The sequence below is a fragment of the Psychrobacter sp. PL15 genome (genome assembly GCF_035984995.1).
Lineage (GTDB): Bacteria > Pseudomonadota > Gammaproteobacteria > Pseudomonadales > Moraxellaceae > Psychrobacter.
In genome coordinates this window covers 115,344-173,014 of record NZ_JAXCIB010000002.1, presented here as the reverse complement: position 1 = coordinate 173,014, position 57,671 = coordinate 115,344, and the positions used below count along the sequence as shown (strand labels likewise).

Annotated in this window: 51 protein-coding genes, 1 tRNA gene and 1 pseudogene (2 of these 53 cut by a window edge); 21 read left to right on the top strand and 32 right to left on the bottom strand. The window is 42.5% G+C overall.

Annotated elements, in window-relative coordinates; genetic code table 11:
* The 6 genes and pseudogenes from RCH20_RS02240 to RCH20_RS02215 form a co-directional block, all read right to left on the bottom strand.
* On the bottom strand, positions 1-353 hold the 5' end (the start) of the coding sequence (locus RCH20_RS02240; protein WP_209956456.1) for a LysE family translocator. 388 nt of this gene lie to the left of the window's left edge; 353 of the gene's 741 nt are visible here — the first part of the coding sequence; its start codon is at positions 351-353; the stop codon falls past the left edge of the window.
* Between the two features lie 217 nt (positions 354-570).
* Positions 571-1,791 carry an acetylornithine deacetylase gene (gene argE / locus RCH20_RS02235; RefSeq protein ID WP_327192427.1) on the bottom strand — a complete coding sequence of 407 codons (1,221 nt, stop codon included), beginning with the start codon at positions 1,789-1,791 and terminating at the stop codon, positions 571-573.
* Between the two features lie 43 nt (positions 1,792-1,834).
* Positions 1,835-2,317: a nucleoside deaminase gene (locus RCH20_RS02230; protein WP_327192426.1), complete on the bottom strand. Its 483-nt coding sequence runs from the start codon at positions 2,315-2,317 to the stop codon at positions 1,835-1,837.
* Positions 2,318-2,526: 209 nt separating this feature from the next.
* Positions 2,527-2,777 (bottom strand): annotated as a pseudogene (locus RCH20_RS02225) (transposase); the annotation flags it as partial.
* A gap of 278 nt (positions 2,778-3,055) precedes the next feature.
* A complete protein-coding gene (locus RCH20_RS02220; protein WP_327192425.1) occupies positions 3,056-4,039 on the bottom strand; it encodes a formamidase in 984 nt (327 codons plus the stop codon).
* A gap of 611 nt (positions 4,040-4,650) precedes the next feature.
* Entirely contained in the window at positions 4,651-5,304 is a 654-nt protein-coding gene (locus RCH20_RS02215; protein ID WP_327192424.1) for a UPF0149 family protein, read from the bottom strand.
* Positions 5,305-5,516: 212 nt separating this feature from the next.
* On the opposite strand from RCH20_RS02215, the gene RCH20_RS02210 reads away from it, so the two are divergent.
* Both RCH20_RS02210 and zapA read left to right on the top strand, forming a co-directional pair.
* Positions 5,517-5,999 carry a hypothetical protein gene (locus RCH20_RS02210; RefSeq protein ID WP_209956452.1) on the top strand — a complete coding sequence of 161 codons (483 nt, stop codon included), beginning with the start codon at positions 5,517-5,519 and terminating at the stop codon, positions 5,997-5,999.
* A 135-nt stretch (positions 6,000-6,134) separates the two neighbouring features.
* Positions 6,135-6,599, top strand: coding sequence for a cell division protein ZapA (gene zapA, locus RCH20_RS02205; RefSeq protein WP_327192423.1), 465 nt, complete (start codon positions 6,135-6,137; stop codon positions 6,597-6,599).
* Between the two features lie 19 nt (positions 6,600-6,618).
* On the opposite strand, the gene RCH20_RS02200 is transcribed toward zapA, so the two are convergent.
* The 4 genes from RCH20_RS02200 to RCH20_RS02185 form a co-directional block, all read right to left on the bottom strand.
* Entirely contained in the window at positions 6,619-6,954 is a 336-nt protein-coding gene (locus tag RCH20_RS02200; RefSeq protein ID WP_327192422.1) for a hypothetical protein, read from the bottom strand.
* Positions 6,955-7,256: 302 nt separating this feature from the next.
* Positions 7,257-9,350, bottom strand: a complete 2,094-nt coding sequence (gene glyS / locus RCH20_RS02195) for a glycine--tRNA ligase subunit beta (protein ID WP_327192421.1) — start codon at positions 9,348-9,350, stop codon at positions 7,257-7,259.
* Between the two features lie 9 nt (positions 9,351-9,359).
* Positions 9,360-10,355 (bottom strand): glycine--tRNA ligase subunit alpha, encoded by a 996-nt coding sequence (gene glyQ, locus RCH20_RS02190; protein WP_442793087.1) that lies wholly within the window; start codon positions 10,353-10,355, stop codon positions 9,360-9,362.
* A 549-nt stretch (positions 10,356-10,904) separates the two neighbouring features.
* Positions 10,905-11,117 carry a PspC domain-containing protein gene (locus RCH20_RS02185; RefSeq protein ID WP_209956448.1) on the bottom strand — a complete coding sequence of 71 codons (213 nt, stop codon included), beginning with the start codon at positions 11,115-11,117 and terminating at the stop codon, positions 10,905-10,907.
* A gap of 637 nt (positions 11,118-11,754) precedes the next feature.
* Here RCH20_RS02185 and nadR point away from each other — a divergent pair.
* From nadR to RCH20_RS02170, 3 genes are all read left to right on the top strand, one after another.
* Positions 11,755-12,822: a multifunctional transcriptional regulator/nicotinamide-nucleotide adenylyltransferase/ribosylnicotinamide kinase NadR gene (nadR, locus tag RCH20_RS02180; RefSeq protein ID WP_327192420.1), complete on the top strand. Its 1,068-nt coding sequence runs from the start codon at positions 11,755-11,757 to the stop codon at positions 12,820-12,822.
* Between the two features lie 290 nt (positions 12,823-13,112).
* Complete coding sequence (gene pnuC, locus RCH20_RS02175) at positions 13,113-13,862, top strand: nicotinamide riboside transporter PnuC (protein ID WP_327192419.1); 750 nt, start codon at positions 13,113-13,115, stop codon at positions 13,860-13,862.
* A 163-nt stretch (positions 13,863-14,025) separates the two neighbouring features.
* Positions 14,026-14,487, top strand: a complete 462-nt coding sequence (locus RCH20_RS02170; protein WP_209956445.1) for an Mpo1 family 2-hydroxy fatty acid dioxygenase — start codon at positions 14,026-14,028, stop codon at positions 14,485-14,487.
* Between the two features lie 118 nt (positions 14,488-14,605).
* On the opposite strand, the gene RCH20_RS02165 is transcribed toward RCH20_RS02170, so the two are convergent.
* Together RCH20_RS02165 and RCH20_RS02160 are read right to left on the bottom strand one after the other, a co-directional pair.
* Positions 14,606-15,400, bottom strand: coding sequence for a glucose 1-dehydrogenase (locus RCH20_RS02165; protein ID WP_209956444.1), 795 nt, complete (start codon positions 15,398-15,400; stop codon positions 14,606-14,608).
* A 268-nt stretch (positions 15,401-15,668) separates the two neighbouring features.
* Positions 15,669-15,743 (bottom strand) — tRNA-Gly (locus tag RCH20_RS02160).
* A 923-nt stretch (positions 15,744-16,666) separates the two neighbouring features.
* Here RCH20_RS02160 and RCH20_RS02155 point away from each other — a divergent pair.
* The 4 genes from RCH20_RS02155 (at position 16,667) to RCH20_RS02140 (ending at position 19,210) form a co-directional block, all read left to right on the top strand.
* Entirely contained in the window at positions 16,667-17,479 is an 813-nt protein-coding gene (locus RCH20_RS02155; RefSeq protein WP_209956443.1) for a M48 family metallopeptidase, read from the top strand.
* A gap of 250 nt (positions 17,480-17,729) precedes the next feature.
* Positions 17,730-18,089: a BolA family protein gene (locus RCH20_RS02150; protein WP_209956442.1), complete on the top strand. Its 360-nt coding sequence runs from the start codon at positions 17,730-17,732 to the stop codon at positions 18,087-18,089.
* 162 nt (positions 18,090-18,251) lie between these two features.
* Positions 18,252-18,611 (top strand): SirB2 family protein, encoded by a 360-nt coding sequence (locus RCH20_RS02145; RefSeq protein WP_209956441.1) that lies wholly within the window; start codon positions 18,252-18,254, stop codon positions 18,609-18,611.
* Positions 18,612-18,808: 197 nt separating this feature from the next.
* Positions 18,809-19,210 carry a hypothetical protein gene (locus tag RCH20_RS02140; RefSeq protein ID WP_327192418.1) on the top strand — a complete coding sequence of 134 codons (402 nt, stop codon included), beginning with the start codon at positions 18,809-18,811 and terminating at the stop codon, positions 19,208-19,210.
* A gap of 120 nt (positions 19,211-19,330) precedes the next feature.
* Here the strand turns inward: RCH20_RS02140 and trxC are convergent, their stop codons facing one another.
* The 4 genes from trxC to RCH20_RS02120 all read right to left on the bottom strand — a co-directional run bounded on the left by trxC (position 19,331) and on the right by RCH20_RS02120 (position 21,964).
* Positions 19,331-19,777: a thioredoxin TrxC gene (gene trxC / locus RCH20_RS02135; RefSeq protein ID WP_327192417.1), complete on the bottom strand. Its 447-nt coding sequence runs from the start codon at positions 19,775-19,777 to the stop codon at positions 19,331-19,333.
* Between the two features lie 169 nt (positions 19,778-19,946).
* The gene (locus RCH20_RS02130) at positions 19,947-20,567 is read right to left on the bottom strand and encodes a class I SAM-dependent methyltransferase (protein ID WP_209956438.1); all 621 of its coding nucleotides are present in this window, start codon (positions 20,565-20,567) and stop codon (positions 19,947-19,949) included.
* A 206-nt stretch (positions 20,568-20,773) separates the two neighbouring features.
* Positions 20,774-20,956: a YgaP family membrane protein gene (locus RCH20_RS02125; RefSeq protein ID WP_209956437.1), complete on the bottom strand. Its 183-nt coding sequence runs from the start codon at positions 20,954-20,956 to the stop codon at positions 20,774-20,776.
* A gap of 138 nt (positions 20,957-21,094) precedes the next feature.
* Positions 21,095-21,964, bottom strand: a complete 870-nt coding sequence (locus RCH20_RS02120; RefSeq protein ID WP_209956436.1) for an MBL fold metallo-hydrolase — start codon at positions 21,962-21,964, stop codon at positions 21,095-21,097.
* 354 nt (positions 21,965-22,318) lie between these two features.
* On the opposite strand from RCH20_RS02120, the gene RCH20_RS12475 reads away from it, so the two are divergent.
* The 5 genes from RCH20_RS12475 to RCH20_RS02095 all read left to right on the top strand — a co-directional run bounded on the left by RCH20_RS12475 (position 22,319) and on the right by RCH20_RS02095 (position 26,676).
* Positions 22,319-22,771, top strand: a complete 453-nt coding sequence (locus RCH20_RS12475; protein WP_442793084.1) for an ArsR/SmtB family transcription factor — start codon at positions 22,319-22,321, stop codon at positions 22,769-22,771.
* Positions 22,772-22,877: 106 nt separating this feature from the next.
* Complete coding sequence (locus RCH20_RS02110; RefSeq protein ID WP_327192416.1) at positions 22,878-24,587, top strand: SulP family inorganic anion transporter; 1,710 nt, start codon at positions 22,878-22,880, stop codon at positions 24,585-24,587.
* Between the two features lie 222 nt (positions 24,588-24,809).
* A complete protein-coding gene (locus RCH20_RS02105; RefSeq protein WP_327192415.1) occupies positions 24,810-25,136 on the top strand; it encodes a beta-lactamase hydrolase domain-containing protein in 327 nt (108 codons plus the stop codon).
* A 172-nt stretch (positions 25,137-25,308) separates the two neighbouring features.
* Positions 25,309-25,641 carry a TIGR01244 family sulfur transferase gene (locus tag RCH20_RS02100; RefSeq protein ID WP_327192414.1) on the top strand — a complete coding sequence of 111 codons (333 nt, stop codon included), beginning with the start codon at positions 25,309-25,311 and terminating at the stop codon, positions 25,639-25,641.
* 177 nt (positions 25,642-25,818) lie between these two features.
* Positions 25,819-26,676, top strand: coding sequence for a bile acid:sodium symporter family protein (locus RCH20_RS02095; RefSeq protein ID WP_209956432.1), 858 nt, complete (start codon positions 25,819-25,821; stop codon positions 26,674-26,676).
* A gap of 83 nt (positions 26,677-26,759) precedes the next feature.
* Here RCH20_RS02095 and ahpF read toward each other — a convergent pair whose 3' ends face one another.
* On the bottom strand, positions 26,760-28,340 hold the full coding sequence (gene ahpF / locus RCH20_RS02090; protein ID WP_209956431.1) for an alkyl hydroperoxide reductase subunit F: 1,581 nt from the start codon (positions 28,338-28,340) through the stop codon (positions 26,760-26,762).
* 505 nt (positions 28,341-28,845) lie between these two features.
* Between ahpF and RCH20_RS02085 the strand changes: the two genes are divergently transcribed.
* Positions 28,846-29,094, top strand: coding sequence for a YdcH family protein (locus RCH20_RS02085; protein WP_327192413.1), 249 nt, complete (start codon positions 28,846-28,848; stop codon positions 29,092-29,094).
* Positions 29,095-29,258: 164 nt separating this feature from the next.
* On the opposite strand, the gene ahpC is transcribed toward RCH20_RS02085, so the two are convergent.
* Positions 29,259-29,825, bottom strand: coding sequence for an alkyl hydroperoxide reductase subunit C (gene ahpC, locus RCH20_RS02080; protein WP_209956429.1), 567 nt, complete (start codon positions 29,823-29,825; stop codon positions 29,259-29,261).
* Positions 29,826-30,091: 266 nt separating this feature from the next.
* On the opposite strand from ahpC, the gene RCH20_RS02075 reads away from it, so the two are divergent.
* Complete coding sequence (locus RCH20_RS02075) at positions 30,092-31,000, top strand: hydrogen peroxide-inducible genes activator (RefSeq protein WP_327192412.1); 909 nt, start codon at positions 30,092-30,094, stop codon at positions 30,998-31,000.
* Between the two features lie 302 nt (positions 31,001-31,302).
* Here RCH20_RS02075 and RCH20_RS02070 read toward each other — a convergent pair whose 3' ends face one another.
* The 7 genes from RCH20_RS02070 to RCH20_RS02040 form a co-directional block, all read right to left on the bottom strand.
* Positions 31,303-31,905: a methyltransferase domain-containing protein gene (locus RCH20_RS02070; protein ID WP_327192411.1), complete on the bottom strand. Its 603-nt coding sequence runs from the start codon at positions 31,903-31,905 to the stop codon at positions 31,303-31,305.
* Positions 31,906-32,064: 159 nt separating this feature from the next.
* Positions 32,065-32,763 (bottom strand): M48 family metallopeptidase, encoded by a 699-nt coding sequence (locus RCH20_RS02065; RefSeq protein WP_327192409.1) that lies wholly within the window; start codon positions 32,761-32,763, stop codon positions 32,065-32,067.
* A gap of 33 nt (positions 32,764-32,796) precedes the next feature.
* Positions 32,797-34,539, bottom strand: coding sequence for a DUF1513 domain-containing protein (locus RCH20_RS02060; RefSeq protein WP_327192408.1), 1,743 nt, complete (start codon positions 34,537-34,539; stop codon positions 32,797-32,799).
* A 77-nt stretch (positions 34,540-34,616) separates the two neighbouring features.
* Complete coding sequence (locus RCH20_RS02055) at positions 34,617-35,789, bottom strand: imelysin family protein (RefSeq protein ID WP_327192407.1); 1,173 nt, start codon at positions 35,787-35,789, stop codon at positions 34,617-34,619.
* Positions 35,790-35,921: 132 nt separating this feature from the next.
* Positions 35,922-37,583 carry a di-heme oxidoreductase family protein gene (locus tag RCH20_RS02050; protein WP_442793083.1) on the bottom strand — a complete coding sequence of 554 codons (1,662 nt, stop codon included), beginning with the start codon at positions 37,581-37,583 and terminating at the stop codon, positions 35,922-35,924.
* 416 nt (positions 37,584-37,999) lie between these two features.
* Positions 38,000-39,439 carry an imelysin family protein gene (locus tag RCH20_RS02045; RefSeq protein ID WP_327192406.1) on the bottom strand — a complete coding sequence of 480 codons (1,440 nt, stop codon included), beginning with the start codon at positions 39,437-39,439 and terminating at the stop codon, positions 38,000-38,002.
* A 302-nt stretch (positions 39,440-39,741) separates the two neighbouring features.
* Complete coding sequence (locus RCH20_RS02040) at positions 39,742-40,395, bottom strand: OmpA family protein (RefSeq protein WP_209956422.1); 654 nt, start codon at positions 40,393-40,395, stop codon at positions 39,742-39,744.
* Positions 40,396-41,039: 644 nt separating this feature from the next.
* Between RCH20_RS02040 and RCH20_RS02035 the strand changes: the two genes are divergently transcribed.
* The 5 genes from RCH20_RS02035 to minE all read left to right on the top strand — a co-directional run bounded on the left by RCH20_RS02035 (position 41,040) and on the right by minE (position 46,011).
* The gene (locus RCH20_RS02035; protein WP_327192405.1) at positions 41,040-41,990 is read left to right on the top strand and encodes an acyltransferase; all 951 of its coding nucleotides are present in this window, start codon (positions 41,040-41,042) and stop codon (positions 41,988-41,990) included.
* A gap of 302 nt (positions 41,991-42,292) precedes the next feature.
* Positions 42,293-43,387 (top strand): hypothetical protein, encoded by a 1,095-nt coding sequence (locus RCH20_RS02030; RefSeq protein WP_327192404.1) that lies wholly within the window; start codon positions 42,293-42,295, stop codon positions 43,385-43,387.
* A gap of 246 nt (positions 43,388-43,633) precedes the next feature.
* A complete protein-coding gene (minC, locus tag RCH20_RS02025; RefSeq protein ID WP_327192403.1) occupies positions 43,634-44,479 on the top strand; it encodes a septum site-determining protein MinC in 846 nt (281 codons plus the stop codon).
* 426 nt (positions 44,480-44,905) lie between these two features.
* Positions 44,906-45,721 (top strand): septum site-determining protein MinD, encoded by an 816-nt coding sequence (minD, locus tag RCH20_RS02020; RefSeq protein WP_209956418.1) that lies wholly within the window; start codon positions 44,906-44,908, stop codon positions 45,719-45,721.
* The gene (minE, locus tag RCH20_RS02015; protein ID WP_201556463.1) at positions 45,721-46,011 is read left to right on the top strand and encodes a cell division topological specificity factor MinE; all 291 of its coding nucleotides are present in this window, start codon (positions 45,721-45,723) and stop codon (positions 46,009-46,011) included. Before minD ends, minE begins: the two co-directional genes overlap by 1 nt.
* A gap of 260 nt (positions 46,012-46,271) precedes the next feature.
* Here the strand turns inward: minE and RCH20_RS02010 are convergent, their stop codons facing one another.
* The 7 genes from RCH20_RS02010 to pilG all read right to left on the bottom strand — a co-directional run.
* Positions 46,272-46,799 carry a cytochrome b gene (locus tag RCH20_RS02010; RefSeq protein WP_209956417.1) on the bottom strand — a complete coding sequence of 176 codons (528 nt, stop codon included), beginning with the start codon at positions 46,797-46,799 and terminating at the stop codon, positions 46,272-46,274.
* Positions 46,800-46,909: 110 nt separating this feature from the next.
* On the bottom strand, positions 46,910-47,491 hold the full coding sequence (locus RCH20_RS02005) for a hypothetical protein (RefSeq protein ID WP_327192401.1): 582 nt from the start codon (positions 47,489-47,491) through the stop codon (positions 46,910-46,912).
* 54 nt (positions 47,492-47,545) lie between these two features.
* Positions 47,546-54,109 (bottom strand): Hpt domain-containing protein, encoded by a 6,564-nt coding sequence (locus RCH20_RS02000; RefSeq protein WP_327192400.1) that lies wholly within the window; start codon positions 54,107-54,109, stop codon positions 47,546-47,548.
* A 70-nt stretch (positions 54,110-54,179) separates the two neighbouring features.
* Entirely contained in the window at positions 54,180-56,261 is a 2,082-nt protein-coding gene (locus tag RCH20_RS01995) for a methyl-accepting chemotaxis protein (protein ID WP_327192399.1), read from the bottom strand.
* 157 nt (positions 56,262-56,418) lie between these two features.
* Positions 56,419-56,949, bottom strand: a complete 531-nt coding sequence (locus RCH20_RS01990; protein WP_209956413.1) for a chemotaxis protein CheW — start codon at positions 56,947-56,949, stop codon at positions 56,419-56,421.
* A 3-nt stretch (positions 56,950-56,952) separates the two neighbouring features.
* Positions 56,953-57,315 carry a response regulator gene (locus tag RCH20_RS01985; protein WP_209956412.1) on the bottom strand — a complete coding sequence of 121 codons (363 nt, stop codon included), beginning with the start codon at positions 57,313-57,315 and terminating at the stop codon, positions 56,953-56,955.
* A gap of 137 nt (positions 57,316-57,452) precedes the next feature.
* Positions 57,453-57,671: the 3' portion of a twitching motility response regulator PilG gene (gene pilG, locus RCH20_RS01980; RefSeq protein WP_209956411.1), read on the bottom strand. 168 nt of this gene lie beyond the right edge of the window; only the last 219 of its 387 coding nucleotides appear in the window; the start codon falls outside the window, past its right edge; it ends in the stop codon at positions 57,453-57,455.

Here is a 57,671-nt window from a genome sequence, read left to right as displayed (position 1 = left end):
CTCGATATCAGCTCGGCGTCAACCTCTGCGCTCATGGCGCTGGCAGTATTCATCAAGCTATTATCAGTAGTATTATCACGCCATGATGAAACGCCTAAATATATCAAATATAACGCGCCAATAGACTTGATAACAGTCAGTAACCATGGCGACTGCCGACTAATAACATCTAGTCCTAAAAGAGTAGAAAGTAGCAGAATAAATAGTCCAAGACTCAACCCTGCTAAAGTCCATAGTGTCCGCTTAACACCATAGTTTAGTCCATATTGAAATGCCAATAGCATATTTGGGCCGGGGGTAGCTGAGATAAAAAATGTACTTGCAAAAAATACCGCCAACAGATGCCACGACATCAACCAACCCTACCTTATTATTTAGAAAATTCAGTTTAGAATCCTGCGACTCTAGACAATTTGACGGTAAAAAGTAAACACCGCCATTAAGACGGTGTACTTTATAATTAATAGCCCTGTAACCATATAATCTGGCCAACTCAACATAAGATTTATTTTAGTTATCACTTAGCAGAAATAAAAATGCTCGCTTGCAAATAACAGTAGCGAAATTTAACTAGCAGCAGCTTTGTAGTAAGCGCTGTAAGAAGCTATCACAGCGCTCAATCTCATCCAGCTCAACGTACTCATCTGCTTTGTGCGCTTGTTCGATACTGCCGGGTCCGCAGATAATCGTTGGAATACCTGCGTTGGTGAATTGCCCGCCTTCGGTGGCATAAGCCACTTTATGACGTTTGTCATCTTCAACCAATGCAGCTATCAAGCTTTGGAGCTCATCATTGTCATTATCCGTCATCGCGGGTACTCCTACTTCTTGTAGGATCTCAATGCTAGTCTCCGGCGCTCGAGCTTGCATCTGCGCAGTTAGCTCAGCGGCTTTAGCTTGGATCGGCGCCAAGATATCTGCTTGAGTCATGTGCGGCAGATTACGATAGTCAAAGGTGAACTCGCATAGATTAGGTACGATATTGGTCGCCGTGCCACCCTGTATGGTACCCACTGACAAGGTTGAATAAGGCACATCGAACAAGGGGTCGTTATCATCACGGCCGCTTAATTGCTCAGCTAGGGTGTCGACATAACCGACCAAACGGCTGGCATAGCTAATCGCATTGACACCTTGCGCCGTCAAGGATGAATGAGCTGATTTACCATGTACGCGGCAACGATAGATAGCGATGCCTTTATGCGCTACTACCATAGTCATATTGGTGGGTTCACCAACGATACAATATTCTGGAGTAATACCACGGGCAGCTAAATCGGCCAGTAGTAAAGGCGCCCCTAAACAGCCCACTTCTTCATCAAATGACAATGCCAAATGTAGCGGACGACGCAACTGACCATTTTTAGACCGCTGTGCCGCATCAGGCAATAGAGTTAACGCGCAAGCAATGAAGCCTTTCATATCGCAAGCCCCACGCCCATATAAGCGCGAACCACGAATCGTGGCGGTAAACGGCTCAGACGTCCACTCTTGACCATCAACTGGCACGACATCGCTGTGACCTGAAAGTACTAAGCCGCCATCAACTATTTCAGCATTTTTACCTGCTGGTACAGTAACAAATAAATTGGCTTTATTTTGCAGCTCGTTAAAGGTCAGCGTTACTATCAATCCCAACTGTTCGCAATAAGCCTTAACCTCGTTGATTAAAGCTAAGTTTGAATGCCGACTAACAGTATCAAAGCCGATTAAGCATGTGAGCCAATCAATACTCTGCTGCGGATAAGACGGAATAGGTTGAGACTGATGGTCACTATTATTAAAAGCCATTGAACATCCTTATCAAATAAAATTGATATTGAGATTTGTGTTATTAGTCTTTTTGCTGTGCCCGTCGCTGCAACTCTTTTACCTCTTCGTCTAAGCCTGTAATCGGGCCTTCGACTGGTACATTCGGCGCCACGTCTTGAATGGCTAACGACGTAATTGGCGATGTTGACTCTACGCCCATTTCATCCATCCACTCGCCCAACTGTTTAGAAGAGCTGATATAAACAATACGACCAAGCCCTGCCCAAGCATGAGCCGCTGAGCACATCGCACAATGCTCACCTGAGGTATAAACCACCGCTTTCGCTCGCGCTTCTGGAGTCATATTTTTTGCCGCCCAACGTGCGACTGCAATCTCAGGATGATAGGTTGCATCGACCGTGTTAATGCGGTTACGATCTTCATTAAGTACGGTGCCATCGCTATCGACTAGCACACTACCAAACGGCTCATCACCGGCATCTAATGCTTCAGTAGCCAGCTCAATACAGCGGCGCAAATATTGTTTATCAGTATCTGTTAACATTATTTTATTCTCCCTGTTATTTTATTTTGATATTTTATATTCGTCTAACGCTATGAGTCATATCATACTTTCGAATCATCAGGCTAACCACTAACCCCGCTACTCACAAGATAATATAAATAAGTATAAACACTCACAAGCCATATGATTCACATTCAACTTTTCTAGTTCTTCGTCAAATGTTGGGGTGAGGTGAAATATTTTTCACCTTAACCCACATGAACGCCAATACTCTTGTATTTGTGTGTCAATAGTATTTTGGCGCGTGCACGTGTGAGGTTTGAAAGCCGAACGAATTCCGTTTGACTGCTTTTGTCAGGTTATTTATGCCTACTAGAAAACCGTTGAAATAAGAGAATGCAAAACTGTTTAAGATTTCAGTTTGCTAGCTTCGGGACGTGCACATCACTTTTTGGAACTCCGCAATGCCGGCCAATTCGACCAGCTGATATAATTCACGGCAAAACTCAAGTGCACGCATCTCCTTGTCTTTGCTTGTTTCTCGACAATTCAAGTGTGAAAGAAATTGGAGATTGCGTGTCTTTTTTTGGTTAAATTGTTTGAACACTCCAAATTTAGTGTAGAACCGCTAAATTTAGTATACCGAAGTCTGAAAACAGAAAAAACAAATGGGTCGTTTTTTTTAAAGTGTCTACCATTTAAAGTTCAGTTCACGAGTGTCGACATAGTAAGTGCTTACATGTATAGAGTATAAATTGGGTTGTATGATTTCTAACTTTATTTTTTTCGAGGGGCATCAAAACCATAAGCTTGCCCATCTTTATGCTTAATTTTATCTTCCCAAGGGAGACTATATGTTCCGTTTCTCAAATCGTCCATATACGTGTATGGGGCGTCCATTACTCCGCCTTCCACGGCAACAAAGCCTCGATGCCCCAACTGGTAGATGTTGTTTTCAACTCCCCAGTTGATCCGAGCCTCAAGTACCAAATCAGGTCTAACTTCTCCAGTAATTATTTCATCAGCGCGGTTACTACCTTCTACGAGTGTTACACCATCAAATCCAACAATCATGGCGTCTCCCATTGAATCATTGGTTCCATCACTTCCACACATGGCAACGGACGCGGTATATGCAAGGTTGCAAAATGCGTTTGTTTGATTGGTTATTTTCCAAGAATGTCGAATGGGTGGCGTATAACCAGCTGTACGTAAAATAACATCTGCACCTTTATATGCAAGTTCGCGACTAACCTCTGGAAACATCCCATCATGGCAAATAACTAGCCCTAGTTTACTTCCATTTGGTCCGTCACACACAGGCAAGCCAAGATTACCCGGTTCCCATGGTTCAACAGGAACCCAAGGATGTAGTTTTCGACAGTTTAATTTTATCTGGCCCTGATCATCTATAATTAATCCGGTATTGTAAGGATTTCCATTAGGGTTATATTCCATTATTGAAAAACATCCCCAAATTTCATTTTCCTTACAAACTTTTTTCAGCTCAGACACTTCAGGTCCATCGATATCACACATAATCTCATCATTCATGTCCATTGAAAGTCCATGAAGCATATATTCTGGAAATACGACAAGATCAATGGGTGCTATAAACCGTTTTGCTTTTCGAACCATGTCACATACTTTCTCGGTTTGCGTAGTCAAGTCATCTTTCGTTTTTGTTATTGGTAATTGCAATTGTACTAAACCTAGAATCACTCCATTTGGTGATTTATTCAATCCTCCAAGACCATTCATTATAAAACTCCTTTCAAATATACTATACTCAACAATTTACTTTTACCCTACAATTTTAGGTTTAAACATAAGATAATAATTTTAAAAGGTTGAAGAATTAGATGTGGAAAAACATATTAATTTCTATTTTTTAATATCACTAAATTGAATCAGTCTCATAACTCTAAGCCCTTACGGCTCTAAGCACAAAATGGCAATAAAATAGAGTGCTTCCTCAAATCCTATGTAATAAAGCTTACAACACACGTTAATAGAGTAGAGAAACGTTCTACATTTATCATACGACCAAAAAGGTTCCCCGTCAAATATTGGGGTGAGATGAAATAAGGGAATGCAAAACTGTTTAAGATTTCAGTTTGCCAGTTTCGGGACGTGCACATCACTTTTTAGAACTCCGCAGTTCCGGGCAATTCGACCAGCTGATATAATTCACGGCAAAACTCAAGCGCACGCATCTCCTTGTCTTTACTTGTTTCTCGACAATTCAAGTGTGAAAGAAATTGGAGATTGCGTGTCTTTTTTTGGTTAAATTGTTTGAACACTCCAACACTTAGTGTAATACCACTTTTCTTTCAACTCATTGATACTAATTTTAAATTTGCACCATATTCTTACGATGGGTTATTTTGATTCATCACATCAACCACCGGTGGCGTGGGCTTTGACAACTGGCCTTCCGCTTGGCGTTCTTTGGTGGTTTTTGCATCCATTTTTAGTCCTGAAATCAGTGCTAAATCTTTAATAGGCTTACGCTTACGGGTAGCAAAACTGACCGGGACCATGCGCGCAAACTCATAAATATACAGATAAGACTCTTCGCCACCTTCAAAGTCCTCATCATCTTCCAGACGGATAGCGCCAATTTTGGCTAAATCCATGAGCATCTCATTTTCTTCAGCACTCAGACCGCAATCAGTAATACCAAAACCGGTCATAAAGCCGTTAGCCCACTGTTTCAGAGCCATCACACGCTCGTATAAGTCATGTTCATCATCAGGTATCAGTGGCATAAAGGAATAAGCATCCTCTTTATCTTTGAGCTGAAACACGGTATCTTCCGCCTCTTCGGTCAGCAGCGTCAAGGCCGGCTCCGGTAACGGTGCAAAGCTGAGTTCTTCCAACACCTTCGCCCAACCTTGCTCATCAGGAGCCTCACAAGCCGTCATCAAGCCGGTCATTAGGCCATGCACCTCACTGATAGACACATCAGTCCATTCATCAAACGCTTCGGCCCACGTGTTCCAGCCAGAGATATTATCATTCATAACGGTTATCCTAGTGATTGATTAGAGCCAATTAATTAGTAATAGTTACCGCCCTACAATGTGCGCAGCGCTGTAACTAATAAAAGTAAAAAAAAGAAGCACAATAAGTGCAATTACTTTGTTGATATAGATATTATGCGGTCACCTATGGCATTATTAAACGCATAGACCAAAATTCATCCACACTCACCGGTTAAGGATAAAAACTGACTATGTATGACCAACTCAGACTATTAGAAAAAACGATACTTGACATCAAAAAGCAGCATCAGCTGGTCAGTGCTGAACTTAGCAGCATCAAACAACGACCGAATACCAATCCAAAAGAATTGTCAGTCCTTAATACTAAGCTCGATAGCAGCCATACAGAACGTGATAACGCGAAAAAACAGTTGAGCGATCTCGATAAACGCTATCAAAGCCTTGCCGAAGCTCATCATATGATTGGAGAAGAGCAAGACAAGTTACAAAAACAGCTGGCTGATTTGCGACAAAAAAACAGTGCCCTACAACAACATAATGACAATCTTCAGCAGCAGGGCCATGAGCTACAACAACAAAATAATAATATTAAGCAGCAAAATAGCGATATCAAACAACAAAACCATGACCTACAAGAAAAAAATCAGTTGGCAGCCGAGCGCACGCAAGTGGTGTTAAAACGATTAACCCATATTGATCAAATAGAAAGCTGATGCGCGATTGACGAAGGTTTGCCAAAACAGTAATAGTACCCTTGCCTCTCAAAAAATGATTTTATACTTTTAGCGCTTTAATTATTTATCTTAATTGATTATTCACCTTCATGACGATACTTTGTAGGACTTATTATGACTGACAACAATAGCAACGCTGATCAAAACTCACCGCTTGAAAACAAAAAAGCGGCGGCGCCCACGGATCAAACTAAGCGCACCCTGCCCCAAAATGTCACCCCCAATAAGATAAACGTCGAACAGGCAACAACAGGTAGCAGCACACCAGCTACTAAAACCCCTGAACCGCAAATGAAAAAAGTAGATATTGCCATCGCTGGCATAACCTATCAAATTTATTGTCCGATTAATGAAGAACAAGAATTACGTTCAGCCGTGTATTACATTAATAACTTTGTTCTCGATATTAAAAGAGAAGCACCAAACTTAAGCCAAGAAAATCTGCTGGTATTATGCTGCTTAAACTTATATGAAAAAATTAGCGCTCATGAAAAGACCAGTGATACTCATCAAAATGAAAGTAAGCAGTCAGAGGCTCTGTTAAGTAAAATAATGCAAGACGCGCAGTCTATTTTATAGGTCAAGTGACCACTTAACGCTAGTACTGGTAAGTTTTACCGGCATGAAAATCAGCTTGATGTTCGTAGTTGCAAAAAAATAGCTCACCGTTAGCCTTAGTGCTACTGTCCTTGATAGGGCTGTCAAGGTCGCTAGCAGTATTAATAGTATCGCTAACGGCATTGGTAGTATCATTAGTAGTATCACTAACACTATCATTAGTAATGTCACTATTTATACTGCTGTTAAGCTCGGTAGGGGCAGTCTCGATAACACCACGATACTCAGCTAAGCTGTTACCACAAAAATTACAATTGCGCGGCTCGGTCACGTCACCTTTTTGGGGCATCATGCTTTTTGGGGCGCGTGGGTACATAACTTTATAAAAGATCCACATTGAGATCCAAATTATAATTATTATAATAATAATCGCAAACACGGCAGTGCTCCTTCGAGTAATGGTGAGTGAACTGAGGTTACTAAGTTATAAATAATGAGCTAGGGATATAATATAAAGTTTACTGTAATTCACGCCTATAGCACAATCATTGCGCTATTTAGTGGTTGCTAGGCTAATAAAATATTAGTAATTATTTAATATAATTACACAAAAAAACTGGCTTAGCACAGCCAGTTTTTTGTGCTTAAAGTAAGAGTGATTCACTCATAAGAATAAAGTTATAGCTGTAATTCGCTAATATCAGCGACCGTTAGAAACAAAGCGCGTACCTGCTTTAATAACGCTAAGCGGTTATTTTTCAAGGCCATATCGTCGCTATTGACCATCACACTATCAAAAAATTGTGTCAACGGCTCATCTAAGCTGGCCAAGGTTTGCAGCACTTGAGTATAGTCAGCCTGTTCAAGTAGGGGTGTTACAACCGTTTGCGCTTGACGAACGCTGCTATACAACGCTTGTTCGGCAGACTCGGACAGTAATAGCTCATCGACGCTATCAGCAACAGCCACTTCTGATTTAGCTAAAATGTTGGCCACGCGCTTGTTAGAATCAGCGAGCATTGAAGCTTGCGGCAGCTCACTAAACATTTTCACCGCACGAATACGCTGATCAAAATCAAGCGGCATATGCGGATTAATCGCTTGTACGGCCTGAATAGTATCGACACTGACCCCTTGCTCAGTATACATCGCCCGATAGCGTGAGTGTAAGAAGGTCATTACCTTAGTGAAGGTATCGCCCATATTATGGATTTTGCCATCTTCAGCGCTAACATAGTTGTTTATTGCCTGCTCAACTAAAGCTACTAGATTAATCGGTAGTTGTTTTTCAATCAAGATACGTAAGATGCCAATCGCTGAACGACGTAGGCTAAAAGGATCTTTTGAACCGTTAGGCGCTTGATCTATCGCAAAGATACCGACTAGTGTGTCCAAGCGATCTGCTAGCGCCAGGCATATACCGATAGGTGTTTGCGGCAGTACATCGCCACTGAACTTGGGTAGATACTGCTCTTCTAAACTTGCAGCAACCGCTTCAGGCTCACCATTAAGACGCGCGTAATACGTGCCAGCAATACCTTGCAATTCAGGGTACTCACCAACCAATGAGCTGGCCAAATCCGCTTTAGCTAGCATTGCAGCGCGGGTGGTCTCATTTATATCAATTTGCTGGCCTTGCTGTTGTAACAATGCCGCGATAAAAGCGGCCAGCTTAGCGATGCGCTCTGACTTTTCCCAAATAGTGCCCAGTTGATCTTGGAACACGCGGGTTTTTAAGCTTTCGGTTAACGCTGATAACGGCTGCTTTTGATCTTGTAAGAAGAAGAATTCAGCATCCGCCAAGCGAGGACGGACGACCTTTTCATTACCCTCGATGATCTGATTGGGATCTTTTGATTCAATATTGGTAATAAAAATAAAATAAGGCTGGAGCTTGCCATCTTTATCAGTGAGACAAAAATACTTTTGATCCGCTTGCATGGTTGAAATCAGCGCCTCTTGCGGCACTCGTAAAAAACGCGGCTCAAAACTTGCTCGTAGAGCAATCGGAAAATCAACCAAAGCGGTAACTTCATCTAGCAATGCTGGCGGTACAATCGCATTGGCATTGACTTCATCTGCTAGCGCCTGAACTTGATTGTTAATAAACGCTTGGCGCTTATCAAAATCAGCCACTACTTTTAAACCATCTAACAACTGCTCATAATCGTCAGCATGCTTAATGGTATGGTAGTCCGGACTATGGAAACGATGTCCACGGGTCTGCTGGCCGGTCTGATGACCTTGAATCATGCCATCAATAACTGTGTCATCTTGCATCAATACTACCCATTGCACAGGACGCACAAACTCATCTCGGCTCGAACCGGAACGCATGCGCTTAGCAATCGGTAGATTATCAAGGGCTATTTGAAAAATAGTAGGCAACAGCTCGGTGGTCGCCTTACCATGCACAGTTTGCTCGTAGCCGATGTAGTCGCCTTTGTCAGTGTTAATAGTAATCAGCTCACGCGGCTCGATACCCAAGCCTTTAGCAAAACCCATTGCGGCACGACTAGGATTACCTTCGGCATCGAAAGCTGCTTTGATTGCAGGGCCACGTTTTTGCTCGCTACGATCTGGCTGCTTATCACTAATGCCCTGAATTTGTAGCGCTAGACGACGCGGCGCAGCAAAAGCTTTCATGCTATCAAAGCGAATATCAGCCTCACCCAACTGTTCAGTGACGCTCGCTTGTAGCGCATCACGCAGATTTTTTAGGCTCTTTGGAGGCAGCTCTTCACACCCCAGTTCAAATAAGATGGTAGTCATGAAATGCGCCTATTTATTATTATTGTTGTTTTTAGCAGGTTTATTTTTGGCAGCTTGCTCGTCTTTATTAATATCAGCACCCGCTTGTTTAGGCAAATACTTATCTAGGGCCGCTTGACGATGCGCTTCATCTGCTAACGGGAAGCCTAATTTTGCCCGCGCTTCAACATAACCAAAAGCAACCTTACGCGACAAGGTACGGACTCGTAAAATAAAGCGCTGACGCTCAGTGACCGAAATCGCACCGCGAGCATCGAGTAAATTAAAGGCATGTGAGGCTTTTAGCACCATCTCATAGGCTGGCAAGGGTAGTCCAGCATCAACCAACTTATCCGCTTGCTGCTCGTAGAAGTCAAACAATTCGCCCATCTTCGGCACATCAGCATGCTCAAAGTTATAGGTGGACTGCTCTACTTCATTTTGATGAAACACATCGCCATAAGTCACACGGCCAAATTCGCCATCGGCCCACACTAGGTCATAGACACTATCGACGCCTTGCACATACATGGCTAGACGCTCAAGGCCGTAGGTGATCTCACCCGTTACTGGGAAGCACTCGATACCGCCCACTTGCTGAAAGTAGGTAAACTGGGTGACTTCCATACCATTCAGCCAAATCTCCCAACCCAGACCCCACGCACCTAGCGTAGGTGACTCCCAATTGTCTTCAACGAAGCGTACATCATGCACCAATGGATCAATACCAATAGCCTTTAGTGAGCCTAAATACAGCTCTTGAATATCAGGCGGATTGGGCTTGAGTACCACTTGGAACTGATAGTAGTGTTGCAAGCGGTTAGGATTATTACCATAACGACCATCAGTTGGGCGACGTGATGGCTGAACATAAGCCGCATTCCAGCGCTCAGGACCCAGCGAGCGCAAAAAAGTGGCCGTATGAAAAGTACCTGCGCCCACTTCCATATCGTAAGGTTGCAATATTACGCAGCCCTTAGCAGCCCAGTAGTTTTGTAGAGTCAGGATTAAATCTTGAAAAGTCATGGGTTCAGAATTCATAGCTTGGGAAGTCATAGGGAAATCACTGTGGAATGAGTATTATTAGATAGCACTTGATCGGAATTCAGGCTCAAGTTCATACAGCCTATCTGACTGCATATTTATTTACCTGCTCACCTTACTAAAAAATGGCTATTTTATCTATATTTACAGCAACTAAATTTATGTTGCCGTTAGAAATAAACTCACAATGATTAGCGATATAGTTAAAATACTTTAAAAACGCGACGGTACTGCTGGTATAAGCTTTTTGCAGCCTCTGTCTGCGTAGTCACAGCAAGCAAGAAAAATTATGCCAGCAGTAGGTTATGTATCGATATTACTTTTCATTGACTATAGATATAGATAAAACCTAGAATCTAGGGGTTAAAATCTAAGGCTCAGATTCTAGTGATTAGGGTAAAAAAATACCCAGACGGATTACCATCTGGGCAGGAGGAAAAGTATATCTGGGGTATCCTGATTATTCAGGCTTTTTATTTTTGAAATTTATTAGTAGTCAGATACTCTATCAAACTATTGCTTATTCATTGCTTATTCATGTGACTGGTCTGAGGCATTTGGCATGATGACCCATAAAATAATATAAATAAGAATACCAGGCATCGCAGCGCTTAGCGACGAGATGACCACGAATAATATTCGCACCCACATCGGTGACCAACCTACATATTCTGCGATACCACCCATCACACCCGCTACCATGCGATTATTCTGCGAGCGATGTAATTTTGCTAATTTAGCCAAATCTCATACCTCTCTGTTAAGCTGTTCTTCTTAGGAAAATTTAAATCTATTGTTATATTTCTCTTTACTGTCTTGTTACCGTCTTGATTGAATATAACGACTTATTAACTTATAAATAATTATAGCAAGTATTCATGCATTAACTGTTAACAGTATAGGCATTATTTGTGACTTTATGATACTCAAACTTACTCTAACCTATCATTATTACCCGTAACTGCCTGATTTTAAATAATTATTTCAAAATATTTCTAAAACGGCTTTGTTACTCTCATCCTTCTGCTATTTAAATCGAATTTTACTTATTCGTTAACTTAAATTTTATTATTCCATTGTTGCTCGCTATTCTTCGGCCTACTCGCCTCACTCCTAACCACCCTTTTCCTTGAGTACTATTTGTAATTGATTATTGAGATATTTAAAGCTAGATGACACAAAATCAGCATCAACAGCTAGCGTTAAAGTTAATGAATAAAACATTAAAATAGTCTACTTAACGATAGAATACTCACTCGCTTTATGGCTGTTCATCAGAACAGCACCACCGTTTACAATAACCTACCTGTAACTAAGTACAAACCTTTATACCATGCTGATAAATAACTACTAGATAGATTTTAGCGCTATAAGGACTCTTATGTATGATACTGGCTTAATGATTGGGTATTTTGAACCGTTGCATTTAGGACAAATGCGCAGCATCTTAGATGCTGCTGGGCAAGCGAATAACTTGCACATTGTCATCACTGCTCACCCATCACCCCATCCAGATTTTGCTATTACCCTACAAGATAAGGCCCGCTGGCTACAAATGGCCTGTGCTGACATGCCATTTATTCATATTCATACCAGTGATGAAATTGAACTGCCTCTACATGAGAACCTCGATGACATCACCATAAATGCGGCAAATAGCAATACCAAATTGCAGCGCTTAATTGATGCGCTACGCTTGCCAGCAGAAGCAGTATTGTTCATTGCAGAAAACCATCCTTTAGCGCAGAGTAACACTCAAGAACAGCTATTGATGACAGTAGTGACTACGCCGTTACAGCCTGAATTCGACTCTTATACGATTGCTCGTGACCCAGTAGCGCATTGGTCAGCTATCCATCCACAAGCTCGCGGTGATTACACTAAGACCGTCGCTATTGTCGGTGGTGAGAGCTCAGGTAAGACCACCTTGGTGCATAAGCTTGCTAATTATTATGGCGCTAGCTTTGTGCTGGAGACGGGGCGGCTTTATGTAGGGACCGATTTAGGCGGTAGTGAGATTGGATTACAGTATAGCGATTATGCCCCGATTGCCCTTAATCACGCCCAAGCGATACGCGCAGCAGCGGCTACAGCGACCGCACCCATAACGATTATAGATACTGACTTTGTGACCACGCAGGCGTTTTGTGAAGAATATGAAGGCCGTACGCATCCCTTCGTTGGGGCTTGTATTAACGAGTTTCGCTTGGACCATACTATTATGCTGGATAATAATGTCCCGTGGGTTGCTGATGGCATGCGTTCATTGGGCAATGAGGTAGCGCGCGGACGCTTTGAGCAGCTATTATTAACTATTTTTGCTCGTCATCATATCCAGCCACATATGATTACTGAACCCGATTATGATGAACGTTATCAACAAGCATTGGCTTTTATTGATCAGCAGATTTATAACCAAACGATAAAACCATCTGAAAAATATAATTAAAAATTACCGAAACAAGTTGCTAGACACAACCAACGACTTTACTAGATTGTGAGGCAATCCCTATAGTTAATGACTAACAATATTATGACGCAGGTTACAGTACAGACTATATATCAGTACCGTTAGTGACGCTGCAGTCGTAGCGTTTTTTTATAAACAGGACAGCTATAGTCGATTCAATTTAAAAAAGACACAGTGCTGTACACGACTCTCTTTTATTGTGAACCAACTATACACCTAACAATTTTGCTTTGAATTTATGACGTTACTATTTTGAGGAAAACAGCTTTATGCGTATTCAGCTATTGGATAACATCACTGGAAAATGGTCAATGCAGTGGATTGTCACTTGGTTCGTCTGCGGGGTAGCCGCTTTATCCGCCGGGTTTTGGCTCACTACTGAGCACACTACTCTAGATATGTTTTATTTAGGCGTTTCATTTATTGGTTTGGTTTGCGTGGTGTCGCTGTCATTCCGTAAGAATATTATGGGCAATGGTTTTGGCATGGCAGCGACCTCCGGCGAAGTCGTGGTACAAGCTACAGCAGGTTCCGTAGGTCTAATGCTCGCGCCGTTATTTAACTTCTTTACCCACGTTTACGGCCTTTTTTATTGGTCAAAGCATACCGACCCTGATGGTAATATGGTACCCAAATCGGCCAATAAATGGGTTTGGTTAATCACGGCCACCTTTATGATTATCGGTTTGGCACTATTTCCAACAGTAAATGACTTACTCGCCAGCTATGGCTATACGGTCGTAGAAGAGGATAACAGTAAATTTCTAGGACTCATTTCCTTTTTTTGGATTAACGTTATCGCCTTTGTGTTATCAATTACTGCTCAAGCCGCCATGATATTGCGTTATTCATTTAACTGGTGGTTATGGATCCTCTCAAACTTCGTTTGGTTAACCGTCAACCTGATGTCTGGCAATTATATATTTGCGATTCAAACCATGATTTACCAGGTGAATTCTTTTGTCGGTCTATATGAGTGGCATCGTAGTGAACAAAATGCACTAAAAGCGCAAGTATAAAGTAAGCGCTATAAAAAAATAATACTGGAATATAGGCTGGCCAAATAACAGGTCATGACTGTACCGTTTACCAGATAAAATGGTAGGTTGTTCTAAATAATGCTACAACTGGGGGCCTGGGTTAGATTTACCTACTCATTCATTTACTAACAGGGAGGCTAGTATGGCTCGTGCATCTCGTAAAGGCATGTCCAAACGCACACTTGAACAATGGCTGAGTGAATATGCCGTTAGCCATCAAAATTTGATTAACAAAAAAATCCATTGGTTGTGCGTACCCACTATCTTCGTCAGCCTTTTGGGTATGGGAATGTCATTATCGGTCTGGTTTACCTTAGTGTTAAGCGCTTTGGTATTGCTATTTTATATGCAGCTCTCGACCCCGCTATTTGTGGCCATGGGTGTGTTCATCTTAATTTGTCTGTCAGTCATGGCCTTTTTGCCATGGGGCTTTAAGGTTTGGGCAAGTATATTTATCGTTGCTTGGATTGGGCAGTTTGTTGGTCATAAACTTGAAGGCAAAAAACCCTCATTTTTTGAAGACTTACAATTCTTATTGATTGGCCCAGCATGGGTAGTTAATAGCTTGATGAAAAACAAACAACATAAAGAGCGGGCAACTTAAGAACAAATGACTCAAAAATAAGCAATAAAAAGCGCGACCTTGTTACAACAAGATCGCGCTTTTTATTTTCTGCAAAACGAAGTGTGGTGTATTTATCTGTTGTTTAAAGATTAAGTGTTTACTGATCAAGCGTCTGCACACCGCCGCCATTCACAAAAATAGTTTGACCACTTACCCAGGTTGAGACTGGTGAAGCAAAGTATAACATGGCGCCAGCAATATCATCAGCTTCGCCCAAACGTTTGATCGGGGTATGCGCTAACATTTTCTTTTCAATCTCTGGGGTCAATACGGTCTTTAACGCATCAGTACGGGTAGCGCCTGGGCCAACTGCATTAATACGCACTTCCGGACCGAAATCATGAGCTAAATTGGCCACCATATGATTAACGGCTGCTTTTGAACCGGCGTAACCGCTCATATTTGGGTCTTTATTAATACTCGACATTGAAGTAGTAAACACGATTGAGCCATAGCCTGATTCTTTCATATGCGGCGCGCACAATTGGCTGAGACGCCAGCCACTAAATACATTCAACTCAAAATCACGGCGAATATCATCAACTGATATTTTAGATGGATTCTCACGGCCGCCACCACCACCACCCGCGTTGTTAATCAAGATATTGATACAGCCAAACTCTGACATGGACTTGTCTACCATCGCGACTAAATCATCATCTTTTAAGATATTACATTCTATCGCTAAACCTTTGACGCCATATGCTTCGATGTCTTTCACCGCAGCCTGGGCATCGTCAAGTTTCATATCAGCAATGACTATATTGGCGCCAGCTTGTGCCAAGCGCAGTGCTGTCGCTTTACCAATACCGTTGGCCCCACCAGTGACAATGGCGGTCTTTCCGGATAAATCAAATAATTCATTAAATTCTTTGTGTTCAAAAGTTGGCATAACTGCTCCTATTATGGTTATTTTTTATTCTATAACGTCTTTGATGGCTATAAGTATAAGTTTTATGAGTTTAGGTTCAAACCTAGTTAATAACAAATATACTAGACAAGTATGCTTGGTCTGTTTCAATTTAATGTGACAAGTTAACTGTCTTTTGTAATTAGGTTTCGTAAAGGATGACGTAAGTATCACTACTTTATTCCATAAATTTTAAGCATAAAAAAAGCCCCACAATGAAGTGAGGCTTTTGCTCTTAAAGAGCCATGTTTGGAGCGGGAAAAGAGATTCGAACTCTCGACCCCAACCTTGGCAAGGTTATGCTCTACCACTGAGCTATTCCCGCTGAATCAAGTTGTATTATGCTGCTATTTAGATATTGGTTTACTATTAATAGTAGTCATATTCAATAACAACGACGTCTCGATAGGCTGGCTATTCTACCAATTATTCAGCTGCTGTCAATCTCTTTTTTCAAACTCCTCTAGGACCCATGCCGGATTTACCACTATTTTTAACTCTAATCAGTTGCATGCTATTGATTTTAAAATTAAATTTATTCTCACTGACTGATTCCATTATTTTGTAGAAACGGGCACTTAATTATATCGATGGATTTTAGAACCACTCAAACATTAGTAAAGACGGACATCAGGGTGCTACGACCTAAGGCCATGAATAATGTTATAAATTAACAATCAAGCTGCCTAATCATCAAAACAACGAGTATGTCAGCCTGTTTATCTATATTTTATCACTTGTATGTTTTGTTACCTCAATTAAGTCTCTTGCAATTAAGCCACTTGAAACTAAGTCCCTTGCAATTAATCCCCTTGCAATTAATCCCCCTGCAATTGAGCCACTATAGTTAACTGAGTTACATAGGCCTTACCTTCGACTAACTTACTTACAATCATACGTAATATTGTTACTTTTACTGCACTGGTTTTGTACGGCTATCATTATTATACTAACACTCTATTATTGCGCCCACAAAGCTCTGGTAAACGGACGAATAATAAATTATTAGTTCATGCTTTCTCTACATCCAGTTGATAAGTGCTTGGTAGACAGTCCTATATGTTGTTAAAGAACGTCATGGGCAAATCGTTAAGAAAAGCAATAGAGATTAATAGCGTATCAAAAAAAGTAAATGGTATCTTATTATTCTTAGCAGCAGTTTTAGCCATCAGCAGTGCTTATTTGTAAATGCTCAACACGCCCTAATATTTTTGTTCAATTTTACCTTTTATAGTGAGGAAATTTCTTATGAGAAAAGTGCTTACCACCACAGTCATGGCTGTGTCATTATCAGCCCTAAGCTTGACCGGTTGTACCAGTACCACTAGTACTGGTGCCATTGGTGTAGACCGTCAACAGCTATTATTAGTGTCAAGCGAACAGGTATTACAACTATCAGCACAAAGCTATAATAAAAATCTTCAAGAAGCGAGAGCACGCGGTGTACTTGACACTAACAAAGCACAATTAAGCCGCCTCAAAAATGTGGCGAATCGCTTAGTAAGTCAAGTCGGTGTTTATCGTCCAGATGCGGCAAAATGGCAATGGGAAGTGCATACCATTAACTCCAAAGAACTCAACGCCTTTGTCATGCCAGGTGGTAAGATCATGTTCTATAGTGGCATTATTGACCGTCTGAATTTAACGGATGATGAGATAGCCGCGATCATGGGTCACGAGATGGCGCATGCCCTACGTGAACATTCGCGCGAACGTCTCTCACGTGACTATGCGACTCAAACTGGTATTGGGGTTGCTGCTAGTGTGTTCGGTCTATCGCAAGGTCAGGCGCAACTGGCTAACCTAGCGGGAGACCTGGGACTGACCCGTCCTCACAGCCGTACCCAAGAAAGCGAAGCGGACCAAATAGGTCTTGAGCTGATGGCACGTGCTGGATATAACCCACAAGCGGCTATTAGCTTATGGCAAAAAATGCAACGTGCGAGTCAAGGTGGGCCACCACAATTTTTAAGTACTCACCCGACCAGTAGCAATCGTATCGCGCAGTTGCAATCGTTAATGCCTAAAGTAATGCCATTGTATCAACAGTCACGCCGCTAAAATTGGCTGGTAAACGATAAAGCTCCTAATAAAAAACGTCTTACAAGTGGTAAAAAAGGCAGAGCGCAACTATTATTTGCACTCTGTCTTTTTTGTGAGTGTTCACTTTATGACGTTTACTTGACTTTTGCTCACGTCACTCGTCTCCTCGGACCGCCTTATAGGGTCTTATCTATGTCAGTTCACGTCTGCTATAATAGACCGACGATTTATTCACACACTATCAGTCACCACTCGATAAAGGAACGCTATGAGTACTACAGCGCCTGCTACTAATAATTCTGCCCCTACTCCGACTGCTACTGCCCTTGAGCAAGCACTACAAGATTTGCAGCCGCAGAATCTTATCTTAATCAATGAATCAGCAGGTCATTCCGGCTATTTTGAAGGTAAGGAAAGTCATTTTAAGCTTACTATTGTCAGCGACGATTTTACTGGTAAGCGTTTGGTGGGTCGTCATCAGTTGGTGTATCAGCTGGTAGATAAATTATTGACCTCACAAGGGGGTAATATTCATGCTTTGGCGATTCATGCTTATACGCCCGACGAATGGCAAGTTCAAGGTGGCAGCCCTGACAGTCCCTCATGTGCTGGGCAAAATGTAAATTAATAAACAGTATTGTTAATCATAAAAACCTAATACTAGTAAATACTTAAGAAGAATAAAGACCTAACATTAACAACCTAATGACAAATCCCTAACATTAACAACCGTGAATACTATCCTTAAGTTAGCAAATACTAACGAATCATTGTAAAAGGAACACCGTAAATGAAACATTTACACACGCTCTTGGCATTACTGGTGATTGCGCTGTTTTTGTACCAAAGCTATCTGGTATTAAGCGCTAACAAACGGGCACCACGAATCATTAAAATATGCACTCATATTCTCTATGCACTAATCATCATTTCAGGCGTTTGGATGTTAATGCAGCTGATGAGTGCTAACGCTCCGGTACAGTGGGTATTTGCTAAAATAATCTTACTGGTTGCCGCTATTAGCGCCAGCATCAAAGCGTTCAACCCCAATGCGACTCAAAGCCAGAGTAAGGTAGGTATTCTTATTGCTACCGCTGCTTATGTTGGTATTGTCATCCTAGCTTATTCAAAACCTGGCAATTTATTCTAAAGCTGGTGCTAGGATTAGGCGGTGTTAATACTTAGTAACTCATTAATACTGTTTTGTCGCTTGGCTGCCTTTTTAGTACCCTGACTGGTTTATTTTTGCTATCTTAAATAAATGCAGCACCTTTTTAAACAGTGTCTTTTCAACTAGATACCATAACTTTTTCCATAGATACCATAACTTAGCCTGATGGAGCCATTATGAAAACTCTCACTACAGCAACATTACTGGCAGCTGCCGGCGTATTTGGTCTCTCAGGCTGTGCGTCTACTGGCAACTTAACCCCGCAATACGTGCCACCGAATACTTACCAAAGCTACGATTGCCAATCGCTCAACCAAGAATACGTTCGCGTAAACAGCTATGTCGATATTACTCGTAACGAACAATCGACCTTGTCCGCCTCAGGCGTTGGGGTTGGCGTATCTGCAGGGCGTTGGGGCATATCACCTAATATCAGCTTTGGCGTTGGTAAAAGTAACAATACCAAAAACCGTGATGCTAAGTTGTCACGCCTATATGGTGAGCGTGACGCTATTGTCCAGTCAGCGCGTATCCAGCGTTGTAGCTTTGCCAATGGGGTGAAAATTTACGGCGAGTAGCACTGAAAAAACACACGTTAATGAATTTAAGAATTAAAAAAGCCAGTATCTAATAAAGGTACTGGCTTTTTTATAATTTTTTTAGAAGCTGATTTTAAAATAACTTTAGGTCAACTAAGCCTATTTCAGGCTTTGTACCCACTGTACAATTTGATCACTTGGTAGTGCGCCTGATTGCCGCGCCACTTCTTTGCCATTTCTGAATGCTACCATGGTTGGTAGGCTACGAATATTATAAGGCGCAGCAACTTGTTCATGCTTGTCGGTCTGTATCTTGGCAAAGACTATTTGCGGCAGTTGACTGGCAGCGGTTTTAAACTGCGGTGCCATCATGAGGCAAGGCTGACACCAGCTCGCCCAAAAGTCTACGATGGTCAACACTTCATTTTTTTGAATCACTTTATTGACCGTTTGTGCATTCAGCTCATGCGGACTACCAGTCAATAACGACTTACCACATTTACCACAATTGGGCGCACTATCCAGCTTGGCCACTGGCACACGATTGGTTGCTTGACAGTGGCTACAAACGATATGCAAACCTGGTTCACTCGCTTGTTCACTCATAATATGACTCCTATACTGACTGTAATAGTCGCGTTTATTTGATAGGTTTGCTTCGTAGATAATTTTTTGTAGATAGCAGATAACAAGTAACAAGGCTTGCTGTTAACGTCCTGTTGCGCAACTCGCGCAGTCAGTTACCCGTTACCGAACGTTTAAATGAACGGCATGTCTATACTGCTTGGTGTGCCCAGCCACTGTATACATAGGTCATCGGCCGTGGCCCAGATAAATACGCTGCACTCAGCTCCTCGACGATAAAGCCGCTCGCTTCGATGAGCGCTGGGATATCACGGTTCAGATGACAGCCCCCAGCCAAGGGCTTCCACAAAGGTGTTAATCGGTGCTGCCAACGCTCGACCGAAGAATCTGGGGCCAATCCATGTTCACAGAATAACAGTCGGCCGCCAGGCTTGAGTAGTCGTCCCATTTCCTGAAGCGCCGATATTGGGTCACTGATGCTGCATAGGGTAAAAGTTATAACAATGGTGTCAAAGCGATCTGTCTCGGCATGAATACCCTGAACATCCGCTGCGACCATTTCAACAGGGATACTAATAGCGGCCGCTCGCTGGCGCCCAAGAGCCTGCATCTGGGCGGCCGGGTCGATACCAACAATAGAAGAAACTTTTTTTGGGTCATAAAACGGTAGATTGAGACCGCTACCGATGCCAATTTCTAGTACTTCACCTATTGCTTGTGGTACGATTTTGGACCGCGCCTCCATGACCCCACTGGTGCCACAGGCAAGATCAATCATTTTTGGTAATACATAGCGTTCGTATGGATTCATAACTTTCTCCATTTACTGTAACTGGGCAGCACTGCACTCAGCCTAGTAACTGGTACGCAATTGGTTGCTTGGCAGTGCGCGCATAGTAATACTTTAGTTGATACTTTTCACTCATAACAGGACTCTTATCTTAACAGAATCTATTTTAAAAGAGCCAATAGCGCTTTGCACTATTGACCCTGTCATTACTTCACTACTACAACCAATTAACGCTTACAGGTGTTGGTACCCAGCATGGTATACAGTGGACAAAAACGAAACGTACCGGTTAATAAAGGTACTAAGCCAACCACGCCCCACCAGCTTTGGTAATAAGCACCCAATCCGATAACCACTAAACCGGCGACTATACGAAGCATTCTATCAGTACTTCCAACATTAATATTCATAGCTGAGTCCTTAACAGTAGTTAAATATAACAGTAGTATTAATAAGCCAGCTATTTGTTCGTAGGCCAGCATTATTATGGATGGTGTTGGTTCTGCGCTTTCAATTTATTATAAGCACTGCTCTATTATCTAAAATTACTACCCAAGCATGTTAATGGGTACTTTTAAATAACGGGCACCATTGTCTTCAGGTTCTGGCAAACGACCCGCATCAATATTCACCTGTACTGAGGGAATAATCAGCCGTGGCATCTCAAGCGTAGCATCACGCCGCTCGCGCATTTCTATAAATTCCGCTTCGTTGATGCCATCTTTGACATGAATATTGCCTAGTTTTTGTGCCGCTACGGTAGTGCTTGGACAGTGTTTACGGCCTTGGCTAGGATAGTCATGACACAGATAGATCACCGTATTGTCGTCAAGTGCCAACAGCCTTTTGATCGAGCAGTACAAGGTTTTAGCATCACCACCAGGGAAGTCACAACGAGCCGTGCCCACATCAGGAGCAAAGATTGTGTCACCAACAAATACTACTGTTTTTTCATCATCAGCGGCGATATAAGCCATATCAGCCGGTGTATGTCCAGGCACGTGCATGGCAGTAATAGTAATCGAACCCAGCATTAGGGTGCCACCTTCATCAGTCAGAATATCAAACTGGCTGGCATCAGTACGAAAGCTAGTATCAAAGTTAAACACCGTTTTAAATATTTTTTGTACGTCAGTAATATGCCGTCCCATCACAAGCTCCCCGCCTAAAGTCTCTTTTAGATGAATGGCACCTGATAAATGGTCCGCATGAGCATGGGTCTCAATAATATAGACCAGCTGCCAATTCTGGTCTCGCACGAATGTGATCACCTCGTCGATGCCTGAGGTACCTGTGTGGCCTGACTTAGGATCAAAATCCAATACGGGGTCAATGACGGCGCATAATTGCTGCCCAACGTCCGCTAATACATGAGTATAAGTTTCTGTATCGCTATGTAAGAAAGAATGTACTTGCATGGCTATCTCGCTACTGTCTGATAATTGGCTTAATGTATAACTAAATGGTGACTATACAGCTTTGGCTAGCTACTGAGTCTAGTCTATATTTGGGTCTTTGTATCGCTCAGTAATTGTTATTAATATAGGAGCAACTGTCCTTAATATAGCAGCAACCTAACGTTTTATAAACTTATATAATGTAAATATATATAACTTGATATGATCATTGAAATGGTGGATAATTAATGGTTGATTCATCTCCGGAGAGATTAAAACTTTAAGAGTTTTATTGCTTTTAGAATGGTGTATTGTCGCAGCACTTGTCTGCATTGGGTGTTAAAATAGCTGTAACTAAGAAATCCATATATATCTATGGCGACTACTGTCACCGTCCACTATCCTTATAAGGAGCCTATTCTGAAGACTTCTACGCAACCGATGACCTCGTCTACTGACCCCATTCATCACCCTGATAACTCTATAAATCATTCAGATTCAAACGCGACAAATTTTGCACCGCTTGATCTAGCGAAGCAAATGCAGGAGGCGTCATTACAAGCCAGCCAGTTATTAAAATCGCTATCGCATCCTGATCGCTTGATACTGTTGTGTCAGCTGACCCAAGGCGAGTATTGTGTTAGCGAGCTTGAAAAGCTAGTTGGTGTTGGACAACCAAGCTTATCGCAGCAGCTGGGTATCTTGCGTAAAGACCAATTGGTTACCACCCGCCGCGAGGGTAAACAAATTTATTATAGTATCGCTAGTGATGATGCCTTGGCAGTGTTACAACTATTATATCAGCGCTTTTGCAGTAAGGCTGAGTGATGTGGCATACGCAGTTGGACTTAAACGCTAATCGCTAGTTTGCGTAAATTTTTATTAGGATGCTTCTCGACTCTACTTATACTTTTTAATATGATGATAATCTGATATGCCCTCTACCGCTGCTCGTCTGATTCCGGCCTGGCTGCGCCACTACCAAATAGCCACTCTGCCAACTGACGTAATCGCAGGACTGGTGGTAGGTGTGCTAGTCATTCCGCAAAGTTTAGGCTATGCAGTATTGGCAGGCTTACCTCCCGTGTATGGACTATATGCCGCAATTGTGCCAGTTATTGTCTATGCATGGCTGGGTTCTAGTAACGTACAGGCGGTCGGTCCGGTTGCGATTACGGCCATTATGACTGCCAGTAGCTTGCACGCTTATGCAAATCAGGGCGTTGAGCAATATGCGTTAATGGCAAGCCTGCTGGCGTTGATGGTGGGTGCGCTATTATGGATTGCTGGACGATTAAGACTTGGCTGGATTATGCAATTCATCAGTCGCGGGGTATCGGCAGGGTTTATTAGTGGCGCAGCCGTACTGATCTTCGTCAGTCAGCTTAAGTATTTGACCCATATTCCCATAGCAGGAGATAGCTTAATCGGTTATCTTTCCAGCATGCAGATGTATGCTCGGCAGTTGCATCCCTTAACATTACTCATTGGCGTGATTGCTTTTGCGCTCTTGGTTGCGAACCGCTATGGCAGCAAATGGGTATGGCGATCTTGGCTATCACTATCATATGCCAAATGGGCAGAACGACTATTTCCGCTGATTCTACTTAGTCTTGCAATTGTCCTTAGTATCAACTTGCATTGGTCGACTTATGGGGTGGCAACCATCGGTAGTATTCCGCAAGGATTACCGTCCTTAAAATTGCCCTATGTGTCGGACTTCCATGACGCCTTAGACTTATTGCCTACTGCAGGCCTGATGGCACTGATTGTGTTTGTTTCAAGCAGTTCAGTGGCTAGCACCTATGCTCGTCTGCGCGGTGAAACCTTTAATGCCAACCGTGAGCTGAACGGGCTGGGGCTCGCCAATCTTACTGGTGGACTATTTCAAAGCTTTGCCGTTGCAGGTGGCTTTTCGCGTACAGCTATCAATGCCGACTCTGGGGCTAAAACCCCGCTTGCCAGTCTAGTAACCGTCCTAGTAATGATTGCCGCCTTAATTGCATTTGGCAATACCCTGGCTCCACTACCCTACGCTATTTTGGGTGCCACTATTATGGCCTCCATCATTGGTCTCATTGATATTGCCACCTTAAAATCAGCATGGCAGCGTGATCGTTTAGATGCGGCAAGCTTTATGGCGGCGTTCGCCGGAGTGCTAATATTTGGACTTAATACGGGGTTGGTTATTGGCTTGATGGTGTCATTCGCCAGTCTGATTTGGCAATCTAGTCAGCCGCACGTGGCTATTGTTGGCCAACTGGCAGGTACAGGGCACTTTCGCAATATCAATCGGCATAATGTGGTGACCTTCCCTAATTTATTGATGTTGCGTATCGATGAGAGTCTATTCTTTGGCAATAGCGAGTCTGTCCACCGGCGGATATTACTCGCCACCCAGCAATATCCAGAGGCTCGCGAAATTATTCTGATCATGTCAGCAGTTAATCATGTTGATTTGACCGCGCAAGAGATGCTGATAGCGCTTAATCAAGAGCTTACTAACCAGTATAAGCGCCTAAATCTTAGCTTTGTTAAGGGACCAGTCATGGATATCATTGAATATACACCACTCATTACCAAGCTGTCAGGTCAGGTTTTTTTGAGCACTATTGAGGCGGTTGATGCTTTAAAAGACCGCTAGCTTTTATTATGAACGGTTGGCTTTTATTATAAATAGCCAGCTTTTGACCTAAACTAACACTAGCTATTGCTGTCTGCCACAAAATACCGTTATGATGGACTGCTATTGTGTTGAGTACGCGCTAAAGAGAGTCGTAGTGAATGACCATTTTGCGTATAACAGCTTGCATACCACCTACTCAAACACAGCATGACTTTTTAATAACAATAATAGACACTATTTATGACCGACAATCTGACGATTTATAAGCAAATTTACCCCATACAATGCTCTAAACTCGCTGAGCTGGGCTATCGCTCAGTGATCAATGTACGCCCAGATGACGAACATATCACCCAGCCGAGTAGCCAAGATTTGGCGACTGCTACTGAACAAGCAAACTTAGCCTATCATCATATACCATTTGATGATGAGCGCTTGAGCCAAGTTACTGTTGAGCAGTTTGCTAGCTTTTATCATGACTTCCCAAAACCTATACTGATGTTTTGTGGTACTGGTGTGCGTGCCAAACTGCTCTACCAAAGTGCCTTGATGCAAGGTTTGCTATAAGATATTCTTCTATAAAACCATGGTTGTCAGCGCTATACTGATATGCCGTCTCTTTGACAATAAACCTAATGAGTCAACGTTCGCATCCATTGCGCTGACTGCTTTACTGAAATGATGTATTCAATAGTTAATGTCACTTACTTCAAATTTATAATTCTAAAAAGGAGCTCATATGAGCCACGAAATCAGCATTACCGGACAAATCACCCCTGATCAAATCCCCATGATTGCCGAAAATGGTTTTAAAACTATCATTAATAACCGACCTGATGGCGAAGAATCGGGACAACCAACCAGCGCTGATATTGCCACTGCCGCTGAGAAGGCAGGCCTTGTTTATAAAGAAATATCCTTTGCGGGTAGTGAGTTGAATCAAACTCATGTGGAAGATTTTGCCGACTTTTTTAATCAAGCCGAGCAGCCTATTTTAATATATTGCCGTACCGGTGCTCGTTCAACGGGTATTTATGAAGCGGCAAAAAACATGGACTTGTTGGACGACTGATAAATTAGATGTTATGGATATTTAGCTAGTTAGGCAATGGAGCCCATATAAAGATATGGGCTTTTATAGAATATAAGACCCTGTTTTAGATCAGTTTTAAAGTTATATTGCCACAAGGAACGTGAGCTATTTGAAGAGTCATTCTAATATAGCCTTCAATTTTACAAGGACTGTTTTATGAGTAATACTGCGCTCGCTTTGCTGCCACTAGGACTTGCCTACATTATGTTTACCTTGGGCGCTGGACTAAAACCCAGTGACTTCAAGGTTATCGCTAATCATCCCAAAGCATTTTTTGTCGGCTTAGTGAACCAAGTCATTTTTGTACCCTTAGTAGCTTTAGCGGTGGTCTTAGTAATGGCTCCGCCACCAACTATTGCCTTTGGCATCATGCTGATTAGTTTTTGTCCAGGCGGCGTCACCAGTAATATGCTCACCTACTATGCTAAAGGTAATGTTGCGCTCTCAGTGGCACTCACTGGTGTCGTTAGTCTATTATCAGTCATTACTTTGCCAATCTTAATTACTTTGGCTTTTAATCACTTCATGAAAGACCAGGCCAGCTCTATTAGTGCCGTAAAGATCGGTATAGTGATGTTTTTATTGACAGCTTTGCCGGTTACCCTAGGTATGCTCGCTCGCTATAAGTTCACTGACTTTATGGTACGTAGAAGCACTATTCTTAATGGCTTGGCCAGTATCTTTTTTGTATTAATCGTTCTCGCTGCCATTGCTTCTAACTGGCAGTCACTACAATCACAGTTCACCCAAATTGGGCTAGAGCTTGTGCTTATCATTGTGATCTTATTTGCTTTAAGCATGCTAATTGCTAGAGTGTTTAAGCTTAGCTGGTATGATACCAAAACGATCTCAATAGAGACCAGTATTCAAAACAGTACGACTGCAATTACTTTAGCACCTATTATTATGGGAGTCAGCACTCTACCGGTCATCGCCTTACCTGCCGCCTTATATGGTGTACTGATGTATATTGTTGCGCTGCCAATTATTCTTTTAGTTAGGAACAAGAACTGATTATGGTAGATGTAAAAAAGCCACCTCAATTATTGAAGTGGCTTTTTTTATTAACGTTAAGACTGTTTGAGCTTAAATGATCTTTACTGCATTACTAGGTAATCAAAGGCTGATAATGCGGCCTTACTACCTTCGCCCATCGCGATATTGATCTGCTTAAAGGGCACTGTAGTCACATCACCACAAGCAAAGATACCTTTGCGATCAGTACGGCAACGCTCATCAATCTCAATCTCACCAAAGCGGTTCATATCGACGAAACCTTTGACAAAGTCAGTATTAGGTAGCAGACCAATCTGGATAAATACTGCTGATAAATCAAGTTCTTTAGTCTCACCTGAATGACGATCTTCATAGATAATAGAGCTTACCTTGTCATTAGTCGCTTTAATTTCTTTAGTCGCTGCACTAGTAATAATCTCGATATTGGTTTTTTCTTTGGCTTTATTAACCAATACTTGGTCGGCTTTGAGATCATCAGCAAACTCAAATACAGTCACGTGTTTAACGATGTTAGCCAAGTCGATGGCGGCTTCAATACCTGAGTTACCACCGCCGATGACAGACACGTCTTTACCTTTAAAGAATGGGCCATCACAATGCGCGCAGTAGGCAACGCCTTTACCGATATTCTCTTCTTCGCCTGGGACCCCAAGCTTACGCCATTGGGCGCCTGTGGCTAAGATAATACTACGACTTTCAAACACTTCACCAGTATTCAAATGAATACTATAGTTTTCTTCTTCAGTCTCACTAATCTCTTTAACACTGACATGCTGTTTTAAGGTGATGTTGTATTCGTGCATGTGCTTTTCAAAATTGGTTGTCAATTCAGTACCCGTGGTCAATGGTACTGAGATTAGGTTTTCGATATCTTGGGTATCTTTCACCTGTCCACCAATACGGTCAGCCACCATGGTTACTTTTAGGCCTTTACGAGCGGTATAGATAGCAGCAGCGATCCCAGCAGGACCTGCGCCAATGATGGTCACATCTTGCTGCTCTAGCTGTTCCGCGTCGTCTGCACTGCCGTCTGCTAACAAATCAGGGAACTGCTCTTGCAATTTTCCGATCAATTTAGCGGTATCAATCATACCATTTGCAAACGGCTTGCCATTCAAGAATACCGCGGGCACACCTTGGATATTGTTGGCATCTACTTGCTCTTGGAATAGTGCGCCATCAATCATCTCATTGCTGATACTGTCATTTAATAGCGCAAACTGGTTGAGCGCTTGCACCACTTCTGGGCAACTATGGCAAGATAGTGAGATATAGGTCTGGAACTGTAATGGCTCATTAAAACGTTTGACTAGCTTTTGAATGCCTTCGTCAAGTTTTAATGTATGACCACCCGCTTGCAAGATCGCTAAGATTAGCGAGGTAAATTCATGGCCACCAGGAATACCGCTAAACACGATACCAGTATCAGTCAATGCACCATCAATATGGCTACGCACGGCAAAACTAATTGGACTTGGTAGGCTGTCATCGTTTGCAGCGGCGTCAAAATTAATTTTGTCGGTTGTTCCTGCAATCTTAGTCAAAAAATCAATCAATTCAGCACGTTTACTGTGCTCGCCTGTACCCAATACAAAAGTAATTGGACGAGTCATTTTTTCGCTGTAGCTTTTAACAGCATCTAATAAACCTTGGTCTATCATGTTTGTTCCTCATTATTATTGAATATGTAACATCAGCAACGTGACTGTAAGTTAAAAAATAGAAGTAATTATGTGGTGGTGAAGACTAGGGTGTTGTTAGCACTGTACTAATCATCTTTAATGGCCCTATTATCATGCGATTCAGCATTTTGAGCAAGCTGAAAAAGTCAAATACTATATTTTAAAAAACCAATCATATCCTAATAATTGTTTTGTATTTTAAACTTAATGATAAATTATAACCGTAGTCATGAGGTCATTATTTCGCTACAATCGAGGGTAGATGATCACTTTAATAGCCCATTTTTCTAATGATAAACTGCCTTTATAAAGTAGTGATTAATCTTGGCTTCTTATAATACTGATTCTCACAATACTGATTCTTACAATACTTATTTTTATAATACTAAGCCTTATAACCATCAAGTCTCAAAATCATAAACCGTCTTAACCACCATGCGCCAATGCTTATTCTAAGCTTGCGCTCAATAACAAGGATGACAACATGAGAAAGACTGATACATGGCAAGATAACAAAGATATTATCGCTGAACTTAAACAGCAAGACAGCCACTTTGCGAGTATTTTTGATGAGCATACTCAGCTCAATCAGCAAATCAATCAGCTCGAACGTGACCTAGTCAAACATGCCAGTCGTGATGAAGAAATCGAACAAATGAAGCGCCGAAAGCTGCAACTTAAAGACGAAATTTATAAAATAATCGATAAGAATAAAATACAGTCTCGCACTTAACCTTATTACAATCTTGCCCTTAACTTGATGTAGTAAGCAAGTATTATAAATACTGGTACACATAAAATATAAAAAGACCCCATCAACATTGGCTGATGGGGTCTTTATTTATGGCGTTTAGTTAAACTTAAACCTCATAAATTGTGTACTTATAAAAAAATAACTTAGATTTTACCAACAAGATCAAGGCTTGGTTTTAGAGTCGCTTGACCGGCTTCCCAAGCTGCTGGGCAAACTTCGCCATCGTTATCACGTACATATTGTGCCGCTTTTGTTTTACGAACCATATCTTTTGCACTACGGCCAATACCACCAGCATGAATCTCGGCAACTTGAACCAAACCTTCAGGATCGACTAAGAAAGTACCGCGCTCTGCTAAACCAGCTTCTTCAATCATGACATTAAAACCACGGGTGATTTTACCAGTAGGATCGCCAATCATTGGATATTGTACTTTACCAATAGCTTCTGAAGAATCATGCCATGCTTTATGAGTGAAATGCGTGTCAGTAGAAACTGAATATACTTCTACCCCTAGACCTTTAAGCTCATCATAATAAGCGGCCATGTCTTCTAACTCAGTTGGGCAAACAAAAGTAAAATCGGCTGGATAAAATAGGAAGATAGCCCAGCTACCTTTTACGTCTTCTGAAGTAATGGTTTTGAACTCACCATTTACGTATGCTTCTGCTGAAAATTCTGGGATTTCTTGATTGATAATAGACGCCATGGTTGGCTCCTTTATTTTAAATTAATGAGTAATTATCGAGATAGCTGCTTTGATTGAGTCTTTAGCTAGCTGCAATACCTTGTAAACTATACGTGAATTCTATAGTTAATCCAGTTAAAAGTTTTTAATTTGATGTTTTGTTTTATTAAACTTGTTAAACTATTCTATCTACTGTTTTTCAGTATATAACTGGGCGTAAACGGCCCTAGTATATGACAGCGATAACCATAGAAACTGTATTGAAAGCCGATTAAAAGAGAACCTTTATGATTACTTTACGCCAACTTGAATTTGCCTTAGCCGTTGCCAAACACCGTCACTTTAAACGTGCTGCTGAAGACTGTAATATTTCACAGTCAGCCCTTAGTTTGGGAATAGCAGAATTAGAGAAGCAGCTCGATACCCAGATTTTTGAGCGCAATAACAAGCAAGTACTGATTACGCCTATTGGACAAGATATTCTAACGCGGGCGCAGCGAGTATTCTCTGAAATCAATGACTTGACTACGCGTGCTCACAGTCATCAAACGCCACTTGCTTACCCGATGACTGTCGGTATCATTCCGACTATTGCCCCTTACTTACTGCCAAAGGTACTGCCTGCACTTCGAGCCCGCCATCCCGAATTTCGCATGACTATCGTTGAGCAGCAAACTGAGCGTCTACTCGAACAAGTACGTTATGGTCATATCGATACCGCTATTATTGCTCTGCCCTATGCCGTAGATGGACTGCATAGCTTTGAGTTTTGGAGCGAGGACTTCTTTGCAGTATTCCCAAAAGACGATGACCATGCCAAGCTTGAAGCCATTAATTCTGACGAGCTGGCAACAGCCAATTTGATGTTACTTGGTGAAGGTCATTGTCTAACTGATCAGACGCTATCGGTCTGTCATTTTGATCGTGAACAGATGAAATCAAGCTTTTCTGATGCCAGTTTGAATACCTTAATCCAAATGGCTCTGGCTAATATGGGTACGACGTTAGTGCCAGAAATGGCCTTGAATCAATTACACCTACAAAACCAAAATGCTGTTGCCGTACCACTGGCAGAGAAAGGGCCACATCGTCATATCGCTTTTGTTACCCGTCTAAATTATGCTCGGGTCGATGATGTCAACTTGCTCGGTGATGTATTCAAGAAGGCCCTTGAAAAGAATGCCAATCAAGACTAGCGTGTTAGTTATAACTTACTGATGATAAGTAGCAGCTAATAAGACTATCAGGTAAAAAATGTAGCATGCTAGCGGATAGTACAAGTAAGCTATGCGACGATAATATACGCATCACACTGTTGCTGAGCTATCAAATACCAGGTCTCGATGCAGTATTTGATAGCTATAGCTAGGACGTCTTGAGGTAAGACATCTATAAGCACTAGATACCTTGCCAGCTGATTAATTATAATTAGTGTTTGCTAAGCGCTTACCCCGCTGGTCTGGAGTCGTAAGTACGAAAAAATATCCAATCTTTGCGCTTATTTTACCAGTAGTTTGATAAACAACTCACTGCCCTGCCGTGCAGGATGCGAATTATAGCAAGGCTCCATTATCTCAATATCAAAGTATGGAGCGAAATGCTGGTGATATTCATCGGCATTACCACCAAACGGTGGCTGATCGTGGCCAAAATTCTTATCAAATAATAGACCTGTTAGTTTACCTTTAGGCTTAAGTAGCGCAGCCATTTGCTGTACATAATCATCACGGCGTATAGGATCTATCGCACAAAAAAAGGTCTGCTCAAGGACCCAATCAAACTGATAATGGCTCGGTGATAAATCAAAAAAGTCTGCACAAACTAGATATTCGGCCAGAAAGCTGGGATAACGCTCAGCAAAGGCTTTAATCGGCGCAAGGGCAAAATCAACTAACGTCACGTTGGTAAATCCTTGCTCATGTAAGTAGCCGACCTCATAGGCATTGCCGGCTCCAGCCACTAGAATGGCCTGATCCTTAGCCGACTCGGGTAGCTGGTCAATATAAGCCTTAAGCGGTGGTGATATTTCACCCATATCCCAGCCAATGCTGTCCTGCTCATAACGCTGTTGCCAAAAATCAGCTTGATTGACACTATCCATACGTTACCCTTCCTTTATATGCGACTGACTCATTTAAATGCCGCACCTAGCAATGTCTATAACTTATCTATTATATCAGTATTTTTGAGACGTTTTGTATCGATATAATCAATTTAATCTAAAATCGCTTTAATTTATCCAACCAAACCTAAAATCAGTCTAGGCCGTGTTATCGATTACTCCTGATTTTCCTGCCAGCATATCGTGCCATTTCTTATATTCTGGCATCGCGGTCGCTACCGTTTGCCAAAATGCGCGGCTATGGTTGGCATGATGTAAATGACATAACTCATGCACAATCACATATTCTGTGCATTCTATAGGATAAGCAGGAAGGTGAACGGACAGCCATATACGACCAGCGCGCGTATTACAACTGCCCCAGCGCGTGTGCATTTTTTTGATCCGTATTTCGCGAGCTTCAGCACCAACAATCGGTTGCCATTTATCAAATAGCTCAGGCATAACGATGGATAATTGCTGTCGATAATAGGCAGTTTTTTCATGGTCATTAAGCATAAAAGGTTGCGACTCACCCCATAGCATGATGGCAGTAGAGGCTGTTGATGGATCAGCTGATGGCAGCTGTCCGTGTTTCTGTCTGCGCTTATGCTGCTCTAAAACTTGTTCGTGACATGCTAATGCCCATGACACACGCCTAGCAACGGCTTGCGCGACTTGGAGCGCATTGATAGATAGTGGTACTGATACCCTTAATTGATAAGGCTTGAGACGAAAATTGATATTTTTAACCCGCTTTGGGGTAACCTGTAGGGTGATGCCGGCTTGAGCCAAACATTGCACAGCACTGTCCAATAAAGGATGAACGTACTTTTGTGGCAGGCTCAAGGGTTCCATAGATTATTCGCAACCTTTATCATTACACTCTCACTATAGCGCTTGCAAGTGATTGTCAAAGGACATCATATGTAGCTTGCTGTCTTTGGTCACGCGCTGATTTGACTGTTGTTCGCTATCTACAGCAGCTGTCTTTAAGCCAATTGCATTTAAGCCAATTGCATTTGATCCCGTCACTTGCAAAGCAGTCAATTGGCCTAGGCCATCACTGATAATAAAACCAGCTTGCTTACCACTATCTATATTTTCACCAGTTTCAGTGTTGTCAAAGTTAAGGTCATTAATGTTGAGACTATTAGCTTTAAGATCTTTATTTTTAGGATCACTATTTTTGTTGCGATTGGCTTTATTGTGATTGGCTTGAACATTATAACTCTCACTACTGTATAACACAGACGCCCCTGCACAGTCCGGTAGATTCACATCACTAATCAGCTTGCGGGTATTTAAGTCATAGACTGCCGCACAGCCCCCAAACGGTGTGGTCACACACAATAAGTTGTGTTGGCTATCAACGACCACACTGGCAATATACTGATGGAAACGTTGCCATTGATTGTCTGGCATGATTAGAGGCTTAAAGTCGATATCACCACGCTTATGAGTCAGTACTAAAGGAACATTAATATGCTTTTCGCCTTGGAACTGAATGCCAATCATTACTGTTCCGTCGTTATGCACAGCTAGATGACGCACGCTCATTTGATTGTGCTCAGGAAAAATTTGTTCAATAAGTTGGCCATCTTGGCGATTAATATAAGCCAATGAGGGATGCATAGTATCTAAGTTCAGCTCCTCACGTGAGGCTCGTTCGGTCTTAATACCACCATTAGCAATAATTAATGTCTCACCATCAGGATGCATAATAAGCTCATGTGGCCCAATACCATGTGAGCCAAATTCAGCGACTTTTTGATAGTCACAACTGGCATCGTAGATACCAATTTTACCCGCTAAACTTACGGTATCATTTTCGGTCACATAGAGTAATTGACCGTCTAGGCTATAGCAGGCATGACCATAAAAATGTCTATCAACAGCTGATTTGATAGCATGCTTTACTTGTCCTGTAGCCGTATCTAATACCCAAAACCCTTCGCTAGGGCGTCGACCCATGACCACGACATCGCGGCAAGCAGCCTTCTTATTACCATTACTGACCTGATCACTAATATCCTCAACATCGGGCTGCACGACAATATCATGAACGCGCTCTGGCATAGTCGTCTGCCAAACAATCTGGCGATCGGCATCGATACCGACCACACCAAAACTATTATCGCTATCATCTGTAGTCGCAGCCGCTTGCGGCATGGATGCCACCCCACTGACCCAACATACAGAACCTGACAGCATGGTAGTAGTGTGTAGGGCTAGCTTAGCTGTAGCCTCGTCGGGATCAGTTTTATCGTTGTCATAGCTAGGATAGCTTTTGTTAGAATGACCACCATTCGGGTAGCGTTGATAAGCCTGTACAGCTTGCTGACCAACATACTTTAAGCGGTCAAGATGCTCAGAACGCGATAAATCATGCAGCTGAAAATTTATAGCAGAAGGTACCTTACGCAACCCAGTCAAATAATCTTGCAAACGCGCATCTGGTTGCTGCTGCTTACGATAGCGATGATGTAGACCAACTAAAGCCGTTGTGCCTATTAAGGTTCCTAGAGTGGTACCAAGCGCAGTTAGTGCTGAAGCGGTCAGCAGCTCATAGGTAGTAGGTTTACCTGTAGTACGCTTATCCATAGTACGCTTATCCATAGTACGCTTATGCATATTATTAAGACCCTTAGTTGCTATAGCTTTTATCTGCTTGTCGATCGCTTAACAATCAGTCATTCAATGTCAGCTATTTAATCGCCATCAGTACTGTTAAAGCCCACACGAACGCCTAACGTCGGAATTAGCTGGCGTTTAAGTAGGCGCGTGACGGTCGTTAGATGATCATATAACGCTTGCTGTGTTGCCTTGTCTGCGGTTGCTAAATCTTCTGGCATCTGTGCTAGCAAGGTTGTGGTTTCGGCAAGTGCCGTCGATAGATTATCACCAATTTCACTGTTATTATTACTAGCAAGCATGGCCGTTAGTACCGGATCTGTCAGGGCTTTATTTAAGGTGGCTAATTTAGCATTGATAATGACGCGACTTTGACCCGCAGTTGCTGCTGGCAAATGACCTTTCGCTTTGCCTGTCAGACCTAGCGGCTGATCTATCGCAATAGATTTCATATTCTCAATCAATGACAGCAGAGAGTTAAACCATTGATTCAATCCTTGATCGCTATCTGCAGTTTTATCAATCGCCAATAAATCTGTCGCATTCTCTTGCCAGTTTTTTTCAATATCTTTTAAGCGCGTGCTTAATGCGCTACTGGCGCTAATAACATAGGCACACTGACCAGTGTCTAGACTATCATTAGCATATAGTGCTTCTTCTAAGCCGGGTATACCTTGAACAATAGCGCTTTGGTTGGCAAGTTGCTTAGGCGTCAGTGTGGGATTGGCAGCGATGAGTTCAGCGACGCCGCTATGCACCAGACCGCGCTCATCAGGATAATAGTTTATATATAAATCACTCATGCTGGCGGTCGCTGGACCAAAATTGATCATCTCCGCACTTGACCATGCTTGAGCTAAAACTAACCACTGATCACGTAGTACTTGTAACTCATCACCGCCGACTGGCACTTTCTGACAATGCTGTTGTGCCAGACTGTGTAGCAGAGCACTTTGCTTTGTGGCATCCGTATAAGCTGGAATGATAATATTATCGGCAACGTGAGTCAGATAAGTTTCTGCAGTCGCAGGGCTAATAACTACTGGAACAATTGGGTCGGCATTAGCACTTTCATTGATACTTTTATTAGCCGTTGTGTTGTTAGTAGCACTGGTCGCTGTAGACTCTTGCACTACTTTTTGACCGTCACTATCAAGCGCTTTATTGTCATCAGCAGGTTTAACACAGCTGATCAATAATCCCGCGCTTAATGCAGATAGCGCCATAGCTAAAGCATGGTTCTTTTTCATAACTTTCTCGGTATTGTCTCAATATTTACATCAATTAGTAAATGAGGCGGCTAATCTCATCAATGTGTTTAACGATTGATCATGAATCTGTATTAATAGTAAGTCTGCCTCAATAGTGAATCTGTCCCACTATTACAATGATTTTAAAAATGCATTGAGTTCAGTCCGACCTTGCTTATCCAATTTGAGTACTTTTTGTTGCTGCTTAGCAGCTTCCCCACCATGCCACAATACTGCTTCCATCAAAGTACGAGCGCGGCCATCATGTAAGAAGGTAGCTTGAGGATCAACGGTTTGCGCCAGGCCAATACCCCACAGTGCCGGCGTGCGCCATTCATAAGAGTTGGCTAAAAATTCCACTTGTGCATCTTTCGGCGGTAGCTTACCCGCGATAGTACGATCCGCTAAGTCATCGCCCATATCATGTAGCAGCAAATCGGTATAAGGATAAATGACTTGTCCGTGCTGCTCAATATTATCGTCATTAGTCTTTGGTAGCTGATATCTTGGAGTATGGCAACTTTGGCAGCCCATGTCATAAAAACGCTTTTTACCAGCTAATACCACGGTATCATCAGCATTACGTCGATTTGGAACTGCTAAATTACGAGTGTAAAATTCTACGAACTTAGCGATTTCGTCGTTCACTTCAACGGGCGGCTTACCGTTGCCTTGTTCATCGGCGCCAGTGGTCGCATCAAGGCAAGCGGTTTGCGCAGGCATACAAGATTCATGAGGTCGAATATTTGAGGTCAGACCCATATCTTCACTGAAAGCACTTTGGTTTTGCGTCAAAATCTTAGTTTGTCCCGCTTTCCAACCAAAACGACCCAACGCCAACTTGCCTGTCTTTGGATCCATCACCCAGTTAAACTTACCGCGGATACTGCTTGCATTGTTATCAGCATTTTTATTATTACTGACGGCCTGTTTTTTGATGTCCTCGTCAGGTATTTGCTCTAGTAAACCAAGTCCAATCATCGGTAGCGCAATACGCGGTGACACCATTAGCTCGTCATCAAATGCACCATAACCAGGTTTGGTCAAGCTAAAGGTCGGCGCACGCAAGGTTTCGGTATAACCATCAGCAAAAGTGACCAGCTTATCTGTCCACTGCACGGCAATTTGCGCTTCCGCCGGTACGCCCTGAATACCGCGATCTTGTAGCTGACCACCATAAACAGGATGCGCAACTTTTTCTATAAGGGAGTTCTGCAACTGTTGGCGCTGCTTATCGGTGGTCGCTGGCATAGCAAGACGGACCAATAAACTATCCGCATCATCTTCAGTATTCATTGGAGCATGACCACGTCCGTCTTTCACATGACACGACTGACAAGCCGCAACGTTAAATAGCCCCCCGAGTCCATCACGGCTATCCGTACTGGCAGGGGCCATCACCCACGGTTGGCTAAAGAAGGCATTGCCAATAAAGAAATTCCCCTTTCGCGAGGCCGTTAAATTTGATGACGGTTTAGAATAACTTTCAGCGCTAGTAATAGTAACGCCTGTGTCACCGCCCTGCTTAACCTCTTGCGGATCAAAGGTGGCTAGCTGTTGCATCGGCACGCCAGCCAGTGCTTCAATGGTTTGCGTGCGCTCAGCTGATACCGCTTGAGTTTGATTGGTATTCGTCGCACTGTCTGATGGTTGACAGGCACTTATGGATAGCGCACATAGCACGCTTAGCGCAAGCTTGGGTGACGAAATATGTGGTGTTGAAGAAAGGCAGACAAAACCTGATAACGTAACTTTCATCGCGTTAATGGCTTTCATGACGTTCATAGCCTTCATAAAAAATTACCTTAGCTCTAATATAGAACTATTAAAATCGCATGCTATAAAGTTTTTCACTTTTAGTCGATATACCAGAGCTGTCTGTATATCAGAGCTGTCTGTATATCAGAGCTGTCTATGCCCTGGGCTATCAGGTTATCTTAATGTGGTATAAAAAACACGCTGCCAACCATTATTAACAACGTGGCTATTATACCTAAATCTTACTGATATGAAAATCATTCTCATTAGACTAATGTGACTCATTAGCCATTCAAATTTAGTACAGACTAATAATATACAACCAATCTTATACCGCCAAGCCTAGAGTCGTTAGATAACAAACAGTCGCTAGATAACAAATTAGTCGTAAGATAACAGACAGTCGTTAGATAATAAACAGTCGCTAAATAACAAAAAACAACTTAAGACTGTTAGCCAGCATCGGCATCTAGATTGTCAATGCCGACCACTTTTGCCGCATTCTCAATCCCAGAAGTCAGCTCCTGCAAGCTAGTGATGCCGTTCTCGATCCAGCCACGACGAATATTTTGTTCTTCAGCAGAGATACCTTGCTCACTCACTTGTCCGACGGTAGCGATCATTTGATCGACCTTGATATTTTCTTTTTCGCCTTTGGCTACGATTACATTAAAAGCATCTTCTACTTTTTTAAAGTCCGCGGTAAGCTTGTCGGCAGCGTCTTTATGGTCAGTATCTATCAAATAATTCTTGATACCATAGCCGCCAACTGATTCACCAGCGACCGTTTTATAGCTGCCATTAAAGACGTTTTGAATACCAAGAGCATTATTAGCATAACTTAAGTGAGTCAAATCACTAAAGCACTCATGCTCATCTTCTGTTGAACCGGTAACAAATGCGACCTGCATACGCTGAGAAGCCAACTCTCCTAGCGCTAAACTACCCATTTGGTACATGATTTGGCGCATGGCGTTATTATCTTTACGTGCCATCATATCGCTACGTAAAGTGTGTTCACCTTCAGGCTGCCACTGGGCTTCCATCGCAGTTAAATCATTGACTAATAGTTGAGTCACTGATTTTAGATACTGACCACGACGATTACAAACACTCACATCTGTATTGACGGTCTCGCCACTAGTACATTTATTATCTGTGGTCATATAATCACTAATTGGACGATTACCGGCACCTTCGGCAACGCCATTGGTGTCTTGACCCCATAACAAAAACTCAATCGCATGATAACCGGTGGTGACATTGGATTCGCTGCCACCGATCTCATTCATTGCTGCCAATAGCTCAGGAGTAATAGTTTTGGTGTCTTGCTTCGAGCTATTAACAGTAATGCTATCGCTATTGATGATGTTGTCTTTACTATTATACTCGCCCGCATAACTGTCACTGACGTAATCGATTAATGCCTCGTCAAGTGGCCATGCATTTATCTGAGCTTCCCATTCATCAATACTGCTGATCGCACGTTGGTCATCAGCGGTAACAAACCCTTCATCAAAACGGAAAGTTTCAGTTTGTGAGTACGGCTGACGCGCTGCTTTATAAGCCGCTTTTGCTGCATCAAGATTCGCTTGGGTGGGCGTATCTACATAGGTATCTACAGCTGTTCGTAATATCTTAGCCGTATCTAATGAATCTTTATAAGCGGCATGTACCATATCTACATGGCTTAGCATCAATCTATCGATACTGGCCTGTTCAGTAGTTGACTTATTGGTACCTGAATCGGATTGAACCGCTGTTTGCGTATCGGTAGCGACGGCGTCCTCATTAGTCTGCTTGGTGCAACCCGTAACCATTAACAGTCCTGCAAGTGCAACCGCTAAAGTGGTGGGTAGGATCTTGCGGCTCGTCACTGTGGTGATGTTCATACGCGTCCTTAAGGGGATTTATCAAGTAAGAAATGGCAAAAGTACATTAATAATGGTGTAACATTGAGAGTATGCGAATTATAATGCTATTGATAACGATTATCAAACTTAAATTAAACTCTTTACGTTTTATGCAAATTTATTCTTAGTACGCCTAGCTTTATTTTAGGTCCTCTTCACTTGATAAATATTTTATTAAGGCTTTTTTTAAGGCATAAAAAAGGCCAGCGCAGTGCTGACCTTCTTAGTGAATATAACTTCTTAAGCCTAGCTTTTAGTAGCTAGTTCTTAATCATTAATTTTTAGTTTACGCTTTGTGGCGTATTAATGGTTAATTCAACACGACGGTTTTGCTGGCGGCCATAATCAGTATTGTTATCAGCAACTGGACGAGATTCGCCATATGCGACAACATTAATACGGCTAGAAGATACGCCGCGTGCCGTTAAGTAATTCGCGACTGAATAAGCACGGTCACGTGATAGGCCTTGGTTATAAGACGCTGAACCTTTACTGTCAGTATGACCCGCAATAGTAATGGAGTTTTGGTTATACTGATTCATCGTAGAGGCAAGCTTATCAAGCGTTGGCTTAAAACCTGAGCTCAATGTTGCATCATCAAATGAGAAAGTGATATTGGCTGGCATTACTAGATCAATGTTGCCATTAGGATTCTGGGTAACAGTGACGCCACTACCAGCCATTTGTTGCTCAAGCTGTCTAGCCTGACGCTCCATGTAATAACCAACACCCGTGCCTAGTGCAGCACCAATAGCTGCATCACGACCGGTGTTATCTCCACCAGTTGCTTTAGAAATAACAGCGCCACCGGCGGCACCAGCTAGAGCGCCGATAGCCGTTTTATTGATGCGTTGTTGTCCAGTATTCGGATCAGTGACACAACCACTGAGTGCTAGGCCGGATGCTACTGCTAAAATCATTATTTGGTTGCGCATAAATTTTCCCTCTGAAGTTGGAATTACAGATAAGTCGTGCTTCTACAGACTGTACTTTTTATAAGATTTGTTGATAAGAGCTTGTTAACTCCTACCTTATTGGGTGTCATTCTTATTCGGTATTATTATCTCAAGAGCAAGCTATCTATGTGTAATATTTTGTCACATCTATGTATGAGAAGTGCATGATACCTTACGACTAGCAACGACTAGCAACCTCATCAGCCACAACACCGTTATAAAATATAAAGTAAATTTCATAGCTATTGGCTTGCGATACGCTATATGTTTTTTCTGTACTTTTGTTTTATCTGTTATTGTGAGTCACGTTAACACTCGTACACTGTTATTAATTTCTGCTAGAATCAGGCCATATCGTTGCCATAGCTAGGCAGCATTACGATCACTGTACTCTACGTGATGGTAAAACCATTAAGAATGATGGGGAATGTAAGAGGCTTTTGGTCATTTATAGTGATAGCCATTATTGGCGCAGAGACTTTTAGAGTCATATCTTAAAGGTTAACACCTTACTGAGTATAAATAACCTAAACACATATAATTTCAAAGTACCCATTCTAAAAATAGTTAATTTCAAAACTAATAACTTAGAATCTAACAATATCGAAATATAAGGATTGAGTATGCGACTGACCTCTACCATTAAAAAAATACATAAACGCAGCCCTAGATTGGGCAAAGCGGTCTCATTGGTGACCGCCACCGGTGTCATTACTGCCAATAGTATTGCGGCCGGTATCCCTATATGGCTGATGGGAGCCACTAAGGTCATCACTGGCTCACAGATTGCAGACAAGACAGTGATTGGCGTCACTAATTATTGGATTCACGGCAACAACGCCTTAATTGATAATATTTTGCCAGATAAAGACTGGCGTATTAGCTTACCTGAAGATGTGGATACTCAGGGTAAATACTTGCTTATCAGTAATCATCAGTCATGGGTCGATACCAGTATTGTGCAATACATTAGTGAAAAGCGTTTGCCATTAACACGGTTTTTTACCAAGTTTGAACTGATTTATATTCCTGTGATTGGTCAAGCATTCTATTTTTTAGACTTTCCAATGATGCGCCGGCACTCGAAAGAAGCCGTGGCCAAAAATCCAGCACTGCAAGGTAAAGATATCGAAGAAGCCAAGCGTGCCTGTGCCTTACTTAAGGACAAACCTTTTACGTTGTTAAACTATCTAGAAGGAACGCGCTTTACGCCAACCAAGCGTGATAAGCAGCACTCGCCGTACAAAAATTTGCTGAAACCACGAGCGGGTGGATTATCTCTTGCTATAAACGCGCTGGGTGAAGATATGGATGGTATCTTAGATATGACCATTGTCTATCCTGATGGAGTACCGACTTATAGTGATTTATGGAAAGGAAATATTAAGCGCTTGGGTGTTGATGTTCGCCATATTAAGATGCCCGACGATTTGTTTACTGCTATCCAAAACGGCGGTTACGAAAATGATGAGCCTATCAAGGCGCAGATGTTTGAATGGGTAGAACAGATATGGCGTCAAAAGGATCAACGTATTACGAGTATGCTTGCTGAGTTTGATACGTCTGATACGTGATAACGAGACTCTGAGACTCTGAGACTCTGAGACTCTGAGACTCTGAGACTCTGAGACTAAAAATGCTTTATTGACAGGCTCAAACAAAGGGTTAAATAGCAGTAGTCAATAAGGCGGCGTTAAATCAAGATAGCGCTAGGTCAAAATAGTATTGACGCCACCTGGCACTGTTTTTATTTATAATGATTTATTATAATGGCTGATGGGTTGTTTTTCAGCACTATTTATTGATAGTGTTAATAAGCATTGAAACCTACCATTCATTCAATAGCCATTCATTATATTATATAGAAGGTATGACTGTGTCCACCTCTCCTGCTGCTAACCTGCCTACAGATTCCAAACCATTACCCAACCAGTCGACCGACCCACTAAACACTCAGTCGCCAAACTCTAAGCGGCCCAAGCCAAACCGTTTGAAACTAACCTATGACATGCTGATGATTGTCGTTATCAGTATTGATTTATTCTTGATCAGTATTGATGCTATTTTGATGAGTAACTTTACCAGCAGTGTTGCAGGATGGCTGACACTCAGCGAGGGGCTGAACTGGTATCAAAGCACCTTACACGATCCATTACGTACGGCTGGCGGGTTTTTTACCATATTTTTAATCTTAGAACTATTATTGCGCTGGGCTATTGCGATTAAAGAACAGGTCTATTATCGCTGGTTTTTCTTTCCCTTTGTGCATTGGTATGAAGTGTTAGGCTGCTTCCCGCAGCTACGCGCACTGCGTTTATTTCGGGCGGTGATCATCGGTCGGCGTTTATATCAGCTTGGTTATCAGGTGCTGCCGCAGCCGTGGCTTGACCGTATTAAGTTTTATATTAATTTAATATTAGAAGAGTTATCCGATCGCGTCATCCTAACCACCATTCATAACTATCGCCAACAGCTAACCGATCCTGAGATGCAACAGTCATTGATTGAATCCACGATCGGTCGTAATCGTGATGAGATTGAGGCGGTACTATTGTCTTTGTTACGTAAAGAGCTGGCACCGCAGCTGCAAAACCTTACCGGTGACTCGAAAGGTGGTAATCTAATAGCAAGCGAAGTGGGCAACGCCATCCAGGAAGGACTGGCCAATACTCCTGAGTTGCGGCGCTATCTGCGCCTAATCCCGATCGCTGGCAGCTTGATTGAATCACAATTGCAACATATCGGGCAGAATATTGGTGAAAATGTCGTCTATGCCCTTAACGCCCGACTGCTTGATGATGAGCGTATTGACGCCTTAATGGTCGCTATCGCTCAGGGGGTTGCTCAGATCGATACTAATGATACAGCCCTCGATAACTTGATAGCGCGTATTATCTCTGACAGCCTACTAGAATTTGAGGCACAAATAAAAGTTCAACAATGGAAACACCAAGATATGCTCAAATTTTAGTTATTTTATCAATTGATACCTTTCAATAAACTGTAGTTAAGGCCGTCGCTGGCTTATATTTTATAGGCTAAGGGGCTTGTTAAGTCCTCACCCCACTTAGTACACTGTGTATTAGAACAATACTTACTTAATAGCGTTTTTTGACCAAAAAAATATAATCGCTGGCATATAACCAATAATAGCTGGCATATACTCAAAACTGCGCCGTGGTTGCAGCGATACGAACACCTTTTGAGGATCAATAGTATGATGATTTCAGATAACAATAGCCAAACTCTCTCTCCGACCGTGCCTGCCATGACTTTTTATGGCAAGATGCTGACTTTTTCACGTTTGCAACTAAACACTGATGATCTACCTACTATCGAGACCCAGCTGGCTGGTCTGCTTAGTAATAAAACCAGCAATATTCCGATCATCATTGATAGTGATATTGAGCAAGACTTGACAGCCTTAGTAACGCTGCTATGGTCATGGGGCCTGCAACCTATCGGTGTAATTACCGGTCTGCTTGACACACAAGCACGCGCCCAACAGTTGGCGATATTCCCAGCAGAGGGCAAGCGTATTGAGCGCATTTTACCCAGCAAAAAATCTGTACCCCCTGTTAGCCAAGCAGCTGTTGATAACCCTGCGGAAAAGCCATCTGATAATAGCGTTAGCGCCACAGCAAACAACGAAGCTGCTGAAGCGACTACAGCTACCCAACAGTCAGCAGAGGCCCTACTCAGCGCCGAGCATATTACTAGCCTAATCTATGACCAAATGCTACGCTCAGGACAAAGCCTTAATCATGTCGGCGGTGATTTGATTTTGACCAATAGCATCAATAGTGGCGCTGAAGCCATTACCGACAATAGCCTGCATGTTTATGGCCGCGCACAAGGGCGCTTAGTCGCAGGGGCCACGGGTGATAAAGATGCGCGTATTTTCTGCCAAGTTTTTAACCCCTCATTGGTGTCAGTCGCGGGTACTTATTGCTTACGGGATAACTTGCCTGACCATTTGATCGATAAGTCTGTACAAGTCCGTTTTATAGAAGGCCAAGGTTTGGTATTTACCGTTATGGATGACACTAAATCGCTAGTATAAGCGGTAGATATCATGTGCTTGTTGCTGGTAGTACTTACTTCGTCGCTCAACTGCTATTTAATTCGAATTTAACGCTTTTTTGGTGCTTAGCTAATGGCTATTTAAAACGTTATTTAACGCTATAATCAGTTAAGAATCTACTTAATATCATAATAAGTTTGTTTAACAAAAATACGCTACTGTTAATCTTTAACTTAGCTCATATTTTCAAGCTGAGCCTGCGCTGATTAGAGTATTAGTAAGCTCTGATTTAAGGTAGCAACAAGGTGGCATTAATTTTCGTAGGTTTTTGTGGTTTAAGACGGACTTGCTATAAATTTTTGTTTATTTATGCTAGGCTTACGCTCGCATGTAGCACATATACTAATAAGCAAATGCGCTATTTTATCTATTAGACATCTCATTGATTCATAGGAGTGTGCCATTGTGGCAAAGATTGTTGTAATCACTTCAGGTAAAGGCGGTGTGGGCAAAACCACCACCAGCGCTTCTTTTGCTGCCGGCTTGGCGTTACGTGGCTATAAGACAGTAGTTATCGATTTTGATGTGGGCCTCCGTAATCTAGACTTGATTATGGGCTGTGAAAATCGTATCGTTTATGACTTTGTTGATGTCATTAGTGGTAATGCTCGTCTGTCACAAGCACTGGTCAAAGACAAGCGGTTAGAGAACCTATACATCTTACCTGCCAGTCAAACACGTGATAAAGACGCGCTTACAGACGAGGGCGTAGCAGAAGTCATGGCTGAACTCTCTAAGCAGTTCGATTATATTATCTGCGATTCTCCAGCGGGTATCGAGCGCGGCGCGCAGCTGGCTATGTATCATGCGGATGAGGCGATTATCGTTACCAACCCTGAGATATCATCAGTACGTGACTCGGATCGGATCATCGGTATTCTGCAAAGCCGTACTAAAAAGGCTGAAGACAATCAAGGTCCTGTCCGTGAACATTTAATTATCACTCGCTACAATGCCGAACGTGCTGCAGCCAGTGAAATGATGAGTATTGAGACCATCTCTAACGATATCCTAAAGGTGCCGCTATTAGGGGTCATCCCTGAAAGTCATTCTGTACTTGAAGCATCTAACCACGGTGAGCCGGTTATTCACTATACTGACTCCGTTGCCGGTCAATGCTATGACGATATCGTCGCCCGCTTTTTAGGGGAAGAACGTCCATTACGTCATATTGATGTGAAGAAAAAGAGTCTACTACAGCGCTGGTTTGGAGGTCAATAATGAATAAGAAAAAAGGATTTTGGAGTAATTTATTTGGTTCAGATGATAATAATGTTTCTGGTAGTGCCAATATGGCCACTGAGCGTTTAAAAGTTATTGTTGCGAGTGAAAATCGCCTGAATAATCGTCTGACTGCTGACCGTATTGAAAAAATGAAACGTGAAATACTTGAAGTGGTTAACAAATACGTTAATGGTGTGCAAATTGATGATGTTAATATCAACCATCGTCACGAAGATACCCTAGATGTGCTTGAGATGAATATCAGTTTACCTGAGCACAAGAAGTAAAATTTTTGAACAGCTATAGTTAAAATACCTTAAAAACGCGATGGTACTGCTGGTACAAGCTTTTTGCAGCCTCTGTCTGCGTGGGCACAGCAAGCAAGAAAAACGTGTGCCAGCAGTAGGTTAGGTATCGATATTACTTTTCATTGACTATATGTGCCATAAGAGTGATGCTCTATACATCTAGTATCATAAGCGCTCAAACAAAAAAGCCCTCAGTACTATACTGAAGGCTTTTTTATTGCTTTTTTATAGCGATACCATTATTTCATTCGATTGATCAGCTTATCTTTTAAGATAAATTGATGATATAAAGCCGCGCTAATATGCAATAGCGTAAAGGCGATAATCATCGGCCAAATAATATCTGTATGTACGTCATTATAAAAACGTGCTGCAGTACGATCAGGAGTGACAAAAACTGGAATTTGAAACAAACCAAATATATCCACTGGTCTGCCACCATAGACAGTCATCAACAACCCTGCCATTGGCATTGCAATCAATAACGCATACAAACCAAAATGAGACAATTTTGACATAACAAATTGCCATTTTGGCATCAGCGCAGCGGGCGGCGATTTAATAAGCACGCGATTAAGCACTCGCGCAATCATCCAGCATAATAGACTGATACCAAAGGCTTTATGCAGGCTAATGTAGATTCTATCATCCATATTTTGATACAAAAGCATTAATATCCACGTGACTAGTAATAAAATAGCGCTGATCCAGTGGAATATCCGGCTACTAACTGGCCACTTGTTGACGCTTGGATTGACATTATTCATGGATTATCCTGTTAATTAGATCCCTAATTATTAATGGTAATTAATTTATGGTTATACATAGATTAAGCTATGGTAGCTGAGGGCCCATGAAGCGCCTTAGCTTTTGCTGATTAACGGTCCAAGTCTACTAATTGGTGCGCAATTTTATCTAAATCAGGCACCAAATAGAGCGTGTCATCGATGATTACTGTTTGAAATAAATAAGACTGCACAACATTTTCTCTAAAATGTTCTTCAACGGCATTGATCGTGTCATCAGCCGTACTTACACTGAGCGACTGATAAATATTGGTACTATCGTCTTTAATTTTATTCGCATCAATATTGCTGAGAGCGACATCGACGTAATACTTGGGCAGGTCGATATCTTTGACATCAGATATGCGCACTTTTACTTGATGCAGTTCACCTGCGGTCTGTAAGGCAACCCGGTGTGCTGGGGTATTGCCTTCTAAAACCACGATTTTATCTACCACTTGATCGCGCGGTAACATATGAAATACGGCCACTTCTTGCTGCTGCCACAGATAAATCCAAATACGCTCATGGTAGTCGTCCACACTCAATATTAAGCTGCTTGGAATAATCCAGTCAAGCTGATTAAGTGCGGGTACGATAGTGACGTCAAGCATCCCATTATCAGTGGTTAGCAAGCTCACGGCTTCAAACGAATGCTTGAGAATTTGTTTCATACTTTGCCACCTTAACGTCATCGTGAGTTTTGTCTCTTCGTACTAAGGTAAGTGTTATCTATGTTCGGTCAAACTCACTTGTTTGCCTAATAAACGATAAATTTTAGTGAGTAACTCATTCTCTTGGAATGGTTTACCCATATAGTCGTTTACCCCAATTTCAAGTGCACGTTCACGGTGTTTTTCACCCGTACGTGAGGTAATCATAATAATCGGAATATGCTGTAAGCGTTTATTGCGTCGTACTTGAGTGGCTACTTCGAAGCCATCCATTCGCGGCATCTCAATATCTAGTAATATTAAGTCTGGAGTCATCCCTTGCAAAATCTCAAGCGCATCGATACCATCTTTGGCAATAGCTACCTGTATTCCTTGACGTTCTAAGAAGCGAGAAGTTACTTTACGGACAGTGACCGAATCATCTACCACTAAGAGAGTAGGCTGAGTTTTTGAACGGCTATGCCCAATATTACTGACTTTTGGATCCTCCTGTAGCGCTGGTGCATTACGCATCAGAGCGATAAGATCCAAGATAAGCATTACTGAGCCGTCACCCATGATGGTAGCCGCTGAAATACCGGCAAGATGTGACAGCTGTCGTCCAAGAGGTTTGACCACCACTTCAATACGTGAGCCTGCAATTTGATCCACTTGTAGCGCAATATTTTGGCCAGTGCGATTTTTTATAAGGATAAGAGGTAAGCTGGTATTGGTGTCGACCATCAGCTCATTGAGTTTTTTACCCGATAAAATATCATTTAAATAACGCACACGATAGTCAATACCTTCAAGATGCAAGGTATCTTCGCCTGCTTGGTAATAAGCATAGAGTATTTCTGAGCTAACACGTACCACCCGCTCAATTTGTACTAATGAAATAGCGTAATAGTGATCAGCAGCACGAACCACCAAGGCATCAGATACTGCGACAGTAAGCGGCATCCGTATGGTAAAACGCGATCCCTGCCCCAGCTCGGACATCACTGAAACCACACCACCAAGTTGACGAATCTCACTCATAACGATGTCCATCCCCACACCGCGTCCCGAGATTTGGGTCACTTGCTTGGCCGTGGACAATCCAGCGTTAAAAATATACTGTATGATATCAAGGTCCGTTAAACTGGTATCTTGCGCCTCAATCAAACCTTGCGAAATCGCTTTATCGCGTACCGCTTCGACATCGATACCACGGCCATCATCCGATAAATTGATGACGATTTCACTCCCTTCGCGCAGTACCTCTAGGATGATATGTCCAATACGATCTTTACCTATTTTGCAACGTGTTGCAGTGCTTTCAATACCATGATCCACGGCGTTTCGTAGCATGTGCTCAAGCGGTGAAGTAATGCGCTCTAAAATGGTTCTATCCATCTCATCATCAGCATTAATGATTGTAAGCTCAACTGATTTATTGAGCTCGTTAGCCGTTTGCCGCACAATACGCTTAAGGCGTGGCGTCAAGCGGGTAAATGGTACCATTCGCGAGTTTATTAAGCCGTTTTGTAACTCAGTTTGCGTCCGTGATAGCTGTAGCAACAAGCTTTCACTATTGCGGGTTTTTTCCAATAAAGTACGGTTAATCTCAGTCAAATCGGATGCAGACTCTGACAGAGATTTTGATAATTGGTTTAAAGAAGAATATTGATCCATCTCTAATGGGTCAAAACCTTCATTTTTAAGCCACTCTTCATCAACCTGCGATAAAATTTGGGTCTCCAGCTCAATTTCCATCCGGCGCAGCTGATCGGCCAAACGTTGCACCGTGGTGCCCATTTCTTCGATGCTATGGGTTAAGCTACTTATACCCATATCAATACGAGCACGGTTGATTGCTGACTCTCCGGATAGGTTAATCATATGCTCAATTAGACTCCCTGAGATACGGATCGTCTCATTACTAATTAAGCTTTTTTCTTGCTCAGTGAAATTGCCAGTCATGGACGGCATTTCACTGATATCTGCTTCAGTAGGCTGTGAGTCTTGCTTGTCTTTAGCAGTCAAAATTATCTTAAGCTGTGCTTGGAGAGACTCATTAGGTACTTGTTTCAAGTGATCAGGATTTTTAGTAAACTGTTCAAGCGCTGCTATCAACAAGGTAGGTGTTGGGGGATTAACCTGCTGTTTGAGAACAGACACTGCATCTGCAATCCAATCATGACAGGTCGCCAGTAACTCTAATATTATCTTAGTAGCAGGACGGCGGTGGCTAGCAATATCTTCATAGACGGTTTCCATTTCATGCGCCAAATCAGCAATACCATTAGCCGCGATCATCCGCGCCCCACCTTTGATTGTATGCAAGTCACGCTGTAGCGATTGTAGCGCTACCATATCGTCAACATTAGCTAAAAAATGCTGCAAATATTTATTACGGTTGGTTAACTCATCTGCTTCTTCTAAAAATACCTCTAAAATATCAGGATCAGGCCGACCATTTCCCCATGACGCCCCAATCAGTCTAGCTAAACTAAGTGGGTCTGGAGTTTTCTTTGTATCGTGACCACTCCCAAATGCCGCAGTTTCAGACTGAGTATTCACCTGGTTATCTGGCGCTGGTACAATAAGAGTGACTGTTGACGGTAGCTCATCTACTTGCTCAAGCTGTCGTAATTGCTCAATAAGTTCATAAGCGAAAAAAGACGTTTGGTAATTTAGAATATGCGTAATTTGTAGCGACAAGGTATCCTGTACTATTTGCATAATAGCCAACCACTGCGCTGTTGGCAGCCGTCTATGTTCTACAAAGGCTTCATAGATACTTTCAGCTTCGTGGGTCAGGTCTCCGATGCTACGGATACCTGCCATTCGCGCGCCACCCTTGATAGTATGCAAATGACGTTGTAGTACTTTTAGAGGATTAATATTGGTGATATCCACGCGCCATTCGTTGAAACTTTTGGCAATAGCACTATCAAGCTCCTGCACTTCTTCTAAAAATATCTCTAACAGCTCAACGTCAGTGTCAATTGACTCAAGCTGTAGTTCAGGCGCTCGAGTGCTAATAACGGGATTTAGGACGATGTCAGGCCTTATTTTATCTGTAACGGTCTCGTCAATAAGAACTCTATCGCTACTATCATCGTTGTTAGAATTGTTGTTAGAATTGTTGTTAGAGTCGTCAGTATTATCATCGTTATAAAAACCATCTTTATGAGGCTCTTGGGTACAGAAGAGGTTATGTAAATCTTCAAGGACTTGCGTATTGACCCTTAATGACATGCTACCCGCTAATGCATCAAACAAGCCTATCAGTTGGGCGTGTCCAGCCAGTAGCATAGCGACGGTATCAGACTTGCTTGCCTGCTTGGGATGATGAATCAGATAAGCATAAACAGTACCCAGCGCATTAAGTATGGCAGTAAATTTTGGCGACTCTACCGTTTTAGTCGCTAAGCGCTCTATTTGTAAGATTTGCAACTGTAGGTAAGCTTGAACGTACTCGCTATCAGGATGGTCAAGTGCAGCGCTCAACTCCCATTCAGCGTCTAGCAGTTGGTTAATGTTGTCATCTAACAGTTGCCCGATACTCAGTGGACTACCTGCCATTATGATGTTGTCGTCTGACTCTCCAAGCATAGCTTGTAGTAAAGTCAAGTCTTGCTGGCTCTGGATTTCTTCTACTGGCATGTTTTGCTGTTGAATATTTTGTTTATACTTATTTAGATATCCATCAATAAGGGTCACAGATTGTGTCAGCGCTTGAAGATGTTGAGCACTCATTGGCGTATCATGATGTTGTAACTGCTCTAAGTTTTGCTCTATTATGGCACTAACATCACTGATAGCTACTAAAGCACTAGAACCAGAGGCCGCCCGCAGAGTATGAAAGGCCCGAACGATCTCATCACTGACACCAATATGAGACTGGCCTTGGTGCGAACTGACAAATCCATTAATCTCTTGTAATAGTGCTTCTGCCTCCTCAATAAAGATGTCATAAAACACTTGTTCTTCTGGACTCTTCGGGATAAAAACGGGTGGCGTTTCCACCATGAGCTCATTAACAGCTTGAATTTTTTGTAGCATGCCATCAACTTTATCACCACCACTACCGCTATCACGATTAATAATATTTGCATCGCTATCAGAGGCTATCTCTGAGCGATTGACGGGCTGATATTGAGTAGTCGCTACGAACTCATCGTACAAGATAGAATAGCTAAAATTATCACCACCTTGCTGGCTATACGCATTGGCACAAGCAATCCAGAGCGCTACAATCGCCGGATAATCATGACTATTAGCAGCAAATGTGGTCATCAATGCTGGATATGCCGCCAAGACATCAGCGATAAGCTGTCTGATATCTGTTGAGGCCACAATGCTATGATCTAAAATTCGATCAAGCATTTTTTCTATAGACCATGCCAACTCAGCCGTGTGATTAGCGCCAACCATCCGCCCTGAGCCTTTTAGAGTATGAAAACCGCGATGCACCTCAGTCAGCGTGGTCAAGTCAGTAGGCTGCTGTTGCCATTGCTCATATAACGGTACAATCTTGGCCAATACTTCATAGGCCTCTTCTATAAATACCTCTTTGATGTCAGGATCAGCGTCGCTAACATCCGCTGGTAATTGTGAGGTATTTTGCATAAGTGGCACAAGTACTGCTGGTATTTCAATCTCAAAGATAAATGCGGGTAAACTGTTATTGTTATTGTTAAGAGTATCGTCACTAGAAAATTTATGAGCATCGCCTATATAATCTACTAGCTCAGGAAGATTAGAGTCAGTATTTATAAGCCACTGTTCTAGGTTTAGACTGGTTTCTGTTTCTGTTTCTGTTTCTGTTTCTATTTCTGACTCTATAGCTATTAAGGCTTCTAAGCCAAACTTTAGTGGTTGCTTGGTTCGTAAGTTATGACTTTGTAAAATAGCGATAGCAGGATCAACGCTTGGCGGGTGTAAGGTATCAAAGTCCGTTATCAATACTGAGAGGTGCTTGGTGGTCTGCATTACTAACGCTACCGCGTCATCAGTCACCAGCAAAGTCTTTTTTAACAGGTGATTAAGCAAGTCTTCAATTGACCACGCTACCTCACCGATGCTAAAGGCACCAACCATACGTCCCGAGCCTTTTAGAGTATGAAAACCACGGCGCACTTCATGCAGCGGCGTTAAATCCTGCGAGTCTTGCTGCCAAATATATAACAGACCTTCTAAGTCAGTGATAACCCCAGCTGCCTCTTCGATGAAGATATCACGAATTTCTTCATCCATATCAAAGTTGTCAGGCTGGACTTGAGCACGAGCGCTCAGTAGAGCGTCACTGTCAGTTTCCCTTATAGCATTGGCAGTTTCCTTTATAGTATTATCGTCTGTTATGTTATGAGCATCGTACCCTAATGTGGGATCACTACCTGGGTTTGACGTAGGGAGAGATTGGTTAATAGAAGTATGATTAACATTAGCTTGGTTAACATTCGCTTGATTAACAGCAACAATCTCGCTGCTATCGTCGTAACGGATCACACCAGTCGCTGCTACTTTTTTGAGAAGAAAAGTATCATCGATCGTTCCAGACGTTTGCAAACGCAGATTGAGTAATTCGACTGCTTTTTCGACCTGTTTGTTGGCTTGCGTTAATAATTGTGGATCAAAAACCTGCTGCACCTGAGCAAGACTATTCAACTCAATATAAATCTCTGTTACCAAACTTTTAATGACCTCTGCTAGTGACAACGCTGCTTGAGCACCGTCGTTGCCAACATCAACATCCACATCCACATCCACATCCACATCCACATCCACATCCACATCCACATCCACATCCACATCCACATCCACATCAGTATCATTATCATTATCCGTACTAATAATAGTTTCAGAGAGCGATCGCCCCTCTACAATCTGAGTTGGCTGCCCATAAGATTCTAAGACATAGTCAAGTCGTGCTAGTAACGAAACATAGTGCTCAGGTAGCGGCGTTTTATTAGACGTAAGCTCCTGCAACCACCAATTAGCTAAGCCCCAGAGACGCTGATGGTCATTGATGCTGGCAGTTTGCCATAAATACTGGCTGACGTTTTCTAAGACTGACAGTACGGGCGCTTGGTTAACATTGACAGCAAGCAAGTGCTGCACTTGTTGTCGCCAGACTGTCAATAATTGCTGATACTGCTGAGAAGTGAGAGCAGCTGTCGCCATACTGTTTGGTACTGCTCTATCTATGTTGTAGGCGGCATTATCTATCGCTGTTGATGACAAACCTTCGACTTGCTCTGTTGCTATCACTATCTGTGACAACATATGGCTAAGATAATTAACAGTTTTAGTGAGTAATGCGGTGTGGTGAGCATCAGTTCGCACACCTTGTGTTAGCGCGTGCTGCAATAGCTGGTGAGAAAACTGAGCCGTTTGACAGTGATCAGCACTAAGGTTTTGCTGGCTGCCCAAGTCTGCTAATAGACTCAGCTTAGTCGCTAAGCTTGCTAATAAAGGCCAGTTAATCATGATTAGTACCCTGCTAATCTGATGGTAGTGCGGTACCATTTGTTCATAGTTTGTACTGTTAGCGCCTACTTGCCAACCATCAGCTGCCTGTAATAATTGCTGATTGAGTAGTGGCAGTAGCCGCTCATGCGCCACTGTTTCGTTGGGCTGGTTGTTCATAGGTTCATCCTAACGTGTTTAGCCACTGCTGCGCATTGTAAGCATCAACTTTTAATATATGACGTCTTACTTAGAAGCTTATACGACTATTATCTAAATGATCGCCATTAGTTACTTTAAAACCAGTGACCGATTCTTGCAGTGCCGCCGCCATTTCGCTCAACTCACCGATAGAGCGTGCAGTTGCTAGCGTACCAGACGACGTTTGCGAGGTGATATCTTGAATAATAGTCATAGTATGAGAGATGTGCCCAGCGGAATTAGCCTGTTGCTGCGCGGCGTTTGAGATATTTTGAATCAAGTCGGCCAAGGTGTTAGACACCTTCTGTACTTCTTCTAATGCTTCACCGGCGTCTTGTGCTAAACGCGCACCGCGTACCACTTCGGAAGTCGTTGATTCCATCGACATGACCGCCTCATTGGTATCCGCCTGAATGGTCTTCACCAGAGTTTCAATCTGCTTGGTCGCATTAGCTGAACGCTCGGCGAGACGTTGAACCTCATCAGCAACCACCGCAAATCCTCGACCCGCCTCGCCTGCCATCGATGCTTGAATAGCCGCGTTCAAGGCCAAGATATTAGTCTGATCCGCAATATCACTAATCAAGCCAACGATGTCGCCAATTTCCTGAGAGGATTCACCCAGACGTTTGATACGCTTTGAGGTTTCTTGAATCTGATTACGAATGACGTTCATGCCTTCAATTGAGCGCTGTACGACCTCCGCCCCATTATGAGAGATAGCAACTGAGCGCTGAGCCACCATAGCAGACTCCGCAGCGTTATTTGAAACTTGATCAATAGATATCGTCATCTCATGAATCGCCGCTGATACTCCAGCGATTTCTTGCGCTTGGTGTTCAGAGGCTTCAGCAAGCTCAATAGCACTCATCTGGGTTTGCTCTGAGGACTGTGACACGCGGTTAGCGGTACTATTAATGACCAATACTAGCTGACGCAGTTGGTCAATCGCAAAGTTCACTGAGTCAGCAATGGCACCAGTAAAGTCTTCTGATACCGTAGCATTGACTGTCAAATCACCTTCCGCCAGATCGCCTAATTCATCAAGTAAGCGCAAAATTGCGATCTGGTTGCGCTCATTTTCTTCTTGGATTTGGCGAGCGCGTTCAGACTCTGCAGCGGCTTCTTGCCGGCGACGCAGGGTTTCTTTTTCGATAAATAAACGCTCAGTATCACCACGATTTTTTAATAATTGATATAAGGTATATAACACTCCAATCAAGCTTAATAAAAATATTAAAGCAGGCCAAATAATGCCACTGCGCGATAAAATATCACGATCAACATCCGCTAGTTGTCTCTGGGTATTGATTGCCGTCTCCCCCAAGGCACGGGCATTTTCACGCGACTGAATAACAGGGCTATTTAAAGTGACGAGCTCGTCTGCTATAGGAGCAACTGATTGAGAGAAGGTTTGGGCAATGCTCTCTAACGCTGGTAATACCTCACCATAGTTTTGCTGCTGTACGCTCAAAGTTTGTGCAAACTCATCAGCTTGTTGTTTAAAGCCAGCGGGCGTACCATCAATGCCCCGCGTTATGTTATCTATTTCGCTATATAATCGTTCTGCACGTAGCGCTTGGGTTTGCATGTCGCTGACTGCAGCGGCAGGCAGATTGGCAGCGACGGCTTGTTCTGTCGCTTGCCGATAACCCTCTTGTAGCTGTTTAACAGCACTGGCAACATTGTCTTTTAGGTCTTGTAGGGCATTAATATCGTTACGATGGCTTAAGACGTAGTCTATTTTTTCTTTATTTGCCTGCCACTGGGTCTCAAACGCACCAAAAACTGCTTGGCTGTCGGTAGCATTTTGCTGTGCGGATGTGAGCGCTACTTGGTAGCGTTCAACGTTTGTCTGTAAAGCATTATAAGCACTAGCACTCACTTTGACATCCTGTGAGAAAGTCGCATCGCTAACGTTTTGTACGATATTAGCGGCGCTAACTTCTAGCTGGTTTACATCACTCAAGTAGTTACTTACCGTTGACAATGAATGGATTAGCCAAATCAAACAGGCCACGCTCACCAAGGCAAAAAACCCTAATAAAACCTTCCATATATCATTAGGGCCTTTAGTATCTGGTGTTTTATTTTTCGTACCAGCTATAAGACTTTTCGTAACTTCCCTCATCGTGCTTATTCCCTTTCTAAACAGTCGTCTCAGTAGCGTTCTAACCGAATTTAACCATTACTATTATGCCAATAACAGCTGTCAGTAGCGCTTATATGCAGTACTATCAATTATTATTACAGGGTCGTTATAATCAACAATTTTTTATTATAGGTGGTTATATCGCAGCATCAATATAGCGAGGATCTCGCACCAGTAGACTGGGCATAAAGATGAACCAGTCTTGTTGGTTTTTAAAAAACTTACCATGACTATAAGGAGCAAATGGTGACTGACTGTCGATAGCTTCTGCTCGATACTGACCGCGATTAAACGGTTCAATACCCAACACTTGATCGACGAGTATTCCTGAAAACACGCTATCATTATCGATGACAATGACTTTACGCTGACTCATTTGCGGCATATGACTGGCAACCTGCAAAAACTGAGACAGATCGGTCAATGGCAATAAACGTCCACGAATATTAGCGATACCCAGCATCCAAGGCTGCACCAACGGCAAGGTAGTATACTCAGGCATCATCAGTATCTCTGATATTTCACCCATAGGTGCCACTAATCGCTGTCCACCAACCTCAAAAACCACACCTTGCCAATCGGATTTCTGCCCTCCTTGATGACCAGTTTTACGCGCGCGTGCCATGTCAGCCAAACGCAGAAGCTCAATGAATCCTCTGGAAGCCACAAGTTACTCCATAACTTTGCGAATAACGTTAATCAGAGCCAACTCGTCGACCGGCTTGGTCACATATTCTTTAGCACCTTGACGCTTACCCCAAACCCGATCAGTTTCCTGATTTTTGGTGCTGATCATGACCACAGGAATATGAGCAGTCGCTTGATCTCGAGTTATTTTACGAGTAGCCTGAAAGCCATTCATTTCAGGCATGACCACATCCATCAATATCACATCTGGTAAATGCTCAGCTGCCATCTGACACCCTTGTTCACCATTGCTCGCCTCTAACACTTGATAATTATTCTTAGCGAGTATGTCATGAAATTTTGCCATTTCAGATGGCGAGTCGTCAATGACTAAAATAGTAGTCATGAGTGTTCCCCTTATTTACGGATAATATCCGTCAAGATATATAATTCAAGCCGGCTAATGAGCTCATTTAGAACCATAACCAATATATTTTATAAATTTGTGCGGCTAATTTGCTACGCCCAGCCTAAGTGTCGTCTTTATATCTGTTGGCGATAATGACTAATGGCTTCAAACAGCTCGTCTTTGCTGAATGGCTTGGTCAAATATTCATCAGAACCGACAATACGCCCACGCGCTTTATCAAATAAGCCGTCTTTTGAGGACAGCATAATTACTGGCTTATTCGCATAATCAGGGTTATTTTTGATCAGTGAACAGGTCTGATAACCATCTAAACGTGGCATCATAATATCGAC

Bases quoted from the DNA above. Each gene is read 5' to 3' on its own strand.
- RCH20_RS01995 (WP_327192399.1), bottom strand. From the start codon at position 56,261: ATGAGGGAAGTTACGAAAAGTCTTATAGCTGGTACGAAAAATAAAACA.
- RCH20_RS02140 (WP_327192418.1), top strand. From the start codon at position 18,809: ATGAAAACTCTCACTACAGCAACATTACTGGCAGCTGCCGGCGTATTT.
- RCH20_RS02165 (WP_209956444.1), bottom strand. From the start codon at position 15,400: ATGCCAACTTTTGAACACAAAGAATTTAATGAATTATTTGATTTATCC.
- RCH20_RS02230 (WP_327192426.1), bottom strand. From the start codon at position 2,317: ATGTTAACAGATACTGATAAACAATATTTGCGCCGCTGTATTGAGCTG.
- RCH20_RS02065 (WP_327192409.1), bottom strand. From the start codon at position 32,763: ATGGAACCCTTGAGCCTGCCACAAAAGTACGTTCATCCTTTATTGGAC.
- RCH20_RS02075 (WP_327192412.1), top strand. From the start codon at position 30,092: ATGATTACTTTACGCCAACTTGAATTTGCCTTAGCCGTTGCCAAACAC.
- RCH20_RS02010 (WP_209956417.1), bottom strand. From the start codon at position 46,799: ATGAATAATGTCAATCCAAGCGTCAACAAGTGGCCAGTTAGTAGCCGG.
- RCH20_RS02050 (WP_442793083.1), bottom strand. From the start codon at position 37,583: ATGAAGGCTATGAACGTCATGAAAGCCATTAACGCGATGAAAGTTACG.
- RCH20_RS02120 (WP_209956436.1), bottom strand. From the start codon at position 21,964: ATGCAAGTACATTCTTTCTTACATAGCGATACAGAAACTTATACTCAT.
- RCH20_RS02110 (WP_327192416.1), top strand. From the start codon at position 22,878: ATGCCCTCTACCGCTGCTCGTCTGATTCCGGCCTGGCTGCGCCACTAC.
- RCH20_RS01985 (WP_209956412.1), bottom strand. From the start codon at position 57,315: ATGACTACTATTTTAGTCATTGACGACTCGCCATCTGAAATGGCAAAA.
- RCH20_RS02000 (WP_327192400.1), bottom strand. From the start codon at position 54,109: ATGAACAACCAGCCCAACGAAACAGTGGCGCATGAGCGGCTACTGCCA.
- minC (WP_327192403.1), top strand. From the start codon at position 43,634: ATGATGATTTCAGATAACAATAGCCAAACTCTCTCTCCGACCGTGCCT.
- RCH20_RS02155 (WP_209956443.1), top strand. From the start codon at position 16,667: ATGAGAAAAGTGCTTACCACCACAGTCATGGCTGTGTCATTATCAGCC.
- RCH20_RS02125 (WP_209956437.1), bottom strand. From the start codon at position 20,956: ATGAATATTAATGTTGGAAGTACTGATAGAATGCTTCGTATAGTCGCC.
- argE (WP_327192427.1), bottom strand. From the start codon at position 1,791: ATGGCTTTTAATAATAGTGACCATCAGTCTCAACCTATTCCGTCTTAT.
- RCH20_RS02005 (WP_327192401.1), bottom strand. From the start codon at position 47,491: ATGAAACAAATTCTCAAGCATTCGTTTGAAGCCGTGAGCTTGCTAACC.
- RCH20_RS02150 (WP_209956442.1), top strand. From the start codon at position 17,730: ATGAGTACTACAGCGCCTGCTACTAATAATTCTGCCCCTACTCCGACT.
- RCH20_RS02215 (WP_327192424.1), bottom strand. From the start codon at position 5,304: ATGAATGATAATATCTCTGGCTGGAACACGTGGGCCGAAGCGTTTGAT.
- RCH20_RS12475 (WP_442793084.1), top strand. From the start codon at position 22,319: ATGGCGACTACTGTCACCGTCCACTATCCTTATAAGGAGCCTATTCTG.
- glyS (WP_327192421.1), bottom strand. From the start codon at position 9,350: ATGACTACCATCTTATTTGAACTGGGGTGTGAAGAGCTGCCTCCAAAG.
- RCH20_RS02200 (WP_327192422.1), bottom strand. From the start codon at position 6,954: ATGTACCCACGCGCCCCAAAAAGCATGATGCCCCAAAAAGGTGACGTG.
- glyQ (WP_442793087.1), bottom strand. From the start codon at position 10,355: ATGACTTTTCAAGATTTAATCCTGACTCTACAAAACTACTGGGCTGCT.
- ahpC (WP_209956429.1), bottom strand. From the start codon at position 29,825: ATGGCGTCTATTATCAATCAAGAAATCCCAGAATTTTCAGCAGAAGCA.
- ahpF (WP_209956431.1), bottom strand. From the start codon at position 28,340: ATGATAGACCAAGGTTTATTAGATGCTGTTAAAAGCTACAGCGAAAAA.
- minE (WP_201556463.1), top strand. From the start codon at position 45,721: ATGAATAAGAAAAAAGGATTTTGGAGTAATTTATTTGGTTCAGATGAT.
- pnuC (WP_327192419.1), top strand. From the start codon at position 13,113: ATGCGTATTCAGCTATTGGATAACATCACTGGAAAATGGTCAATGCAG.
- nadR (WP_327192420.1), top strand. From the start codon at position 11,755: ATGTATGATACTGGCTTAATGATTGGGTATTTTGAACCGTTGCATTTA.
- RCH20_RS02035 (WP_327192405.1), top strand. From the start codon at position 41,040: ATGCGACTGACCTCTACCATTAAAAAAATACATAAACGCAGCCCTAGA.
- RCH20_RS02100 (WP_327192414.1), top strand. From the start codon at position 25,309: ATGAGCCACGAAATCAGCATTACCGGACAAATCACCCCTGATCAAATC.
- RCH20_RS02210 (WP_209956452.1), top strand. From the start codon at position 5,517: ATGTATGACCAACTCAGACTATTAGAAAAAACGATACTTGACATCAAA.
- RCH20_RS02145 (WP_209956441.1), top strand. From the start codon at position 18,252: ATGAAACATTTACACACGCTCTTGGCATTACTGGTGATTGCGCTGTTT.
- RCH20_RS02040 (WP_209956422.1), bottom strand. From the start codon at position 40,395: ATGCGCAACCAAATAATGATTTTAGCAGTAGCATCCGGCCTAGCACTC.
- trxC (WP_327192417.1), bottom strand. From the start codon at position 19,777: ATGAGTGAACAAGCGAGTGAACCAGGTTTGCATATCGTTTGTAGCCAC.
- RCH20_RS02105 (WP_327192415.1), top strand. From the start codon at position 24,810: ATGACCGACAATCTGACGATTTATAAGCAAATTTACCCCATACAATGC.
- zapA (WP_327192423.1), top strand. From the start codon at position 6,135: ATGACTGACAACAATAGCAACGCTGATCAAAACTCACCGCTTGAAAAC.
- RCH20_RS02055 (WP_327192407.1), bottom strand. From the start codon at position 35,789: ATGAAAAAGAACCATGCTTTAGCTATGGCGCTATCTGCATTAAGCGCG.
- RCH20_RS02220 (WP_327192425.1), bottom strand. From the start codon at position 4,039: ATGAATGGTCTTGGAGGATTGAATAAATCACCAAATGGAGTGATTCTA.
- RCH20_RS02045 (WP_327192406.1), bottom strand. From the start codon at position 39,439: ATGAACATCACCACAGTGACGAGCCGCAAGATCCTACCCACCACTTTA.
- RCH20_RS02060 (WP_327192408.1), bottom strand. From the start codon at position 34,539: ATGCATAAGCGTACTATGGATAAGCGTACTATGGATAAGCGTACTACA.
- RCH20_RS02085 (WP_327192413.1), top strand. From the start codon at position 28,846: ATGAGAAAGACTGATACATGGCAAGATAACAAAGATATTATCGCTGAA.
- RCH20_RS02170 (WP_209956445.1), top strand. From the start codon at position 14,026: ATGGCTCGTGCATCTCGTAAAGGCATGTCCAAACGCACACTTGAACAA.
- RCH20_RS02070 (WP_327192411.1), bottom strand. From the start codon at position 31,905: ATGGATAGTGTCAATCAAGCTGATTTTTGGCAACAGCGTTATGAGCAG.
- RCH20_RS02130 (WP_209956438.1), bottom strand. From the start codon at position 20,567: ATGAATCCATACGAACGCTATGTATTACCAAAAATGATTGATCTTGCC.
- RCH20_RS02095 (WP_209956432.1), top strand. From the start codon at position 25,819: ATGAGTAATACTGCGCTCGCTTTGCTGCCACTAGGACTTGCCTACATT.